At 66.0% G+C, this 54,886-nt stretch carries 55 protein-coding genes and 3 tRNA genes (2 of these 58 running past the window's edge); 29 read left to right on the top strand and 29 right to left on the bottom strand.

What is annotated here, in order from left to right; translation table 11 throughout:
• Positions 1–883, bottom strand: partial view of a bifunctional glutamate N-acetyltransferase/amino-acid acetyltransferase ArgJ gene (argJ, locus tag GGR45_RS09215; protein ID WP_175311365.1) — the 5' portion only. Its footprint begins 344 nt before the window's first position; the window shows 883 of its 1,227 coding nt (coding positions 1–883); the start codon lies at positions 881–883; its stop codon lies off the left edge, out of view.
• Between the two features lie 110 nt (positions 884–993).
• Here argJ and GGR45_RS09210 point away from each other — a divergent pair, with 110 nt between their 5' ends.
• From GGR45_RS09210 to GGR45_RS09195, 4 genes are all read left to right on the top strand, one after another.
• Positions 994–1,467: an energy transducer TonB gene (locus GGR45_RS09210; RefSeq protein WP_175311364.1), complete on the top strand. Its 474-nt coding sequence runs from the start codon at positions 994–996 to the stop codon at positions 1,465–1,467.
• A 58-nt stretch (positions 1,468–1,525) separates the two neighbouring features.
• Positions 1,526–1,786, top strand: a complete 261-nt coding sequence (locus tag GGR45_RS09205) for a hypothetical protein (protein ID WP_175311363.1) — start codon at positions 1,526–1,528, stop codon at positions 1,784–1,786.
• A 105-nt stretch (positions 1,787–1,891) separates the two neighbouring features.
• Positions 1,892–4,636, top strand: a complete 2,745-nt coding sequence (gene secA / locus GGR45_RS09200) for a preprotein translocase subunit SecA (protein ID WP_175311362.1) — start codon at positions 1,892–1,894, stop codon at positions 4,634–4,636.
• Positions 4,637–4,773: 137 nt separating this feature from the next.
• Positions 4,774–5,124: a hypothetical protein gene (locus GGR45_RS09195; protein ID WP_175311361.1), complete on the top strand. Its 351-nt coding sequence runs from the start codon at positions 4,774–4,776 to the stop codon at positions 5,122–5,124.
• Positions 5,125–5,188: 64 nt separating this feature from the next.
• Here the strand turns inward: GGR45_RS09195 and GGR45_RS09190 are convergent, their stop codons facing one another.
• Together GGR45_RS09190 and GGR45_RS09185 are read right to left on the bottom strand one after the other, a co-directional pair.
• Positions 5,189–5,770, bottom strand: coding sequence for a CC0125/CC1285 family lipoprotein (locus GGR45_RS09190; RefSeq protein WP_175311360.1), 582 nt, complete (start codon positions 5,768–5,770; stop codon positions 5,189–5,191).
• Between the two features lie 108 nt (positions 5,771–5,878).
• Entirely contained in the window at positions 5,879–6,298 is a 420-nt protein-coding gene (locus GGR45_RS09185; RefSeq protein ID WP_175311359.1) for a secondary thiamine-phosphate synthase enzyme YjbQ, read from the bottom strand.
• 102 nt (positions 6,299–6,400) lie between these two features.
• Between GGR45_RS09185 and GGR45_RS09180 the strand changes: the two genes are divergently transcribed.
• The 3 genes from GGR45_RS09180 to GGR45_RS09170 all read left to right on the top strand — a co-directional run bounded on the left by GGR45_RS09180 (position 6,401) and on the right by GGR45_RS09170 (position 8,394).
• A complete protein-coding gene (locus GGR45_RS09180; RefSeq protein ID WP_175311358.1) occupies positions 6,401–6,769 on the top strand; it encodes a glycine zipper 2TM domain-containing protein in 369 nt (122 codons plus the stop codon).
• A gap of 105 nt (positions 6,770–6,874) precedes the next feature.
• Positions 6,875–7,249 carry a DUF1190 domain-containing protein gene (locus tag GGR45_RS09175; RefSeq protein WP_175311357.1) on the top strand — a complete coding sequence of 125 codons (375 nt, stop codon included), beginning with the start codon at positions 6,875–6,877 and terminating at the stop codon, positions 7,247–7,249.
• Entirely contained in the window at positions 7,246–8,394 is a 1,149-nt protein-coding gene (locus GGR45_RS09170; protein WP_175311356.1) for a glutathionylspermidine synthase family protein, read from the top strand. The genes GGR45_RS09175 and GGR45_RS09170 overlap by 4 nt, the downstream gene beginning before the upstream one ends.
• Positions 8,395–8,434: 40 nt before the next feature.
• Here GGR45_RS09170 and GGR45_RS09165 read toward each other — a convergent pair.
• The 3 genes from GGR45_RS09165 to moaA form a co-directional block, all read right to left on the bottom strand.
• Positions 8,435–8,509 (bottom strand) — tRNA-Asn (locus tag GGR45_RS09165).
• Positions 8,510–8,674: 165 nt separating this feature from the next.
• Entirely contained in the window at positions 8,675–9,454 is a 780-nt protein-coding gene (locus GGR45_RS09160) for an NAD kinase (RefSeq protein ID WP_175311355.1), read from the bottom strand.
• On the bottom strand, positions 9,451–10,506 hold the full coding sequence (gene moaA / locus GGR45_RS09155; RefSeq protein WP_415640729.1) for a GTP 3',8-cyclase MoaA: 1,056 nt from the start codon (positions 10,504–10,506) through the stop codon (positions 9,451–9,453). The genes GGR45_RS09160 and moaA overlap by 4 nt, the downstream gene beginning before the upstream one ends.
• 83 nt (positions 10,507–10,589) lie before the next feature.
• Between moaA and GGR45_RS09150 the strand changes: the two genes are divergently transcribed.
• Complete coding sequence (locus GGR45_RS09150; protein ID WP_175311354.1) at positions 10,590–12,299, top strand: putative bifunctional diguanylate cyclase/phosphodiesterase; 1,710 nt, start codon at positions 10,590–10,592, stop codon at positions 12,297–12,299.
• Positions 12,287–12,718 carry a YybH family protein gene (locus tag GGR45_RS09145; RefSeq protein WP_175311353.1) on the top strand — a complete coding sequence of 144 codons (432 nt, stop codon included), beginning with the start codon at positions 12,287–12,289 and terminating at the stop codon, positions 12,716–12,718. The genes GGR45_RS09150 and GGR45_RS09145 overlap by 13 nt, the downstream gene beginning before the upstream one ends.
• A gap of 14 nt (positions 12,719–12,732) precedes the next feature.
• Here GGR45_RS09145 and mfd read toward each other — a convergent pair whose 3' ends face one another.
• Both mfd and GGR45_RS09135 read right to left on the bottom strand, forming a co-directional pair.
• On the bottom strand, positions 12,733–16,200 hold the full coding sequence (gene mfd / locus GGR45_RS09140; protein ID WP_175311352.1) for a transcription-repair coupling factor: 3,468 nt from the start codon (positions 16,198–16,200) through the stop codon (positions 12,733–12,735).
• A gap of 204 nt (positions 16,201–16,404) precedes the next feature.
• Positions 16,405–16,671 carry an FAD assembly factor SdhE gene (locus tag GGR45_RS09135; protein WP_175311351.1) on the bottom strand — a complete coding sequence of 89 codons (267 nt, stop codon included), beginning with the start codon at positions 16,669–16,671 and terminating at the stop codon, positions 16,405–16,407.
• Positions 16,672–16,749: 78 nt separating this feature from the next.
• On the opposite strand from GGR45_RS09135, the gene recG reads away from it, so the two are divergent.
• On the top strand, positions 16,750–18,804 hold the full coding sequence (gene recG / locus GGR45_RS09130) for an ATP-dependent DNA helicase RecG (protein ID WP_175311350.1): 2,055 nt from the start codon (positions 16,750–16,752) through the stop codon (positions 18,802–18,804).
• 34 nt (positions 18,805–18,838) lie between these two features.
• Complete coding sequence (locus tag GGR45_RS09125; protein ID WP_175311349.1) at positions 18,839–19,279, top strand: DMT family transporter; 441 nt, start codon at positions 18,839–18,841, stop codon at positions 19,277–19,279.
• Positions 19,280–19,396: 117 nt separating this feature from the next.
• On the opposite strand, the gene tyrS is transcribed toward GGR45_RS09125, so the two are convergent.
• The 5 genes from tyrS to serS form a co-directional block, all read right to left on the bottom strand.
• The gene (gene tyrS, locus GGR45_RS09120) at positions 19,397–20,623 is read right to left on the bottom strand and encodes a tyrosine--tRNA ligase (protein ID WP_217497946.1); all 1,227 of its coding nucleotides are present in this window, start codon (positions 20,621–20,623) and stop codon (positions 19,397–19,399) included.
• A 56-nt stretch (positions 20,624–20,679) separates the two neighbouring features.
• A complete protein-coding gene (locus tag GGR45_RS09115) occupies positions 20,680–21,066 on the bottom strand; it encodes a hypothetical protein (protein ID WP_183988969.1) in 387 nt (128 codons plus the stop codon).
• A 98-nt stretch (positions 21,067–21,164) separates the two neighbouring features.
• On the bottom strand, positions 21,165–22,337 hold the full coding sequence (locus tag GGR45_RS09110; protein ID WP_425505867.1) for a peptidoglycan DD-metalloendopeptidase family protein: 1,173 nt from the start codon (positions 22,335–22,337) through the stop codon (positions 21,165–21,167).
• 93 nt (positions 22,338–22,430) lie between these two features.
• Positions 22,431–23,195, bottom strand: coding sequence for a 5'/3'-nucleotidase SurE (gene surE / locus GGR45_RS09105; RefSeq protein ID WP_175311346.1), 765 nt, complete (start codon positions 23,193–23,195; stop codon positions 22,431–22,433).
• A complete protein-coding gene (serS, locus tag GGR45_RS09100; protein WP_175311345.1) occupies positions 23,195–24,472 on the bottom strand; it encodes a serine--tRNA ligase in 1,278 nt (425 codons plus the stop codon). The genes surE and serS overlap by 1 nt, the downstream gene beginning before the upstream one ends.
• An 89-nt stretch (positions 24,473–24,561) precedes the next feature.
• Between serS and GGR45_RS09095 the strand changes: the two genes are divergently transcribed.
• The 5 genes from GGR45_RS09095 to GGR45_RS09070 all read left to right on the top strand — a co-directional run bounded on the left by GGR45_RS09095 (position 24,562) and on the right by GGR45_RS09070 (position 27,637).
• Positions 24,562–25,077, top strand: a complete 516-nt coding sequence (locus GGR45_RS09095) for a host attachment family protein (protein ID WP_175311344.1) — start codon at positions 24,562–24,564, stop codon at positions 25,075–25,077.
• Positions 25,078–25,134: 57 nt separating this feature from the next.
• A complete protein-coding gene (locus GGR45_RS09090; RefSeq protein ID WP_175311343.1) occupies positions 25,135–25,326 on the top strand; it encodes a hypothetical protein in 192 nt (63 codons plus the stop codon).
• Positions 25,327–25,383: 57 nt separating this feature from the next.
• On the top strand, positions 25,384–25,818 hold the full coding sequence (locus tag GGR45_RS09085; RefSeq protein WP_175311342.1) for a hypothetical protein: 435 nt from the start codon (positions 25,384–25,386) through the stop codon (positions 25,816–25,818).
• Positions 25,819–26,573: 755 nt separating this feature from the next.
• Entirely contained in the window at positions 26,574–27,035 is a 462-nt protein-coding gene (dksA, locus tag GGR45_RS09075; RefSeq protein WP_175311341.1) for an RNA polymerase-binding protein DksA, read from the top strand.
• A gap of 236 nt (positions 27,036–27,271) precedes the next feature.
• Positions 27,272–27,637 carry a PilZ domain-containing protein gene (locus GGR45_RS09070; protein WP_175311340.1) on the top strand — a complete coding sequence of 122 codons (366 nt, stop codon included), beginning with the start codon at positions 27,272–27,274 and terminating at the stop codon, positions 27,635–27,637.
• 121 nt (positions 27,638–27,758) lie between these two features.
• Here GGR45_RS09070 and GGR45_RS09065 read toward each other — a convergent pair whose 3' ends face one another.
• Positions 27,759–27,914, bottom strand: a complete 156-nt coding sequence (locus GGR45_RS09065) for a DUF465 domain-containing protein (protein WP_175311339.1) — start codon at positions 27,912–27,914, stop codon at positions 27,759–27,761.
• Positions 27,915–28,120: 206 nt separating this feature from the next.
• Here GGR45_RS09065 and GGR45_RS09060 point away from each other — a divergent pair, with 206 nt between their 5' ends.
• Together GGR45_RS09060 and GGR45_RS09055 are read left to right on the top strand one after the other, a co-directional pair.
• On the top strand, positions 28,121–28,318 hold the full coding sequence (locus GGR45_RS09060; protein ID WP_042482878.1) for a YdcH family protein: 198 nt from the start codon (positions 28,121–28,123) through the stop codon (positions 28,316–28,318).
• Between the two features lie 73 nt (positions 28,319–28,391).
• Positions 28,392–28,895, top strand: coding sequence for a DUF1465 family protein (locus tag GGR45_RS09055; protein WP_175311338.1), 504 nt, complete (start codon positions 28,392–28,394; stop codon positions 28,893–28,895).
• Between the two features lie 91 nt (positions 28,896–28,986).
• On the opposite strand, the gene GGR45_RS09050 is transcribed toward GGR45_RS09055, so the two are convergent.
• Positions 28,987–29,946 (bottom strand): NAD(P)H-dependent flavin oxidoreductase, encoded by a 960-nt coding sequence (locus GGR45_RS09050; RefSeq protein ID WP_175311337.1) that lies wholly within the window; start codon positions 29,944–29,946, stop codon positions 28,987–28,989.
• A gap of 137 nt (positions 29,947–30,083) precedes the next feature.
• Here GGR45_RS09050 and GGR45_RS09045 point away from each other — a divergent pair, with 137 nt between their 5' ends.
• Together GGR45_RS09045 and GGR45_RS09040 are read left to right on the top strand one after the other, a co-directional pair.
• Positions 30,084–32,669 (top strand): M1 family metallopeptidase, encoded by a 2,586-nt coding sequence (locus GGR45_RS09045; RefSeq protein ID WP_175311336.1) that lies wholly within the window; start codon positions 30,084–30,086, stop codon positions 32,667–32,669.
• Positions 32,670–32,874: 205 nt separating this feature from the next.
• Positions 32,875–34,449: a S10 family peptidase gene (locus GGR45_RS09040; RefSeq protein WP_217497957.1), complete on the top strand. Its 1,575-nt coding sequence runs from the start codon at positions 32,875–32,877 to the stop codon at positions 34,447–34,449.
• Positions 34,450–34,816: 367 nt separating this feature from the next.
• On the opposite strand, the gene GGR45_RS09035 is transcribed toward GGR45_RS09040, so the two are convergent.
• Together GGR45_RS09035 and GGR45_RS09030 are read right to left on the bottom strand one after the other, a co-directional pair.
• Positions 34,817–34,892: transfer RNA gene (locus GGR45_RS09035), tRNA-Lys, on the bottom strand.
• A 143-nt stretch (positions 34,893–35,035) separates the two neighbouring features.
• On the bottom strand, positions 35,036–35,644 hold the full coding sequence (locus GGR45_RS09030) for an NAD(P)-dependent oxidoreductase (protein ID WP_175311334.1): 609 nt from the start codon (positions 35,642–35,644) through the stop codon (positions 35,036–35,038).
• A gap of 104 nt (positions 35,645–35,748) precedes the next feature.
• On the opposite strand from GGR45_RS09030, the gene GGR45_RS09025 reads away from it, so the two are divergent.
• On the top strand, positions 35,749–36,102 hold the full coding sequence (locus GGR45_RS09025) for a winged helix-turn-helix transcriptional regulator (RefSeq protein WP_175311333.1): 354 nt from the start codon (positions 35,749–35,751) through the stop codon (positions 36,100–36,102).
• A 14-nt stretch (positions 36,103–36,116) separates the two neighbouring features.
• Here GGR45_RS09025 and GGR45_RS09020 read toward each other — a convergent pair whose 3' ends face one another.
• The gene (locus GGR45_RS09020) at positions 36,117–37,556 is read right to left on the bottom strand and encodes an NAD-dependent succinate-semialdehyde dehydrogenase (RefSeq protein WP_175311332.1); all 1,440 of its coding nucleotides are present in this window, start codon (positions 37,554–37,556) and stop codon (positions 36,117–36,119) included.
• A 204-nt stretch (positions 37,557–37,760) separates the two neighbouring features.
• Between GGR45_RS09020 and GGR45_RS09015 the strand changes: the two genes are divergently transcribed.
• From GGR45_RS09015 to GGR45_RS08990, 6 genes are all read left to right on the top strand, one after another.
• Complete coding sequence (locus tag GGR45_RS09015; protein WP_281394120.1) at positions 37,761–38,792, top strand: sulfate ABC transporter substrate-binding protein; 1,032 nt, start codon at positions 37,761–37,763, stop codon at positions 38,790–38,792.
• A gap of 4 nt (positions 38,793–38,796) precedes the next feature.
• Complete coding sequence (gene cysT, locus GGR45_RS09010; RefSeq protein WP_175311331.1) at positions 38,797–39,627, top strand: sulfate ABC transporter permease subunit CysT; 831 nt, start codon at positions 38,797–38,799, stop codon at positions 39,625–39,627.
• Positions 39,624–40,469, top strand: a complete 846-nt coding sequence (gene cysW, locus GGR45_RS09005) for a sulfate ABC transporter permease subunit CysW (RefSeq protein ID WP_175311330.1) — start codon at positions 39,624–39,626, stop codon at positions 40,467–40,469. Before cysT ends, cysW begins: the two co-directional genes overlap by 4 nt.
• Positions 40,466–41,500, top strand: coding sequence for a sulfate/molybdate ABC transporter ATP-binding protein (locus GGR45_RS09000; protein ID WP_175311329.1), 1,035 nt, complete (start codon positions 40,466–40,468; stop codon positions 41,498–41,500). Before cysW ends, GGR45_RS09000 begins: the two co-directional genes overlap by 4 nt.
• Before the next feature lie 152 nt (positions 41,501–41,652).
• A complete protein-coding gene (locus tag GGR45_RS08995) occupies positions 41,653–43,032 on the top strand; it encodes a phospholipase D-like domain-containing protein (protein ID WP_175311484.1) in 1,380 nt (459 codons plus the stop codon).
• On the top strand, positions 43,032–43,220 hold the full coding sequence (locus GGR45_RS08990; protein ID WP_175311328.1) for a DUF4169 family protein: 189 nt from the start codon (positions 43,032–43,034) through the stop codon (positions 43,218–43,220). Before GGR45_RS08995 ends, GGR45_RS08990 begins: the two co-directional genes overlap by 1 nt.
• Before the next feature lie 114 nt (positions 43,221–43,334).
• On the opposite strand, the gene GGR45_RS08985 is transcribed toward GGR45_RS08990, so the two are convergent.
• The 8 genes from GGR45_RS08985 to GGR45_RS08950 all read right to left on the bottom strand — a co-directional run bounded on the left by GGR45_RS08985 (position 43,335) and on the right by GGR45_RS08950 (position 50,269).
• The gene (locus tag GGR45_RS08985; protein WP_175311327.1) at positions 43,335–44,006 is read right to left on the bottom strand and encodes a spermidine synthase; all 672 of its coding nucleotides are present in this window, start codon (positions 44,004–44,006) and stop codon (positions 43,335–43,337) included.
• Positions 44,003–44,365, bottom strand: coding sequence for a DUF6481 family protein (locus GGR45_RS08980; RefSeq protein ID WP_175311326.1), 363 nt, complete (start codon positions 44,363–44,365; stop codon positions 44,003–44,005). Before GGR45_RS08980 ends, GGR45_RS08985 begins: the two co-directional genes overlap by 4 nt.
• A gap of 79 nt (positions 44,366–44,444) precedes the next feature.
• Positions 44,445–44,520, bottom strand: a tRNA-Lys gene (locus GGR45_RS08975).
• A 115-nt stretch (positions 44,521–44,635) separates the two neighbouring features.
• Entirely contained in the window at positions 44,636–45,748 is a 1,113-nt protein-coding gene (gene rodA / locus GGR45_RS08970) for a rod shape-determining protein RodA (RefSeq protein WP_175311325.1), read from the bottom strand.
• Positions 45,745–47,811, bottom strand: coding sequence for a penicillin-binding protein 2 (gene mrdA, locus GGR45_RS08965; protein WP_175311324.1), 2,067 nt, complete (start codon positions 47,809–47,811; stop codon positions 45,745–45,747). Before mrdA ends, rodA begins: the two co-directional genes overlap by 4 nt.
• 2 nt (positions 47,812–47,813) lie before the next feature.
• Entirely contained in the window at positions 47,814–48,338 is a 525-nt protein-coding gene (mreD, locus tag GGR45_RS08960) for a rod shape-determining protein MreD (RefSeq protein ID WP_175311323.1), read from the bottom strand.
• On the bottom strand, positions 48,335–49,204 hold the full coding sequence (locus GGR45_RS08955; protein WP_175311322.1) for a rod shape-determining protein MreC: 870 nt from the start codon (positions 49,202–49,204) through the stop codon (positions 48,335–48,337). Before GGR45_RS08955 ends, mreD begins: the two co-directional genes overlap by 4 nt.
• A gap of 24 nt (positions 49,205–49,228) precedes the next feature.
• Complete coding sequence (locus tag GGR45_RS08950) at positions 49,229–50,269, bottom strand: rod shape-determining protein (RefSeq protein WP_042482832.1); 1,041 nt, start codon at positions 50,267–50,269, stop codon at positions 49,229–49,231.
• A 134-nt stretch (positions 50,270–50,403) separates the two neighbouring features.
• Here GGR45_RS08950 and mutL point away from each other — a divergent pair, with 134 nt between their 5' ends.
• On the top strand, positions 50,404–52,191 hold the full coding sequence (mutL, locus tag GGR45_RS08945) for a DNA mismatch repair endonuclease MutL (RefSeq protein WP_175311321.1): 1,788 nt from the start codon (positions 50,404–50,406) through the stop codon (positions 52,189–52,191).
• A gap of 613 nt (positions 52,192–52,804) precedes the next feature.
• Here mutL and rplI read toward each other — a convergent pair.
• Genes rplI through rpsF form a run of 3 tightly spaced genes read right to left on the bottom strand, consistent with a single transcriptional unit; the run spans position 52,805 to position 54,046 of the window.
• A complete protein-coding gene (gene rplI / locus GGR45_RS08940; RefSeq protein ID WP_175311320.1) occupies positions 52,805–53,398 on the bottom strand; it encodes a 50S ribosomal protein L9 in 594 nt (197 codons plus the stop codon).
• 13 nt (positions 53,399–53,411) lie between these two features.
• A complete protein-coding gene (gene rpsR / locus GGR45_RS08935) occupies positions 53,412–53,636 on the bottom strand; it encodes a 30S ribosomal protein S18 (protein WP_007403456.1) in 225 nt (74 codons plus the stop codon).
• Complete coding sequence (rpsF, locus tag GGR45_RS08930) at positions 53,636–54,046, bottom strand: 30S ribosomal protein S6 (RefSeq protein WP_037567458.1); 411 nt, start codon at positions 54,044–54,046, stop codon at positions 53,636–53,638. The genes rpsR and rpsF overlap by 1 nt, the downstream gene beginning before the upstream one ends.
• A gap of 257 nt (positions 54,047–54,303) precedes the next feature.
• Here rpsF and fabD point away from each other — a divergent pair, with 257 nt between their 5' ends.
• Positions 54,304–54,886, top strand: partial view of an ACP S-malonyltransferase gene (fabD, locus tag GGR45_RS08925; protein WP_175311319.1) — the 5' portion only. It continues 377 nt past the right edge of the window; 583 of the gene's 960 nt are visible here — the first part of the coding sequence; its start codon is at positions 54,304–54,306; its stop codon lies beyond the right edge, outside the window.

Below are 54,886 nucleotides of genomic sequence, written 5' to 3'. Positions count from 1 at the left end.
TCTCTGCGCCCTCGACGCGAATTTCGATCAGCTTGGTCGCGCCCTCGCCGTCGCGCACGACCAGCAGCGCGAGTTGATGGCACAGATCGGCCAGCGCCGCGCGGAAGGCGTCGGCCCCGTCGCTGTCGTCATCGGTCAGCGGCGCATTGCCCGCCTTGCCGGTAGCAAAGGCCAGCACCGTGTCGCTGGTCGAGGTGTCGCCATCGACCGTGATGCACGAGAAGCTGCGGCCATTGGCGGCGGAGAGCGCGCGTTGCAGGAACTCCGGCGCGACGGCGGCATCGGTGAAGATGAAGCCCAGCATTGTCGCCATGTCCGGCGCGATCATGCCCGAACCCTTGATGATCCCGGCCAGCGTCACCGTGCGGCGATCGACCACTGCGGTCGTCGTCGCGCCCTTGGCGAAGGTGTCGGTGGTCATGATCGTTGCGGCGGCCTCTTCCCAGCCACAGGGCTCGGCGGTGAAGGCCGCGTCCAGCCCGGCCTCGGCCTTGTCGATGGGTAGCGGCACGCCGATCACGCCGGTGGAGGCGACGAACACGTCCGAAGGCTGGCAGTCCATCGCGGCGGCGGTGCGCGCGGCGATCGCCTCGACGGCGGCGCGGCCCCGATGCCCGGTAAAGGCGTTGGAGTTGCCCGCATTGACGACCAGCGCGCGGGCGTGGCCCAGCACCAGCGCCTGGCGGCACCATTCGACCTCCGGGCTAGGGCATTTGCTGGTGGTCAGCACACTCGCCACGCTGGTCCCCTCGGGCAGCGTTACGAAGGTCAGGTCGCAGCGATCCCAATTCTTGTACCGCGCCCGGGCGACGCGAAGCGTCACGCCGTCGATGGCTGGCAGGGTCGGAAAGGGCTTGGCGAGGGGCGAGGTGGCGGTGCTCATAAGGGCAAGCTACATAACCGAGCGTGTAACCGGAGCAAGCGCTTCCATCGTCTTGACCCACTCCGGAAGGGCCGCTTTGATAGACATGGGCTGTACCGGGGGCGGGGGCAATGCGGGGTGACGAACGGGGGCTGCGGAACGGGGTGCTGGCCATGGTCGGCCTGCTCCTCGTGCTGCTCCTCATTCTGGTGTCGCTGCTGATCGCGCGCGCTTATGACTGGCATTATCGGCACGTTCCGAGGACCTTGGCGCGTGATCTTCCGGTCGCCGCCGTTCCACCTCGCCTCTCCGGCAATCCGGCCGTCTATTTCGGGCCGGATTCCTATCCAGCCGAGGCCCAGCGCGAGGGATGGGAGGGGCGTTCGAGCGTGGCGGTGCAGGTCGATCCAAACGGCACACCGACGGGGTGCGAGGTGGTGCGATCCAGCGGCCATGCGGTTCTCGACGAAGCGACGTGCCGCACGGTCGTGCGCCGGGTCCGCTTCGACCCTGCCCGCGATCGCCAGGGTCGGGCCGTGAGTGGCATATATCGCCCTATCAACGTTCGCTGGCAGTTGCCGCCGGAATCGAAACCGGGCGAATGAGCAGAGATCCATGCAACGGATGGACGCGCCGCGCGTATCTGCCTAAGACAAGCCTCGCATGAACCTGCTTCTGCTCCTTTCTGCCCTTTTGTCCGCGCTGACCGGCGTGGGGGCGAGCGCGCGTGCCCAGGAGGCGCGGGGAGTCGTGGCAGAGTGCAGCATCGCGGCGGCCGCCAAGCAGGCGGCCGTGGCGCGCGCTGCGACGCGGCCCGTACAGGCGCTGGCTGCGCTTATTGAAACGGCTCGCACGTTCGCGGTCTTCCGAGCTGCGACGCCCCGGCCGATCGCGGCAATCTTCATGGGCCGTCGGCGCGAATAGCCCCGGCGTCGGCCTAGGCCGACCTATTCCTTGCCATTTGCAGTCGCGCGCGCCCGGACCTTCGGCGCTGCGCCTATCTCACGATATTCAGTCAGGAAATCGCTTATGTTCGGCGGCCTCGCCAAGTCCCTGTTCGGTTCGTCCAACGACCGTTACGTCAAGTCGCTCAAGCCGACCGTCGCCAAGATCGCTGCCTTCGAGCCCGAGATGGAGGCGATGACGGACGCACAACTGGCCGCGCAGACGGTCAAGTTTCGCGAGCAGCTGGATCAGGGCGCGACGCTCGACAGCCTGCTGCCCGAGGCGTTCGCCACGGTGCGCGAAGCCGCCAAGCGCGTGCTGGGCCAACGCCACTATGACGTGCAGATGATCGGCGGCATCGTGCTCCATCGCGGCGAGATCGCCGAGATGCGTACGGGCGAAGGCAAGACGTTGGTCGCCACGCTCGCCACGTACTTGAACGCGCTGCCCGGCAAGGGCGTGCATGTCGTCACGGTCAACGACTATCTGGCCAGCCGCGACGCCGCGACCATGGGCCGCATCTACAATTTCCTGGGCCTGACCACCGGCGTCATCATCCCCAATCTGGACGATGCGCAGCGCCGGGCGGCCTATGACGCTGACATCACTTACGGCACGAACAACGAGTTCGGTTTCGACTATCTACGCGACAATATGAAGTATGAGCGCTCATCGATGGTGCAGCGCCCCTTCAACTATGCGATCGTCGACGAGGTCGACTCGATCCTGATCGACGAGGCGCGCACGCCGCTGATCATCTCCGGCCCGACCGACGACAAGTCGGAGCTGTATATCGGCGTCGATGCGATCGTGAAGCAGCTGACCGCCGATGATTACGAGAAGGACGAGAAGCAGAAGTCGATCATCCTGACCGAGGACGGCACCGAGCGCGCCGAGCGCCTGCTGGAGGCCGCCGGGCTACTCCAGGGCGAAAACCTCTACGACTTCGAGAACACCCAGGTCGTCCATCACCTGAACCAGGCGCTGCGCGCGAACATGATGTTCAAGCGCGACACCGATTACATCGTGAAGGACGGCAAGGTCATCATCATCGACGAGTTCACCGGCCGCATGATGGACGGGCGACGCTGGTCGGAGGGCCTGCATCAGGCGGTCGAGGCGAAGGAGGGCGTCAATATCGAGCCCGAGAACCAGACCATGGCCTCGATCACCTTCCAGAATTATTTCCGCATGTACCCGAAGATTTCGGGCATGACCGGCACCGCCGCCACGGAAGCAGGCGAATTCTACGACATCTACAAGATCAACGTCGTAACCATCCCGACCAACCTGCCCATCGCGCGCGTCGATGAGGAGGACGAGTTCTACAAGAACACCCAGGACAAGTTCCTGGCGATCGCCAAGAAGATCCGCGATCATGCCGCCAAGGGTCAGCCGGTGCTGGTCGGCACCGTGTCGATCGAGAAGTCCGAACTGCTCAGCGAGTTCCTGACCCAGGAAAGCGTGCCGCATAAGGTGCTGAACGCGCGCTATCACGAGATGGAGGCGCATATCGTCGCGCAGGCGGGCCGTCTGGGCGCCGTTACCATCGCGACCAACATGGCGGGCCGCGGCACCGACATTCAACTGGGCGGCAACCTCGAATTCCGTATGCTCGACGAGCATCCCGAACTGGTCGAGGGCACCCCCGAATATGAGGAAGCGGCGACCCGCATCCGCGCCGAGATCATCGCGGAAAAACAGAAGGTGCTGGAAGCGGGCGGCCTGTTCGTGCTCGGCACCGAGCGTCACGAAAGCCGCCGCATCGACAACCAGCTGCGTGGTCGTTCGGGGCGTCAGGGCGATCCGGGCCTGTCGCGCTTCTACCTCAGCCTCGACGACGATCTGCTCCGCATCTTCGGGCCGGACACGCTGTTCGCCAAGATGATGCGCAGCAATATCGAGGATGGCGAGGCGATCGGCAGCAAGTGGCTGTCCAAGGCGATCGAGACCGCGCAGAAGAAGGTCGAGGCACGCAACTACGACATTCGCAAGCAGGTCGTCGAATATGATGACGTGATGAACGACCAGCGCAAGGTCATCTACGAACAGCGCGCCGACATCATGGATGCCGAGACGGTGGGCGATGTCGTCGCCGACATGCGCGCCGAGACGGTCAACGCGATCGTCGGCACCGCCTGCCCGCCCAACAGCTACCCTGAGCAGTGGGACGTGGCGGGCATGAAGCAGCAGCTGAAGGACCAGCTGAACCTCGAGCCGCCGATCGACGACTGGCTGACCGAAGAGGCGATCGATCCCGAAATCGTGCTGGAGCGCGTCACTGCCGAGGCGGACGCGATGGTCGAGGCCAAGGCCAAGGAACTGGAGCCCGACACCTGGACCAGCGTCGAAAAGTCGATCCTGCTCCAAAATCTCGACCATCACTGGAAGGAGCATCTGGCAACGCTCGACGCGCTGCGCCAGGTCGTCCACCTGCGCGCCTATGCGCAGAAGACGCCGATCAACGAATATAAGCATGAGGCGTTTTCGCTGTTCCAGCGGATGCTCGACAATATCCGCGAGGATGTGACGCGCACCATCGCCTATGCCCAGTTCCAGCTTCAGGCGCCGCCCGAACTGCCCGAGCTGCCGGACTTCATCACCTCGCACTTCGATCCGTTCACCGGCGAGGACAACAGCAACGACTGGGACGCCGCCGCGCGCGGGCTGCTCCAGCCGCAGATGCCGCCGATGCAGATCCCCCAGCCCGAGGGGGCGGACCTCGGCACCGATCCGGCTCAGTGGGAAGGCCGCGTCAATCGCAACGCGCCGTGCCCCTGCGGCTCGGGGCTGAAGTACAAGCATTGCCATGGGGCCGTGACGGCCTGATCATTTTTCGACCGGTAGAATAGAAGGGCGGTGGGTTTCGGCTCGCCGCCCTTTTCATTCCTCCCCTTGCAGGGGAGGAACAGACAGGCTCCGTTCAGCGATGCGGCGCGATCCTCCGGCGACAGGGAGGACCCATCGTGAAACGCTATGCGATTTCGGCCGTCATCCTAGCCGCGCTGCCCGCTGCCGCGCCCGCGCAGTTCGTCAGTGCCGGGCCGCCAGCCGACATCCTCGCCATGCCCAACCAACCGAATATTGCCGCCGATCGCCGCGACATCCGCCGCTCCATTCGCGAGGCGCAGCGCACCGGCGACATAACGCGCGCCGAGGCCCGATCCTTCCGGCGGGAAGATGCCGCGATCGGCGAATTGGGCGAGCGCTTCGGGCAGAACGGATTGTCGCTGTCCGAGGAGCATGAGCTGCAGGCCCGTACCCAGGCGCTGCGTGGCATGGTCGAGGCCCGCCGGGTGCGCGGCGGTCGGCCCTGAGCCCCAAGAAAAAGGGCGGCCACCCCGTCAGGTGACCGCCCCATGATCGAGTCTCCGGATCGAATTACTTCGGCATCACCACCGTCGGCCCGATCGTCGAGACGATCGCGCGGGCGTCGAACGCGCGGAGATTGTCGCGCGGGATCGGACCCTTGCGCATCACGACCTCGGCGGTCGCCTCATAGCGGTCGATGGTGTTGATATCCATGTTGTTGCCGAAGAAGGGATCGCCCCAGAACGGATCCCAGCTGCGCCAGCCAAAGCCGCGGCCATAATAGCGCCACGACGGACCCCACCAGCCACCGCCCCAGCCCCCGAAGCCCGGCCCGAAGGCGCCCGGCGTCGAATAGGTGCGCGAGCGTAGCTGCGTGTCACGGTCGGCCATCACGAAATAGTCATAGCCATTGGCCAGCGTCAGTTCGGCCGCCCGGTACAGCAGATAGCGTTCCACCGTATCCCGCGAGGTTACGGTATTGCCGGCGAAGCTGACGATGAACCGACCGGGTTCAAGCTGCTGGTCGGAATAGCCGGTGCGGTAAAAGCCTGATCCGGTGGCGGGCCGATAGGTGGTTTCGGTCGCGCATCCCGCGACCATCAAGGTGCTGGCGCCGACCAGCGCGAGCGCGATCTTACGACCGAATTGCATGGACTTTTTTCCTTTCCTGCCGTCCGGCCGTGCCGGGCGACACCAGTCCTGTAGCGTATGGCAGCAAAACGGTCGATGAACGGTTTGGCTCCCGCGATGAATAGTGCGTCACGCACCCGCAATATGGATTGCAATTTGCCGCCGATGCGCGGCCCGGCGATGTTCGAACAGATAGATTCCCTGCCAGGTCCCGAGCGCCAGCCGCCCCCCGATCAACGGAATCGACAGGTTCACGCCGGTCAGGATCGCGCGTAGATGGGCCGGCATGTCGTCCGGCCCCTCATCGTCATGGGCATAGGCGCGGGCATCCTCGGGGGCGATGCGTGCGAAATAATCGAGGATGTCGGTCTTCACCTCGGGTGCCGCGTTTTCCTGAATAAGGAGCGAGGCAGAGGTATGACGGCAGAACAGCGTCAGCAATCCCGCCTCCATCCCCTGTTCCCCTGCCCAGGCGGCGATGGGCCGGGTGATCTCCGTCAGGCCTTGACCATTTGTGTCGAAGGTCATTGTCGTGGTGGCTTGGCGCATCACCTCTCAATGCCCGACGCGTCGAAACGATGCCAGTCGCGACCGAATTGAACGGGTCAGATCGATATGCGTTGTGCCCGCTTGAGGAAAAGGAGATCTGCCATGAAAGCCCTGCTCACCGCTCTGGCCGTCGTTACCGTCGCCGCCCCCATCGCCGCGACGCCGGCCGTCGCGCAGGATCGCGATTATCGCTGGCATGGCGATCGCAACGACTGGGATGCCTCACGCGACTATCGCCGTGGCAATTATCGTGAGCGTCGCCTGACCCGCGATGACCAGATTTTCCGGGGTCGCGATGGGCGCACCTATTGCAAGCGCAATGACGGCACCACCGGCCTGGTGATCGGCGCGGTTGGCGGCGGCGTGCTGGGCAATGTGATCGGCGGCGGTACGTTGGGTACGCTGCTGGGGGCAGGCGGCGGCGCGCTGCTGGGCCGTTCGATCGATCGCGGCAAGGTCCGCTGCCGCTAAGATCGGAAGAATGAGGGCGTCGGCGGACGGGGTTCGCCGACCCCCCCTTCATTTTTCTGGCCAAGGATGCTGCTCGTGCCCCATGATGCGCATGGGAGGCACGGGATGGCATTTGATTTGAAGTGGACGACCGCGATGGCGGCGGCCTTGCTGGCCAGCGGTTGCAATCGCGCAAAGGCCGACGACAACTGGACAGCCGATCGCGACACGGCGATCTGTACCGATGCGAAAGGCGTGCGACTTCCCGATGATCGCTGTCGGCAGCATCGCGTGGGCAGTGGCGGGGCCTTCTGGTATTTTCTGGGGCGCGGCCGGGCGATCCCCTATTTTGGCGAACGCGCGGCGGGCGGCAGCTTCCGCGCCGCGACCGGCACGCGCTATTCCTTCGCACCGCCCGGCAGCGCGATGACCCGCGCCGCGGCGGTCAGCCGAGGGGGCTTCGGCGCATCGGCACGTCGTTTCGGCAGCGTCCACGCATGATTCGCCAGACCCTGAGCCCGCGACCCGACTGGCAGGCGAAGGTCGAGGCGCTGGGTCTGATCTGGCACGAGGGGCGCGAGCGGCCCTACTGGGATGAAAGCGCCTGCTATCGCTTCACCCGTGCGCAAGTCGCCACGGTCGAGCGCGCGACGACCGAGCTGTACCGGCTGTTCCTGGCAGCAGGAGAGGCGGTGGTCAGCGATCCGGCGCTGCTGCGACGCTTCGCCATTCCGCCTGCCTTTCACGACCCGATCCGCGAAGCCTGGGAGGCCGAACCGCCCGCGCTGAATTTTGGGCGTTTCGATCTGGGCTATGACGGCGCGGACGCGCCCAAGCTGTTCGAATTCAACTGCGACACGCCGACCTCGCTGCTGGAGGCGGCGGTGGTGCAATGGGCGTGGAAGGAGGAATGCTTTCCCGCGCTCGACCAGTTCAACGCCCTGCACGAGGCGCTGGTCGCTCGCTGGACCGAGATCGCGCCCGCTCTGCCCGCCACGCTCCATGTCGCGCATGTCGAGGACCTGGCGGGCGAGGATGCCGTGACCGCCGCCTATTTGCGCGACACGGCCGAGGCGGCGGGCATCACCACCGTGCCGATTCTGATGGAGCGGATCGGCTGGAACCACGAAACGCACTGCTTCGTCGACGAGGCGGACCTGCGGATCGAGGCTCTGTTCAAGCTCTATCCCTGGGAGTGGCTGGTCCATGAGGAGTTCGCCACCCATCTGCTCGACAATCTAGAGCGCGGCGACCTGACCTGGATCGAGCCGATCTGGAAGATGATCTGGTCGAACAAGGCGATATTGCCGGTGCTATGGGACCTGTTTCCCGGCCACCCGAACCTGCTGCCCGCCAGTTTCTCGGTGCCGAGCGGGGACGCGGTTGCCAAACCGATGCTGTCGCGCGAGGGCGCGAATGTCTCGATCCGCAAGGCCGGGAGCATCGTCGCGGAAACAGCGGGGGACTATGGCGACGAAGGCTATATCTACCAGTCGCTCTACCGTCTGCCGGAAATGGCACCCGGATGTTTTCCAGTGCTGGGAAGCTGGGTGGTCGACGGCGCGGCCGTGGGGATGGGGATCCGCGAGGACGGGTTGATTACCTCGAACACTGCGCGGTTCGTGCCGCATGTGATCGACGGTTGATCCGTCATGGCTGGCGCTGTCTGGGGGAAAACAGCGCCGGTGGCTCCCTGAGTAGGATTCGAACCTACGGCCGCTCGATTAACAGTCGAGAGCTCTACCGCTGAGCTATCAGGGAATGTTCCGGCGCTGTGGAGGGGTCCTATATAGGGCTCGAAAAATGCCGCAACCCCTTTTTTGACGGTTTTGCGTAAGTCCGTCCGCCAAATCTGTGGATAATTGGCGATGAGGCGGCAAATTGCTCCCCATCGCCGTTCAGGTGAGGAACTGCCCCCATCGCCGGTCAGGCGACGAACTGCTCCATGGTGATCCGGTCGTCCAGCGCATGTTCGGGGTCGAACATCAGCGTCAACTCGCGCGAACGGTCCATGCAGATATCGACCTGCGCGACGTCGCGCACCTCGCGCTGGTCCGCCACGGCCGAAACGGGACGTTTGCCCGGGTCGAGCACACGGATCGAAATCCGCGCCTTGTCGGGCAGGATCGCGCCGCGCCAGCGCCGCGGGCGGAACGGGCTGATCGGGGTCAGGGCGATCAGCGCCGAGCCGAGCGGCAGGATCGGCCCCTGCGCCGAGAAATTATAGGCGGTCGATCCCGCCGGAGTGGCGGCGAGGATTCCGTCGCACGCCAGCTCGGGCAGGACGATACGCTCGTTGACCAGGACCTCCAACTTCGCGGTCTGACGCGTTTCGCGCAACAGCGAGACTTCGTTGATCGCGGGCAGCGTGTGAACCCGCCCGTCGATCCCGGTCGCTGTCATCTTGAGCGGGGTGACCCGGAACGGCTTGGCGCGCGCCAGCCGGTCCTCCAGCCCATAGCTGCGCCATTCGTTCATCAGAAAGCCGACCGTGCCCAGGTTCATGCCGAACACCGGCGCGGGTCCGCCTCGCCGTTCCAGCATCCGGTGCAGCGTCTGGAGCATGAAGCCGTCGCCGCCCAGTGCGATGACGTAATCGGCCTCATCGAAATCGACCCAGTCGGCGCTCTGCCGCAAATCGGCGGCCGCCGTCTGGGCGGGCGCGGTGGGCGAGGCGACCAGCGCCCGCCGGACGGGATGGGTCATCCGCCGGTCACGCTCATATGACGCGACACCGCCGGAGCCGATCCCGCCTCGATACGGAAATCATGCCGGGCGGGCTTGATGGCCAGCCCCGTATCGATCGCCGCATCCAGCGCGTCGATGCCCCCGTTCCGCAGCGCGGCCTTCAAATCCACCTGATCCTCATGGCCCAGACACATATACAGCTTGCCCTCGGTCGTCAGCCTTACGCGGTTGCAACCATCGCAAAAATTCGCGGTCAGGGGAGAAATGAGGCCAAGCCGGGTCCCGCTGCCCTCCACCTGCCAGTAACGTGCGGGGCCGCCCGTGCGATGCCCGGCGCGGACGAGCGGAAACGCCGCCGCCAGCGTGTCGAACACGGCAGTCAGCGGCAGGAAACGGTCGACCCGATCCTCATCGATCGCACCCAGCGGCATCGTCTCGATCAGCGAAAGATCCAATCCTTCCGAAACGCACCAGGAAAGCATCGAACCGATCTCGTCTTCGTTCAGCCCCTTGAGCGCGACCATATTGATCTTGACCGACAGCCCCGCGTCGCGCGCGGAGAGGATGCCATGGATCACCTGCCCGACGTCGCCGTGCCGCGTGATGTAACGGAACCGTTCAGGATCGCGGCTGTCCAGGCTCACATTGATCCGTCGTACGCCCGCAGCAACCAACGCATCCGCATGATCGGCCAACCGCGTGCCGTTGGTCGTCATGGTCAGCTCGTCCAGGCCATACCCGACATGCCCGCCCAATCGCTTGACCAGGTCGACCACGTCGCGGCGAACCAAGGGCTCACCCCCCGACAGACGAATGCGGGTTACGCCGCGCGCAATGAAGCGTTCGGCGATGATCGCGATCTCGTCCAGGCTCAACAGCTTGGCGCGGGGCAGGAAGGTCATCTGCTCCGCCATGCAATAGCGGCAGCGCAAGTCGCACCGGTCGGTCACGGAAATACGCAGATAGCGGATTGTCCGCCCATGACGATCGATCAGCGACCCGTCGCCCGGGCGCCGATCCGTCTTATAAACGGTATCCGCTCTATCGGACGAGATATCGGCACGTCCCATCGTCATGACGGTAGCCCCAAGGCGGGACGGGAACAAGATCGATTGCCGTTGGTGATCCCCGTGGTGGTGGATAGGGTGCGCTCATGACGCAGGATGAATTCGGTTTTAACGCCCACCGCAGGGGAACGGCGATCTTTGCGCTTTCGTTCCACCATCCTGCCATGCTGGATGAAGCGATCATCCGGGGCGGCTGGGCGATATGGTCGATGGCGCCCCGCGACGGCGAACCCCCGGCCGGCGACATCCTGGTCGGTGCGTTTCTGGCCAGCGAGGCGCGGGTCGCGCTGATCGACGCGCGTGGCGCGGGCGATGAGGGGCTTCGCGCGGCGCAGGCGCTGGGCGCGGTGATCGCGGCCACAGGTGCGGCGATGATGGTTGCTGTGCCCGATTCGGACGCGGATACGCTCCATGCGTTCCTGGCGGCGGGGGTTACGCATATCCTGGCGTCGGACGCGAGCGACGCGATGGTTCATGCCGAGTTGAAACTGGCCGAGCGTCACGCCCGGCGAACGCTCGACGCGCGGCGACGGCGGACCCATGCGGACGGGGAAGTCGGGGAAATTCATCGCTGGATCGCGGATATTCTCGACCGCGGCCAACCCTGCGCCGCGATTGTCGTGTCGCTGTCGCGACTGGACCTGATCAATGCGGCGCATGGACGGCCCGCGGGCAACATGCTGCTGCGCGGGGTCGAGGCGCGGATGCAGGCGGTTGCGGCAGAGGCGTTTGGCGACCAAGCGATCGTCGCGCGTTCGGGCGGGGCGGAGTTCGTGATGGCGGGGGTCGCCGATGGCCGCCGTGCTCGGTCGATCGCCGAGACTCTGGAGACGTTGCTCGCCCAGCCGTTTCAGGCGGGTGCCGTACCGATCCGGTTGGGTGTCCGTCTGGGCCTGTCCGAGGCGAAGCCGCATGAAGACCCGGCCAGCCTGTTGGCGCGCGCGGGCGAGGCGCTGGCCCGGGCACAGGCGAGCGATGGCGCGATGCTGCGCTTCGCTCATCCGGGCGATGTCGTGCCATTGGATGTGCTGGCTGCCGATCTTCACCATGCGATCGAACGCGGCGAGATCGATATCGTCTTCCAGCCGCAGGTCGCCATCGGCACGGGGCGGATCACGGGAGTGGAGGCGCTGGCACGCTGGCGGCATCCGTCACTGGGGCCGCTCGGGGCCGACCCGCTATTCGCCGCCGCCGAGCGGGCCGATCTGGGACTGGCGCTATCCGATCATATCCAGCAGGTCGCGCTGCAGCGCGCGGCGCGCTGGCCGGCGAAGCTGTCGCATCTGCGGCTGTCGATCAACGTCACGGCGGCCGATATCGGGCGGGCGGGTTTCGTCCGCATCTTCCTTGACCGCGTTGCCGCCAGCGGCTTTCCCATCGAGCGTCTGACGGTCGAGATCACCGAAACGGGCCTGATCCGCGAACTGGACCGTGCCGCTCAAGTGCTGGACACTTTGCGGGCCGAAGGCGTCCGGGTTGCGATCGACGATTTCGGGACGGGCTATTCCAGCCTCGCCTATCTCACCAGCCTGCCGATCGATTATCTGAAGATCGACCGGGCGCTCGTGACGGAAGTGGACGGTTCGCGGCGCGACCGGGTGGTCGTCCGCGGCATCATCCGGATCGCCACGCAGCTGGGCATGGGCATCGTCGCGGAGGGCGTGGAAACGCAGGAGCAGGCCGAATTGCTCGGGCGGCTGGGATGCGAGACCTATCAGGGTTTTCTGTGCGCCGCGCCGCTTGATGAAAATGCGCTGCGGGCGATGGTCGAGGGGGAATTGGAATGCGCGGCCTGACGATCGCGGCAGCTTGTGTGTTGTCGCCCGTGGCAATTCATGCCGCTGTACCCGCCGCCGACCCGGCCGAGGCCGCGATACGCGCCGCGATGCTGGCAAGTGCGGCCGGGTGGAGTGCGGGCGATCTCGACCGCTTCATGGCGATCTATGCCGCCGATGCGATATTCGTCACGGGCAACGGACTGATCCGGGGAAAACCCGCCATTGCCGATAATTACCGCAAGAGCTTTGCAGGCGGCGCGAACAGCCGTGGCCAGCTCCGCTTCGACTTTCTCGATCTGAAGCGGATCGGCGACCGCCGCATCCTGATCGCGCGCTGGAACCTATCGGGCGGTGCGAAGACCGAGAGCGGGATGACCAGCTTGGTCTTCGAGCGCCGCGCCGATGGCTGGAAGATCGTCGCTGACCACAGTAGCTGAAAAGGAGCGGGGCGTTACCCCGCCGCCTTCGCCAGCCCCTTGGACAATTGCAGCGCGCCGTGCAGCCGCGCCTTGGCATCCGGCCAGGCCCGGTTGAGGACCAGCTTGCCGTCGGGGCGCAGCTTGGCCAGTTCGCCCAGCCGCTCGACATAGGCAAACAAGCCATCGACATTGGGCGGCCGATTGTCGTGGAACGCCACCAGCACCCCGCGCGGCCCGACATCCATCTTCGCGACGCAGGCCGTCTTGGCGTTCAGCTTGATCTTGATGACCTGGATGAGATTGTCGGTCGCCTCCGGCAAAGGTCCGAAACGGTCGATCATCTCGGCCGCGAATTCCTCCACTTCCCTGTGCTTTTCCAGATCGTTGAGGCGGCGATAGAGCCCCATGCGCAGGTCCAGGTCGGGGACATAATCGTCGGGGATCAGGATGGGCGCGTCGACGGTGATCTGGGGCGAGAAGTCGCGCTTCTTCTCGAACGCGCCGCCTGCCTTGGCCTCCAGGATCGCCTCTTCCAGCATCGACTGATAGAGTTCGTAGCCGACCTCCTTGATATGCCCCGACTGTTCGTCGCCGAGCAGATTGCCTGCGCCGCGAATGTCGAGGTCATGACTGGCCAGCTGGAAGCCCGCGCCCAGCGAATCCAGGTCGGACAGCACCTTCAGCCGCTTTTCCGCCGCCTCGGTCATCATCCGCTCAGGGGGGGTGACCATATAGGCATAGGCGCGCGTCTTCGACCGGCCGACGCGCCCGCGCAGCTGGTAGAGCTGGGCCAGGCCAAAGCGGTCGGCGCGGTTGACGATCATCGTGTTGGCCGACGGAATGTCGATGCCGCTTTCGATGATGGTGGTCGACACCAGCACCTCGAACTTGCGGTCGTAAAAGGCGGACATGCGCTCCTCGACTTCCGTCGGTGACATCTGGCCATGCGCGACGACGTAGCGGATCTCGGGAACCTCCTTACGCAGGAACTCCTCGATATCGGGCAGGTCGGCGACGCGCGGCGTCACCAGGAAGCTCTGCCCGCCGCGATAATGTTCGCGCAGCAGCGCCTCGCGCAGCACCACCGGGTCCCAGGGCATGACATAGGTGCGCACCGCCAGCCGATCGACCGGCGGCGTCTGGATGACCGACAGTTCGCGCAGGCCCGACATCGCCATTTGCAGCGTGCGCGGGATCGGCGTGGCGGTCAGCGTCAGCATATGGACATCCGCCTTCAGCGCCTTCAGCCGTTCCTTATGGGTCACGCCGAACCGCTGTTCCTCATCGACGATGACGAGGCCGAGCCGCTTGAACTCGACATTCTTGGCCAGCAGCGCATGGGTGCCGACGACGATGTCGATATCCCCGCTCGCTGCGCCGTCCTTGGTGCGCTTGGCCTCGGCGGCGGTGACGAGGCGGGAGAGGCGGCCGATCTTGATCGGGAACCCCTCGAACCGCTGGACGAAATTATTGTAATGCTGACGGGCAAGCAGGGTGGTGGGGCACACGACCGCTACCTGCATCCCCGCCATGGCCGCGACGAAGGCGGCGCGCAACGCCACCTCGGTCTTGCCGAAGCCGACATCGCCGACGATCAGCCGGTCCATCGGCTTGCCGGCGGTCAGGTCGCCCAGCACATCGCCGATCGCGCGGTCCTGATCGTCGGTTTCCTCATAGGGGAAACGGTCGACGAACGCCGGATAGCCCGCGCTGTCGGGCTCGGCCACCTCGCCGGGGCGTAGCGCGCGTTCGGCGGCCACCGCGATCAGCTCACCCGCAATCTCGCGGATGCGCTCCTTCATCTTCGACTTGCGCCGCTGCCACGCCTCGCCGCCCAGACGGTCGAGTGTCGCGCCGTCCTCGCCCGAGCCGTAGCGGGTCAGGACTTCGAGGTTCTCGACCGGTACGTAGAGCTTGTCGCCGCCCGCATAGGATAGCGCGACGCAATCATGTGGGCTCTTGCCCACGGGGATCGAGGTCAGCCCCTCATAACGGCCGATGCCGTGATCCGAGTGCACGACCAGATCGCCGGGCGAGAGCGTCGCCAGTTCGGCGAGGAAGGCGTCGGCCGATTTGCGCCGCTTCTGCCGCCGGATCAGCCGGTCGCCGAGCATATCCTGCTCGGTCAGCACCGCGATGCCCGGCGCGGTAAAACCATGGTCGAGCGGCAGGACGACCAGTGCCACGCCGAAGCTCTTCGACGTATCGGCGATGCCCAGCGCGTCTTGCCAGGTTTCGGCCGCCTTGGCGCCCTTCAGTCCGTGATCCTTCAGCAGGCTGCCCAGCCGCTCGCGCGCGCCGATGGAATAGCTGGCGAGGACGGGCTTGCGACCATCCTTGCGAAGCGCCTCGACATGGTCGACCACCGCTTCATAGATATTGGCATGGGCCGCCCTCTCGGGCGCGAAGTCGCGCGCGCCGTCCACCTCGAAATCGAGGACGGTGGCGCTTTGCGGTTCGTGGAAGGGCGAGACCAGATGCGCGGTCGCGGCGTCCACGCCGGCTTCCCATTCCTTGGGCGCCAGATAGAGCGATTTGGCGGGCAGGGGGCGGAAGCTGCCCGGCTGCGCGGCCTCGGCGCGTTTGCGGTTTTCGTAATAATCCGCGATCGCGTCGAACCGGCCGCTTGCCGCCGCAGCAACGCCGCTGTCGCGCACCACCACCGCGCCGTCGCCGAGATGGTCGAACAGCGTTGCCAGCTTGTCCTCGAACAAAGGCAGCCAATGCTCCATGCCCGCCATGCGCCGCCCTTCGGACACCGCCTGATAAAGCGGATCGCCGGTCGCGGTTGCGCCGAAGGTCTCGCGGTAGCGGGTTCGGAACCGCTTGATCGATTCCTCGTCGAGCAGCGCTTCGGATGCGGGGAGCAGGGTGAAGCCCTCGATCCGGCCCGTGGTCCGCTGGTCGCCGGGGTCGAAGGTGCGGACGCTCTCGATCTCGTCGCCGAAAAAGTCGAGGCGCAGCGCCTGTTCCTCGCCGCTGGGGAACAGGTCGACCAAGCCGCCGCGCACCGCGAATTCGCCTTGGTCGTGCACCGTCTCGGTGCGGACATAGCCGTTCGCCTGGAGCAATACCGACAGCTTCTCCAGCCCGATCCGCTCGCCGGGCGCGAGACGCGCGACCAGCTGGCGGATGCGGAACGGCGTCAGCACGCGCTGGGTCGCGGCGTTGGCGGTGGTCAGGACCAGCTGCGGCGTCTTGGGCTTGACCTGAAGCCGGTGCAGCCCGGCGATCCGCTCCGCCATGACGCGCAGGGTCGGCGATGCGCGGTCATAGGGGAGGCAGTCCCAGGCGGGGATCTGCACCACCTCCAACTCCGGCGCGAAATAGATCGCGGTCGAGGCCAACTCGCGCATCTGGGCTTCGTCGGCGCAGATGAAGACCGCGCGCGTCGTCGCGGCGCGGGCGAGATCGGCGAGCAACACCGGCAGGAACCCCGCCGGAACGCCGGACAGGGTCAGTGGGCTCTTGGCGGTCAGGATCGTCTTGATATCGGGCATGGGGTTCCGAAACCTGGGAGTTAAGGCATGGTGTCGTCAGCTTCATTCACCCCTCCCTTCAGGGGAGGGGCCGGGGGTGGGGCGCTTCCGCAAGCGTGGCGCTCGTGGTGAGGCCCCACCCCAACCCCTCCCCTGAAGGGGAGGGGCTAGGCTCGGATCAAAGTTATCCTACCTCATGCAATTGAACGTCGGTGCGGGAATAAGTTACCGGGCGATCGGCACGAAATTCAGCGCGCGCATCCGCTGCATCACCGGGCCGTCCCATTGCGGGGGACATGCTTGCGTGCCGATCGCCCAGGCCATGATATCGACATCCTGTTCCTCCAGCAGCGCCTCGAACCAGTCGAGTTCTTCCGCCGACAACGTCTCGTGATGCGCATCGAAAAAGCCGCCGATCATCAGATCGGCTTCCTTGGTGCCGCGATGCCATGCGCGGAAGCGGAGGCGCTTGATACGGGTTTCGTGGTCCATGGGGCTCCGATCGGACGAGAATAGGCTCCGCGCGCTCTGGCGGCGTGCGAAGCAGAGGCTATACAGACCCATCTAGTCATGCGTCCCGATATCCTCAATCCGCTGTTCGCCGAGGTCACGTCGCTGAAAGGCGTCGGACCCGGCCTCGCCAAGCCGCTCGAGCGCCTGCGCATTGCACGCGTGGTCGATGTCGCGTTCCACTTGCCGACCGGCCATATCGATCGTTTCCCGCGCGACGAGCTGATGGTGTCGGATGCGGGTCGGGTGATCGCTATTTCGCTGACGGTGAAGGAGCATCGCGCTTCGTCGTCCCCGCGCGGGCCGACCCGCGTACGGGCCGAGGATGCGGCGGGCAACAGCGTGGCGCTGGTCTATTTTGGCGGCAATTCGGGCTGGGTGAAGAAGCTGCTGCCCATCGGCGAGACCAAGATCGTGTCGGGCCGCCTCGACTTGTACGGTCAGGATTTGCAGATCGTGCACCCCGATCTGGGCGACAGCACCGAGGATTTCCGCGAGCGCGAGGCCATCTATCCGCTGTCGGAAGGGATCACCTCGCGGCGGCTGGGTGCATTGGCGGCGCAGGCCGTCGAGCGGTCGCCCGAACTGCCCGAATGGATTGAGCCGGGGCTGAAGGCGCAGCGCGGCTGGCCCGACTGGAAAGACGCGCTCGCCCGTATCCATGCCGATCCGGCCGACGCCAAGGCGCGCGAACGGCTGGGTTATGACGAGGTGTTTGCCAACCAGTTGGCGATGACCCTGGTGCGCGCGGACACGCGCAAGCGGCGGGGACGCGCGCTGAACGGTGACGGGCGCCTGCGCGATCTGCTCAAGCTGCCCTATACGTTGACCGGCGCGCAGAGCCGGACGGTGCGCGAGATCGAAGGCGATCTGGCGCAGGACGCGCCGATGCTGCGGCTTCTCCAGGGCGATGTCGGTGCGGGCAAGACGCTGGTCGCGGCGATGGCGATGCTGATCGCGGTCGAGGCGGGGGCACAGGCGGCGATGCTGGCGCCGACCGAAATCCTGGCGCGCCAGCATTATGAAACGTTGCGTAAAGTCCTTGCTGGCTTGCCGATCGAGATCGCGGTGCTGACCGGCCGTGACAAGGGCAAGGCGCGCGAGGCGACCCTCATGGCCCTGGCGGCGGGGGAGATCGACATTTTGGTAGGCACCCATGCGATCTTCCAGGAAACCGTGACGTACCGCGATCTCGCTTTGGTGGTGGTGGACGAACAGCACCGCTTCGGCGTGGCACAGCGGATGATGCTGTCCGCCAAGGGCAAGGCGCCGCCGCATCTGCTGGCGATGACCGCCACGCCGATCCCGCGCACCCTGACGCTGGCCAATTATGGCGAGATGGACGTCAGCCGGTTGGACGAGATGCCGCCCGGCCGCCAGCCGATCGAAACGCGCGTGGTGTCCGAGGACCGGCTGGACGAAGTAGTCAATGCGCTGGGGCGGCATCTGTCCGACGGCGGGCAGGCCTATTGGGTTTGTCCGCTGGTCGAGGAGAGCGAAAAGTCCGACCTCGCCGCCGCCGAGATGCGGGCGGAAAGCCTTCGTGCGCGGTTCGGCGAGCGGGTGGGCCTGGTCCACGGCAAGATGAAGCCCGCTGAGAAGGACGCCGTGATGGAGGCGTTTGCGGGCGGGCGGCTGGGCGTGCTGGTCGCGACGACGGTGATAGAGGTGGGAGTCGACGTACCCAATGCCACGCTGATCGTGATCGAACATGCCGACCGTTTCGGGCTGGCGCAGCTGCACCAGTTGCGGGGGCGTGTCGGACGGGGCGGGGGGCTGTCGCGCTGCCTGCTGCTGCGGGGCTCGCACCTGTCGGAGACATCGCGCGCACGCCTTGCCTTGATGAGGGAAACCAATGACGGCTTCCGCATCGCCGAAGAGGATCTGCGGCTGCGCGGGGCGGGGGAATTGCTCGGCACGCGGCAATCGGGGGAGATGGCGTTCCGGCTCGCCACGCCCGAAAACATGGCGGATTTGATGCAATGCGCGCAGGATGATGCGCGGTTGCTGATCGACCGCGACGGCGGGTTGGAAGCGCCCCGCGGGCAAGCCGCGCGGACCGCACTGTATCTGTTCGAGCGGGATGCTGGCGTAGCGCTGCTGCGCTCAGGCTGAACGAAGTAACGCTCCCAGCGTTGGGAGCGCCGATATGGCTGCGATCTTTCCGCTCATCCTCGTCCTGATCGCTGGTCTGGGTCTGGCCATCCAGCCGCCGACCAACGCCGCGCTCGCCAAGGCGTCAGGATCGGTGGTACTGGCGGCCCTGACCTCGTTCCTGATCGGGACCATTGTGCTGGCTGTCGCCTGGGCCGCGATCGATCGGACGAGTCCGGCTGCGTTGAAGAGCGCGCCGGGCTGGGCATGGCTCGGCGGGTTTTACGGCGCGGGGTTCGTGGCCGTACTGGCCTATGCCGCGCCGCGCTTGGGGATTTCGGTCGCACTGACGGCCGCGATCGCCAGCCAGCTGGTGGCGGCGTTGATCGTCGATCACTTCGGCCTGTTCGGGGTACGGGTGGAGCCGGTGACGATGGGCAAGGTCGTCGGCGTCGCGCTGGTCATTGCTGGCGCGGTGGTGGTGCGGCGGGGGTGAGGCTGGGGCCTTACCTTCGACGGGGCCGTACCCCGGCCTTCACCGGGGAACAGCCCTTATGGAAAGGGATCAGCCCCAACCTCGGTTCGGCGTGAACGAAGTCCAAGGCCAAGGGACTCACCCCGCCGTCAGCAAGCCGTGGTTCTTCTTCCCCGACGACACCTTCACCGGCTCCCCGGCGACCGCGATGACGGCATTCTCGTCTGACACCTTCTCGCCATCGACTCGCGCGCCGCCGCCCGCGATCAGGCGCCGCGCCTCACCCTTCGACTTGGCGAAGCCCAGCCCGATCAACGCGTCGACGATGGTGATCGAGCCACCTTCCACCGCAAAGCTCGGCAGGGCCGCACCCGCCGCGCCTTCCTCAAAAGTCCGCCGGGCGGTTTCGGAGGCCTCGTCCGCCGCGGCGCGGCCGCGGCACATGGCCGTGGCTTCGTTGGCGAGGATCTTCTTGGCCTCGTTGATCTCGGCGCCTTCCAGCGCCTCCAACCGCGCGATCTCGTCCAGCGGCAGATCGGTGAACAGCCGCAGGAAACGTCCGACATCGCGGTCGTCGGTGTTCCGCCAGAACTGCCAGTAATCGAAATGCGGCAACTGGTCCTCGTGCAGCCAGACCGCGCCCGCCATCGTCTTGCCCATCTTGCCGCCGTCGGCGGTGGTGATGAGCGGGGTCGTCACGCCGAACACCTCGGTCCCGTCCATACGGCGGGCCAGTTCGATGCCGTTGACGATATTACCCCATTGGTCCGACCCGCCCATCTGCAACCGGCAGCCATGACGCTGCGCCAGCTCGCGGAAATCATAGGCCTGGAGGATCATGTAGTTGAATTCGAGGAAGCTGAGCGACTGCTCGCGATCAAGTCGCAGCTTCACGGAGTCGAACGACAGCATCCGGTTGACCGAGAAATGCTGGCCTACCTCGCGGAGGAAGGGGATGTACTCCAGCTTGTCGAGCCAGTCGGCATTGTCGACCATCACCGCGTCGGTCGAACCGTCGCCGAACGTCAGGAAGCGTTCGAAGATACGCTTGATCGAGGCGACATTGGCCTTGATCCCGTCTTCGGCGAGTAGCTTGCGCGCCTCGTCCTTGAAGCTGGGGTCGCCAATCTTGCCCGTCCCGCCGCCCATCAGGACGATCGGCTTGTGCCCGGTCTGCTGCATCCGGCGCAGGAGCATGATCTGCACCAGGCTGCCGACATGCAGTGACGGCGCGGTTGGGTCAAAGCCGATATAGCCGGGCACCACGCCCGATGCAGCCAGCCGGTCGAGCGCGGCCGCATCGGTCATCTGGTGGACGTAACCCCGTTCATCCAGGGTGCGAAGCAGATCGGAGGTGTATGCCATAATCATGGGCCGTTACACCGCCGATCCGCATTCGTCACCCCACAGGCAACGGCGCGTCAGCGGCAGACGGTGCGCCCGTTGCGCTCGACATAATTGCAGGGGCGATAACCCGAGCCGGGGCCGGTATAATTGGTATAGTCGCCCTGCGAACGCGGGTCGACATAGCCGGGGGTGCGGCGCGCCCGGTCATAGGCCCGGTCGACGCGCGCCTGACGCCGTTCGCGCCAGCGGTCGCCGCGCCAGCCGCGATCATCCCGCCAGCCCCGCCGCTCGCCCCGCCAATCGCGCCGGTCATCCCGCCAGTCGCGGCGGTCGCGGTCATGCCGATAGCCGTCGTCGTGCCAGGATTGGGCCTGCGCCGAGGACAGGGGCAGCGCCGTCGTCGTCGCAACGCTCGCCACCGAAAGACCGATCATGGCCAGAGTCTGGAACATCTTTTTCATACGCCAACTCCCAGGGGCAACGGCCCCAAGCTGATTTTCAACCTATGACAGGTCGTGGCGTTCCCATTCCTGAACGGGCCGTTAGGCGATGTTCAGCTTTAGCGGCCGGGCAGCTGGGTGAGCGGATCAACCGGGGTGCGGCCACGGCGGAGTTCGAAATGCAGTTCGGGCCGGTCCGCAAAACCGGTCTGCCCCGAGAGTGCCAGCGTCTGGCCGCGCTTTACGCTCTGGCCGCGCTGGACCATCAGCTTCGAGGCATGGCCGTACACACTGGTCCAGCCATCGCCATGCTTGACGATGACCAGCCCGCCCAGCGCCGCGATGCCGTCGCCGACATAGGCGACGACGCCGTCCGCCGTCGCCTTGATCGGCGTGCCGACGGGCACCGCGACCTTGATCCCGTCATTGCGCTCGCCGCTTGAGCCTGCGCCGAAGCGTTTCACGACACGGCCATCGACCGGCCAGGCAAAGCCCGAGCGCAGCCGGGCGGGCGCCGCGACCACGGCGGTCGGCGGCAGGACGCGGCGCGGCGTCGCGCTGGGCTTGGCGGGTTCCTGGTTGCTGGCGAGCGCGGGCTCGCCGCCGGTCAGGATGTCATCGACGTCGAGCGTGAAGGCGGCGGCGCGCTCGGCGGCGGTGCTGAGCGGCGTGGCGCCAGCGGCGGTGCCGGGGATCAGGATGCGCTGCCCGGCGCGCAGGACATAGGGCTCGCTAAGCGCATTGACCTCGACGATACGCGACCAGGCGACGCCATAGGCACGCGCGATGGCGATGCCGCTCTCGCCCGAGCGGACCAGGTGATAGCGGCCGCCGGGAATGGTCAGGCGCTGGCCCGCCCGGATCAGGAAGGGCGGGGTCAGCGCATTGGCGCGTGCGATCGCCTCCGAACCGGCGCCGGTGCGATCCGCCACGCCGCGCAGCGTGTCGCCTGGCTTCACGATATAGATGCTGTCCGTGATCTCGCGCGCATCGGGCGTGACGGGCCGAACTTCCCAGGAGGGGCGCGGCGCGGGCAGCGAGGACACGGGCGCGGTCGGCATGGCCGCCGGCACCGGCCGCTGGGCTATGGTCGGGGTCGTCGGCGCGCGCTCAGGGTTTCGCGCAGCGCCAATGGGCACCGATCGACGGATTGCTGGGCGCGACGTGCTACTGCGCGGCGCTGGCGTTGCGGGAGCGGGCCGCAAGACCGGGGCGGGCTGCTGCGGCGTGGACGAGACGGGGGCAACAGGCGGCGGCGCGACCGGCTCGGCAGCGCGCATCGGGGGCTCCATATTGGGGATGCACCCGGACAGGAGCAGGCCTGCGCCGATAATGCGCCCGATGGCGTCCGACTTGCGTTTCAACCCCGTGTCCCCCCAGACCGTTCAGCGATAAGCTTTATGCAGCATAGCCAGCGATGCCTCATGTGTCAGGTCGAGATGCAGCGGCGTCACGGCGATGCAGTCCTCGGCCACCGCGTCGAGATCGCTGTCCTCGCCCGGCCGGTGCGGCAGGCGACCTAGCGCAAGCCAGTAATAGTCATAGCCGCGCGGATCGTTGCGCCGCTCGAACCGCGCCCGGCCATAGTCGCGCAGACCCTGGCGCGCGACGCGGATGTCCTTCACCGCTTCTGGCTCGACCGGCGGGAAGTTGACATTGACCAATGTGCGCGGCGCGAAGTCCAGATCGAGCAACGGGCGCAATACCCGCTCGCCCCAGGCCTCGGCCGTTGCGAAGGAAACACGGTCGCCCACGCCATGGGCCGGATAGCGCTGGCTGAGCGCGATCGAGCGGATGCCCGCCAGTGCGCCCTCCATTGCCGCCGAGACTGTGCCGGAATAGAACACATCCTCGCCGAGATTGGCGCCGCGATTGACGCCGGACAGGATCAGGTCGGGCTTGTGGTCCGCCATCACCTCGCCCAGCGCCATCAGCACCGAATCGGTCGGCGTACCCGTTACCGCGAAACGCCGCTCGCCAAATTGCCGCAGCCGCATCGGCCGGGTCAGGGTCAGCGAGCGGCTGGTCCCCGACTGGTCCTCGGCGGGCGCGACGATCCAGACATCGTCGGACAGCGTCGCCGCGATCCGCTCCAGCGCGGCGAGCCCGGGCGCATGATAGCCGTCGTCATTGGTGAGGAGGATGCGCATCAGCGCGGCTCCAGCACCGCCTGTCCGCCCAGATAGGGCCGCAGCAACTTGGGCACGACGACCGAGCCGTCGGCCTGCTGGTAATTCTCGATGACCGCGACCAGCGTGCGCCCGACCGCCAGCCCCGAGCCGTTGAGCGTATGGACGAAGCGCGTCCCCTTGCCCTCGGCCGGGCGATAACGCGCCATCATCCGCCGCGCCTGGAAATCGGTGCAGGTCGAGCAGGACGAAATCTCGCGATAGCGCGCCTGTCCGGGCAGCCAGACTTCCAGATCATAGGTACGCGCAGCTGAGAAGCCCATGTCGCCGGTGCACAGCAGCATCCGGCGATAGGGCAGGCCCAGCGCCTCCAGCACACCCTCGGCGCAGGCGGTCATCCGCTCATGCTCGGCATCCGACTGGTCCGGGGTGGTGATCGACACCATCTCGACCTTGTCGAACTGATGCTGGCGGATCAGGCCGCGCGTGTCGCGGCCCGCCGCGCCCGCTTCCGAGCGGAAACAAGGGGTGAGGGCGGTGAAGCGCAGCGGCAACTCCGCCTCGCTCAAAATCGCCTCGCGCACGATATTGGTCAGCGACACCTCGGCGGTCGGGATCAGCCAGCGCCCGTCGGTGGTGCGGAACAGGTCCTCGGCGAATTTGGGCAACTGACCGGTGCCGAACGCCACCTCGTCGCGGACCAGCAGCGGCGGCTGGACCAGTTCGAAGCCATTCTGTTCGGTCATGCGGTCGAGCATGAACTGCCCAAGCGCGCGCGATAGTCGAGCCATGGAGCCACGCAACAGCGTGAACCGCGTACCGGCCAGCGCGACACCGGTTTCGAAATCCATGCCGAGTGCGGGCGCGATTACGTCATGTTCGCGCGCCTCGAAGGCGAGTTGGGTCGGCTCGCCCTTCTGGTGGACCAGCATGTTGTCATTCTCATCCGCACCCTGCGGCACATCGGCGGCGGGCAGGTTGGGGATGGCGGCGAGCGCGGTGTTCAGTTCGACCTCGATCGCACGCTCCTGTTCCTCCAGCTCGGGCAGCTTGGCCTTGAGCGCGGCCACCTCGTCCATCAACTCCCGCGCGCGTGCTTCGTCCTTGGCCGCCTTCGCCTGGCCGATCTGCTTGGACAGGTCGTTGCGGCGGGTCTGCGCCTCCTGCGCCTCGGCGATGATCGCGCGGCGGCGCTCGTCGATCGCGATCAGCGTATCGGCCTGGGGGGCCGCGCCCCGCTTGGCGAGGGCGGCATCGAAGGCGGCGGGATCGTCCCGGATCAGGCGAATGTCGTGCATGGGCGAGAGGCTATGGCCTTCGCTCCGTCGTCACGCAACCCGTGGCGAAGCCCTTGCGTTACCCCTTTGCACAGACAAGGAGAAACGCGATGCAGGTGCCGCATAACAGTTTCGTGCTGGTCGTCGATGGCCGCAAGAGCCTGTTCTTCCGCAATGAAGGGGATGCCGAATATCCCAATCTGGTCGTCGAACATGCTGTCGAGCATCCCAACCCGGCGGACCGCGACCAGAAGACGGACAGCGCGGGCGCTGCCTCATCCACCCAGAGCGGCGCGGGTGCACCTCCCATCGCACAGGGCGGATCGAATCAGGCTGGCGGCGGCGGCCAGGGTGCCCAGTTCGCGGCGTCGCGGGGATCGATGGGCGAAACCGATTATCACCAGCAGGAAGAAGACCGCTTCGCGGCCGAAACCGCCGAGATGCTCAAGCGCCGCGCGCTGGCCAACGAGTTTGAGTCGCTGATCGTGGTCGCTCCGCCCAAGACTTTGGGGGAGCTGCGCAAACATTATCACAAGGCCGTCGAGGATCGGCTGGTCGGCGAACTGGCCAAGGATCTGACAGGGCATCCGGTGCCTGAGATCGAGGCCGCGTTGCAAAAGGCCTGAGGCCCTTCACCGGCGGCGACGGGTCAGGCCGTTTTCGGCCTGGCCAGTCGCCGCCGAATGACCAGGGCGGCAGCCGCGCTGCCGAACAGAAGAACCATCGGCGGGGCGGGCACCGGCGTCGGGGGCGGCGTGTCGCCACCCGACGAAGAGGCGCTGCTCGCCGATGATGCGGACGAGGCGCTCGACGCCGACGATGCGCTGGACGCCGACGAGCCATTGGACGACCAGCCGCTGCTGCTCGACGCATAGCCGCTCGACGACGCCGAGGAGGCCGACGACGCGCTGGACGCACTCGACGAACTGACATTGCCTGACGATGCGCTGGTCGACGAAATGTTACCCGATGAGGTGGAAGACCCCCCGGTGGAGGACGTCGACGACACGTTACCCGAGGAAGTCGAAGAGCCGCCGGTGGACGATGTCGACGAGACATTACCCGAGGAGGTTGACGAGCCGCCGGTCGAGGAGGTGCTCGATACATTGCCCGAGGACGACGTGCTCGACACATTGCCGCTGGACGAGGTGCTGCTGACCCCGCCGGTCGAGGTCGAGGAACCGCCCGAGCCGCCCGAACCTCCCGAAGCGGACGAGGTGGAGGTCGACCCGCCGCTGCTGGTCGATGAGATCACGATGCTGCCGCTCGATCCGCCGCCCCCGCCGAAGCCGAAGCCGCCGCCAAAGCCACCACCCCAACCACCGCCAAGGCCGCCGCCCCAGCCGCCGATCACGGCGGGTGCATAGCCGCCGCCCGACGCCATGGAAGGCGCGCTGGCGGGCAGGGGGATCGGAACCGGCGGATCCTGGGTCGTGACGGTGACGATGGTGGGGGGAGGCGTCGTGGTGGTCGTCGTCGTGGTGCGTTTGACGATCCGCCGCTTTGGCGGAGGACGGTGATGGACGATGCGCTTCTTGACCTTGGTCTGCTTGACCAGGGCCGGACGCTCGGCGCGGTCGACCATGTGCACCGCCCCGCCGCCGATCACCGCACCCCCTGCGGCACATGCCGTCAGCTTTGCCAAGGCCATTCGCACAGACATCGTCACATCCTCAAACGGTCGGAACCCAAAACGCTATGGAGTCCGGACCAAGGCTCGAGCCGGGTGATGGTTCCGGCAACGCCGCCCAGCCGCCGATTGATGGCAGCATGGACGTTTCTGTCATCACAGTGACCAACAAAGCCTTAAGGTCAAACCAAAACTCGCCGTCCGCGTCTAGCTTTGGGATTCACGGAGCCGGGACGGCTTGCTTTCGGGCGTCACCGACGGGTTTGCGACGGGCAGTAATTCGACGATCGGGTGTGGAAATTGGCTATCGAGGCGCCAATTCGTCCATATCCAGTTAACATCGCAACTTTATTATAGAAATTGGCAATACGATGAAACGCCGGTCGCTTGCGGCAAACAGTGGCACCGATTATAGGCGCTCTCGACCATCAGGGGGCGGCCCCGAGGACACGGTGCCGAACCTCGCACCGACGGGCCCTTTGGGAGAGTGGTATGGCGACGGTGTTTAATCGCGTGACGGAATCCACTGGGCCGGATGCGGCCAACGATATCGATGAGAATTATCGTCCTTCACCGGACGAGCCTTTCATGAACCTGAAGCAGCAGGCCTATTTCCGCCGCAAGCTGATCGAGTGGAAGGAGGCGATCCAGCGTGAAGCGCAGGGCACGCTGTCCCAGCTTCAGGTCGACTCGCTGCGCGAACCCGACCTGACCGATCGCGCTTCGAGCGAGACCGACTGGTCAATCGAACTTCGGACCCGCGATCGCCAACGCAAGCTGATCTCCAAGATTGACGCGGCGCTGCGCCGGATCGAGGAAGGCGAATATGGCTATTGCGAGGTTACCGGCGAACCGATCAGCCTTGGTCGGCTGGAAGCGCGCCCCATCGCGACGATGACGGTCGAGGCGCAGGAACGACATGAGCGCAATGAAAAGGTTTCGCGCGACGACTGATGATATAGGCCCGGTCGCTGGTTGCACTGAACGTCATTGCCTCCGGCCGGGGGCAATCGGCCGGGTATCCGTTCGAACGCGCAAGGCTTGCCCCATTTGCTAACAGGTGGGCGGATCCCGCTGCCATAAATTGATTGGCAACGCGGTCGGGCGTATCGCATGATCGCGCTGAGAAATGACGGGCGCAGGACGTCGTAATCGATGCGACGAACTGCGTACCCGCGAATGGATCTGAAATGGCCGAAGACGAAGTGGAACGCAGCGACCGGACTGGACGGCGCGACAGCCTTTTGCTGATGGCGCATATGACCCTGGGCGGCGAAGTCGCGCCCCGCGAGGTGCGTGTCCGCAACATTTCCGAAGGCGGGTTGATGGCCGAACTGCCTGTTTCGGTAGAGATCGGAACGCCCGTTTCGCTAGACCTGCGCGGGATCGGGCTGATTTCCGGGCGGATCGCCTGGTGTACCCAAGGGCGGGTTGGCGTGGCTTTCGACCGCCAGATCGATCCGACGCTGGTTCGCAAGCCGGTCGGCGGCGGTACCTCTACGCCGGAATATGCCAAGCCTGTCACAGGCCTGAAAACGCGGCCGTTCCACCACTGACCCGATAAGGGCGTAGGGGATTGCAGCGACCCAAAGTTCTGATTCCTGCCGCTTGATATGGGGCATGTGCCCCGTGACAAAGGCCGCGGCGGGTCGAGGGACCCGCGCGGCCGCGTCAAGGCTATAGGCCTTGCATCTCTTCCTTCAGTTTGAGCTTCTGCTTTTTCAAATCCGCAAGGATCAGCGCGTCGGGCACGGGGCGCTGCGATTCGGCACTGATTCGCCGATCGAGCGTGGCGTGCTTGGTCTCCAGGGCCGTTTGATGCGCCGTATGCATGGGCTTCAACCTCCTGTCGTTGCATTGGGGGAGTGATTAAAACACCAAAATCACGGTCTGTCCTCATCCATTTTTCCCGGAATCGACCGGATGAGCCATTTGGCGCGATGACGTGTTGCCACCCCTCGCCGCGCGCGTCCCGGCTTGCTACAGGGGCGGGGGCGGCGCCGGGCTTTCTCCGCGCCGGTCCGCTGAAGGGGAGCAGGATGGACGTCACGCTGGCACGCGCGCGGATCGACATGTTGCGAACGGAGCATCGCGACCTGGACGACGCGATCGCCGCGCTGTTGCAGTCCTCGACCCCCGATCAGTTGCAGATCGCGCGACTCAAAAAGCGTAAATTGCGTCTTCGCGACGAGCTTGCCGAACTGGAAGACCGGCTAATTCCCGACATCATTGCCTGACCGCTTCGTATCGGGACAGGCGGCATGACGCGCCGTCTTGCTCCTTGCGTGGATGACATGCCAGCCATCATCCATGGCCCATGTAGCGCTCGAATCCCCGTTTCACGCCAAGCTGACCGACAGCCTTTATGCCGAGGCCATGGCTCTGGCCGAGGCGGCGCGGGGCTATTTCGATGGGATCGGCCGGGACGAGCGCGATGCGCTGGGGCCGGTCGTGCGGGTCGTCTTTTCCTGCGAGTCGCTGAAGGTTACGACCCGACTGATGCACGTGATCGCCTGGGTCCTGACCCAGCGCGCAGTCGAGGCGGGGGAGATGGATTGGACCGAGGCGCGCGAGCCGGTGCGGCGGCTCGGTTCTTCGCCCGACACCGAAGAAGCCCAACTCGCCACGCTGCCCGTACAGGCGCAGAGGCTGACCCGGGCGAGCCTGGACCTGCATCGCCGGGTCGAGCGGCTCGACGCGCTGGCCGACATGCTCCCGCCCGCGACCAGCCCCGTGCAGGCGTTGCAGGCGCGGTTGGGGCGGGCTTTCTGGGGGGCGAAAAATGGCCCCCCTATGGGGCAGGGTTTGGCTTAACCCCGCAAAGGATGCGCCGGTCGCGCTCACCCGCGGGGCGCAGCGTCTTGGCCCAAGGCATGGCCCTGACACCTGCCTTTGCAGCAAAGGCTTAAGCGGAAAGCGACAGCCTTTGACGTGCCTTGTCATATTGCCGCCTCAGGGTCGCGATCCGTTCGGCGGCGGGGACGATTTGGTCGATGGCGCCGATGCCTTGTCCCGCGCCCCAGATGTCCCGCCAGGCCTTGGCCGCCTGACCGCTGCCGAAGTTCATCTTCGTCACGTCACCTTCGGGCAGGCGATCGGGGTCCAGCCCCGCCGCCACGATCGAGGCGCGCAGATAATTGCCATGCACGCCGGTGAACAGACTGGAATAGATGATGTCGCTGGCCCCGCCATCGACCACTGCCTGCTTATAGGCTTGCGCCGCATTGGCCTCGAGCGTGGCGATGAAGGGAGAGCCGATATAGGCGAAGTCCGCTCCCATGGCCTGTGCCGCCAGGATCGCATCGCCCGTCGCGATCGCGCCGGCCAGCGCCAGTGGCCCGTCGAACCAGGCGCGAATTTCCTGTACCAGCGCGAAGGGCGACAGCCGCCCTGCATGACCGCCGGCGCCCGTCGCAACCGCGATCAATCCGTCCGCGCCCTTTTTGACCGCCTTCCGCGCGAAACGGTCGTCGATCACGTCATGCAACGTGATCCCGCCCCAGCGATGGACGCCCGCATTCACATCCTCGCGCGCGCCCAGCGAGGTGATGACGATCGGCACCTTCCACTTGGCACAGACCGTCAGATCCGCCTCGAGCCGGTCATTGGAGCGATGGACGATCTGGTTGACCGCAAAGGGCGCGGCCGGGCGATCGGGATGCGCCCGGTCGTGCGCCGCCAGTTCCTCGGTGATCCGGTGCAGCCATTCGTCGAGCAGGCTGGCGGGTCGCGCGTTCAGCGCCGGGAAGGATCCCACGATCCCCGCCTTGCACTGGGCGATGACGAGGTCGGGATTGGAGATGATGAACAGCGGCGACCCGATGACGGGCAAGCTCAGGCGACTCAGGGCAGGGGGCAGGCTCATGGCTTGACGATAACGTAAAGGTAAAGCCTGTCCAGCACCCGAAAGGCCCGTGCAACATTATTACATGACCGTCATTTGCTTTGCGCCGCACAGGGCTTAGAGATTTGTGCATTCCCTGTTGAAAGGCCCTGATTGCGATGAAGTCCGCCCTTTCGGTCCTGTTGGCCCTGACTGTTTCCACTCCGGCGCTGGCGGCGGGCCAGTTGCCTCAGACCGTCGCGCCGGTCCTTTACGACATCACCGTACGCCCGGACGCGAAGGCCTTGACCTTCTCGGGCGAGGAAACGGTCGATGTCGATGTGAAACAGGCGACCGCGACGATCGTGCTGAACGCCGCCGAGCTGACCGTCACGCGCGCGACCTTCGACGGAAAGCCGGTGCCTTTCGTGGCTGATAAGACTGCGCAGACCCTGACGCTGACCCTGCCGCAGGCAGCGAGCGTCGGGCGGCACAAGGTCGGTTTCGCCTGGACCGGCACGATCAACCGTTCGGCCAATGGCCTGTTCGCGATCGACTATACCAATGCGGACGGCTCGGCCGACCGGATGCTGGCGACCCAGTTCGAGGCCCCCGACGCGCGCCGCTTCGCGCCGATGTGGGATGAACCTGCCTTCAAGGCCAAGTTCCGCCTGACCGCGACCGCGCCCAAAGGCCAGCGCGCGATCAGCAACATGCCCGCCGAGGCGGTCACGACCCAGGCCGATGGCAGCCAGCTCTATCGCTTCGGCGAAACCCCCGTCATGTCCAGCTATCTGCTGTTCCTCGGCTCGGGCAATCTGGATCGCAAGACGGTGGACGCAAACGGGGTCCAGATCGGCGTGGTCAGCCGCAAGGGCGTGGTCGACCAGGGCGACTATGCGCTGGGCGCGGCGACCAAGCTGCTGAGCTATTATAACGACTATTTCGGCACGCCTTATCCGCTGCCCAAGATGGACATGATCGCGGGGCCGGGCTCCAGCCAATTCTTTGGCGCGATGGAGAATTGGGGCGCGATCTTCTATTTCGAGAACGAGCTGCTTTTCAATCCGCAGGTCATGTCGGAGAGCAACCGCCAGCGCATCCACACGGTCGTCGCGCATGAAATGGCCCACCAGTGGTTCGGCGACCTCGTCACGCCGCGCTGGTGGGACGACCTCTGGCTGAACGAGGGCTTCGCCTCGTGGATGGAGGGCAAGGCCAGCAACGACCTGAACCCCAGCTGGGAAGCGGCGGCCGCCAGCGTCGCGGGTGAGCGCGAATCGGCGATGGGCATCGACGCGACCAGCGCCACCCACCCGATCATCCGCAAGGTCGAGACGGTCGATCAGATCGGCGAGGCGTTCGACGGCATCACCTACCTGAAGGGGCAGGCGGTCATCGGAATGCTCGAATCGACGCTGGGTGCCGATACGTTCCGCAAGGGCATCCGCGCCTATATGGCGAAGTATAAATATCAGAACACCGTGACAGACCAGCTTTGGGAAGAGCTGTCCAAGGCGTCGGGCACCAATGTCGCGACGATCGCGCACGACTTCACCCTGCAGGGCGGCGTTCCGCTCATCACGGTGCAGGGCGCGCGGTGTGAGGGCGGAAAGACGGTCGCGACGCTGACCCAGGGCCGCTTCGGACTGGATGAAGCGTCGAAGGCTCCGCAGACCTGGCATGTGCCGATCCGCGTCGCGACGATCGGCGGGGCCGAGACGACGGCGATCGTCACCGGTGCGACGCCTGCTCCGGTAACGGTGGGCGGCTGCGGCACGCTGGTCCTTAACCAGGGCAAGGGCTCCTATACCCGCGTCATGTATGACGAGGCGGGCCATGCCGCGATCGTGCGCGACTATGCCAAGCTGGCGCTGAACGACCGGCTGGGGACGCTGGGCGATGACTATGCGCTGGCGGCGGGCGGCTATCAGAATTTGAGCCGGTGGTTCGAGCTGATGGCGCAGGTCCATCCCGAGGCTGATCCGCTGGAATGGGAAACCGTTGCGGGGGAGCTGGCACGGCTGAATGGGCTTTATGAGGGTACGCCGCTCGAAAAGCCGCTGCGCGCGCGGACGGCGGCGATCCTGTCGCCGGTGCTGGCGCGGATCGGGTTCGAGCCCAAGCCCGAGGACGGCGCGCTCGTCTCCAACCTGCGTGAGACGCTGATCGGGCAACTGGGCACCAGCGGCGATGCGATGGTCGCGGCGCGTGCGCGTGGCTATGTCTCTGCGCTGGCGAAAAACCCGAACGCCATTCCGGGTGCCATCCGCCAGCCTATCCTGGCGACCTATGCCAAGCAGGCGACGTCCGCCGAGTGGGACCGCCTGTACGAGCTGGCCAAGGCCGAGCGCAATCCGGTGGTGAAGAACCGCTATGTCTCGCTGCTCGGTTATGCCGAGGACGAGAATGCCGCGCACCGGGCGTTGAGCGTGTTGAAGGACAACACCTTCACTCCGCCGCAGCGCGCGTCGCTGCTCCGCTCGATCGCGGGTGCGCATCCCGACATGGCGTTCGACTGGGCGGTGGCGAACAAGCCGCTGGTCGACAGCTTCCTGGAGGAAAGCAACCGCGCGACCTTCATCGTCGGGCTGGGCGCAGGATCGAACGATCCCGCCATGCCCGGCAAGATCGAGGCCTGGGCCAACGCCAATCTGCCCGAGGGCTCGCGCGGCGGCGCCAAGCGGTCGATCTCGCAGATTGCGGTGCGCAAGGCGGTGGCCGATCGGCTGAAGCCTGCTGTCCAGACCTGGCTGGCGCGCTGACGGTTCGGACTTCGCCCCCTCCGCCACCCCCTCTCCATTGGAGATGGGGGGGCATTGCGCCAGCAATGGTGGAGGGGCTAGGCCGCGCTCTATCGAACCGCTTGCCTTCGCATGAAAAACGCGGGAACCATGATGGCTCCGTCACCCATTTCGTGAGCCCTTCGTGATCCGCAACAGCCTCGCTCTCCTCCTCGCCGCCACCGCCATGACCGCGCCGCTCGCCGCGCAGGAGGAAGGGGAGAAAAAGGCTCCGCATCACGAAGCCGCCAAGGCCGAGGCGGAGGCCGCCTGGGCGCGCGCGCCGCTGGAAGAGACAGAAGTCCGCCACCGCGACAGCGTGACGATCAATGGCCGCGCCTATCCCTATGTCGCGTCAGCCGGCACGCTGACCGTGCGCGACATCGAGGGTAAGCCGACCGCCTCGATGTTCTACACGGCCTATACGCTCGACGAGACCAAGCCCGGCACCAAGCGGCCGGTGACGTTCCTCTATAATGGCGGGCCGGGATCACCCTCCTTCTGGCTGCGTATGGGCTCGTTTGCGCCGATCCGTATCCGCACAACAAGCCCCGAGTTTGTTCGCCCTGCGCCTTATGATGTCGGGCCGAACCCGGACTCGCTGCTCGACAAGACCGACCTCGTATTCCTCGATGCGATCGGAACCGGCTATTCGCGGCCGCTGGGTGACATGAAGCCTGCGCAATTTTACGGCGTGGACGAGGATGTCGATGTCTTTTCGGGGGCGATCCAGCGCTACGTCACCAAATATGGCCGCTGGATGAGCCCGAAATTCCTGCTTGGCGAAAGCTATGGCACGCTGCGCTCGGGCGCGCTGGCCTATCAGTTGCAGGAGCGGGGCATGGCGCTGAACGGCGTCGTGCTGCTCAGCTCGATCATGAATTACGGCTATCGCCAGCCGGGGTTGGATCAGGTCTATCTGAATTACCTGCCCAGCTATGCCGCGACCGCCTGGTATCACAACCGCCTGACCGACCGCCCCGCCGATGTCGCGACGGTGGTGGCGCAGGCACGGGCGTTCGCCGTCGGCCCGTATATGTCGGCGCTGGCCAAGGGGCAGAGCATCTCGCCCCAGGAGCGCGATCAGATCGCCGACCAGATGAGCCGCCTGATCGGTCTGTCGCCCGACTTCATCAAACGCGCCAATCTGCGCATCGACCTGCCGCGTTTCCAAAAGGAACTGCTGCGCGGGCAGGCGCGGACGGTGGGTCGTTTCGATTCGCGCTATCTGGGTATCGACACCGACGCCGCCGGCGAACGGCCCGAGACGGATGCGTCGTCCGACGCGATTTCGGGGGCCTACATCGCGTCCTTCCAGGACTATCTGCAATCGACGCTCGGCTATAAGACGGAACTGCCCTATCGCTTGTCGGCGCGCGATGCGGCGGGATGGACCTGGAACTGGAAGCACAAGGCGCCCGATGGGTCGCAGAACAACCCCAACACCGCGATCGACCTAGGCGCCGCGATGCGGGCCAATCCATATCTCAAAGTGCTGTCGATGAACGGCTATTACGACATGGCGACGCCGTTCTTCGGCACCGAGAACGACCTGGGTCACATGATGCTGGAACCCGCGCAGCAGGCGAATTTGCGCTTCACTTACTATCCGGCCGGACACATGACCTACCTCAACCCCGAGGCGTTGCGAAGCATGAAGGCCGACCTGTCGCGCTGGTATGACGAAGCGGTGAGCGATGCGAAGTCGTCAACCCCGCCGGTGCCGCCTTCGGGGCAGGGGGCCAGCCGAACCAACGGATAGTCGAGCTTTTACTGATGGCCGGTGCCCTCCTTCAGGATCACGTGGAGGAGGGCATCGCCAGCATATTGGCCTTTCGGCAAGGGCCAATATCGGGATTCGAGGTTCCTCCCGGCGGAAGATGGTTCTGCCATCTCCATTCCCTTTTCTCGAGACACCCGGGGGCGATGTCGGCGTCTGTCCGACGCATAGGTCGCCCCATGGATTTTCGTGATTTTCGGCTGGGGGGGAGCAATGCACAGGCTGTTGCAGCTTTTGTGCTGCCAAAGCGCGCTTATTCTCAAAAGCAGCTATGCGTCCCGATCAGCTGCCCAAACGACACCATTGACCGAAAAGTTGGCTATATAGGAATAAGCGATATGCGAAGAAATGGTGGACGCACTTGGGCTCGAACCAAGGACCCGCTGATTAAGAGTCAGCTGCTCTACCAACTGAGCTATGCGTCCATTGCCGGTCTGCGGCAAGGCGGGGAAGCGGTGTCCCCGGCTGGTGGCGCGCTGTTAGCCGAGCATGTCCGACCTGCCAAGGGGGTTTTTGACATTTTTCTTGCGGTCGGGACCCGCACCTCGGATCCCGACCCGCTTTAGTCTCAATAGCCGACGGTGAAGCGCTGACGGACATGGCGCGGCTGTTCGATCTCATCGACCAGCGCAATGGCATAGTCCTCGAACGAGATGCTGCTGCCCTGCTCGTTCGACAGGAGCGTGTCGGTGCCGAGCCGAAACTGACCGGTCCGCTCGCCGGAGACGAACATCGCGGAGGGAGACAGGAAGGTCCATTCCAGATCGTGCGCCTCGCGCAGCCGGTCGAGGAAGGCCGCACCCGCGCTGGCCTCCGTCTTATATTCTTCGGGGAAGCCCGGCTGGTCGATCAGCCGTTGGCCGGGCGCGACTTCCAGGCTGCCTGCGCCGCCCACGACCAGATAGCGCAGCACCCCCGAGGCCCGGACCGTGTCGATCAGCTGGGCCGCGTCGGTGACCGAGAAATGGACCGAACTGACGACCACATCATGCCCGCGCAGCGTGTCGGCCAGCGCTTCGGGCGCGTTCACATCGCCTGCCGTCGGGGTGACGCCGGGCAGGGGGGCAATCCGGTCCGTGCCGCGCGCGATGGCGGTCACGGCATGGCCGCGATCCGACAATTCCTTCAGGATGCGCGCGCCTGCATTGCCCGAGGCTCCGATCAGGGCGATCTTCATGGTCTTTCCTTTCCATGGTCCACTTTGTAGACCGTGGAGCTATGCAGAGCGCCGCCGCACCACAAGACGTCATTTTCGAGGGACCAGGTCACACGGGTCTGACCATGCCGCTGACCGGCGAGGGCGGCTGTCCGATCCGCGAGGTGCTGGATCGGATCGGCGATCAGTGGAGTCTGCTTGTCCTCGCCGCGCTGGAGCCAGAGACGTTGCGGTTCAACGTGTTGTTGCGGCGGATCGGCGATGTGTCGAAACAGATGCTGTCGCGGACGCTGCGGCGGCTGGAAGAGGACGGCTTCGTCGAGCGGACGGTCTATCCCGAGGTGCCGCCTCGGGTGGAATATAGCCTCACCGATCTCGGCCGGTCGTTCCTGGAGCCGATGCGCGCGCTGATCCGCTGGGCGGACATGCATCAGCCCGAGGTGGAGGCGGCCCGCGCGGCCTATCGCGCGCGGGCCTGACCCCCATCTTCCCGTCAGGCGATGTGAACCGCCTTGGTGATCATATGGTTGGCGATGCCTTCGGGGCCGTCTTCCGAACCATAGCCGCTTTCCTTGACCCCGCCGAAGGGCGCATCGCCCCAGCTGAGGCGGACGGTGTTGATCGCGACCATGCCCGCCTCGATCTCGTCGCCCAGCTGGTTCTGGCGACGGCCATTCTCGGTGAAGCAATAGGCGCCCAGGCCGAAGGGCAGGCGGTTCGCCTCGGCGATCGCGTCCTCGGTGGTGGCGAAGGGGCGGATCAGCGCGATCGGGCCGAACGGCTCCTCGTTCATGGCCTTGGCGTCGAGCGACACATCGGCCAGCACGGTGGGTGAGAAGAAGAAGCCCTCACCGCCCTTGGCCTCGCCGCCGGTCAGCTTGCGCGCGCCGTTGCGCACCGCGTCCTCGATCATCGCGCCGATCGCCTCGGGGCGGCGGGGGTTGGCCATCGGCCCCATCTGCGTGTCCGAGGACAGGCCATCCCCGATCTTCAGCGCGGCGGCGCGATCGGCAAAGCCCTGGGCGAAGCGTTCGTAAATGCCCTCCTGCACATGGAAGCGGGTGGGCGCGACGCAGACCTGACCGGCATTGCGGAACTTGTGGGTGACGAGCAGGTCGAGCGTCTTGTCGAGATCGCAATCGTCGAACACCAGCACCGGGCCATGGCCGCCGAGTTCCATGGTCGACTTCATCACCGTGTCGGCGGCGAGCTTAAGCAGGTGTTTGCCCACCGGCACCGAACCGGTGAAGCTGAGCTTGCGCGTGACCGGCGAAGCGAGCAGGTGACGCGACACCGCATCGGGCACGCCGAACACCAGCTGGGCCACGTCTCCGGGCAGACCCGCGTCCTGGAAGCAGCGCATGATCGCGATCGCGCTGGCGGGGGTTTCCTCACTGGGCTTCAAGATCACCGAGCAACCAGCGGCGATGGCCGGCGAAATCTTGCGCACCGGGTTCATCACCGGGAAATTCCAGGCGCAGAAGGCAGCGACCGGGCCGACCGGCTGGTGCAGGACCAGCGAGCGCGTGCCGGTGGGACGCGGCAGCACGCGTCCGTAGATGCGCACCGCTTCCCCCGCGTGGAAATCGAGCAACGCGGCGGTCGCGGCGACCTCTCCGCGCGCCTCCACGATCGGCTTGCCCTCCTCCAGCGTGGCGAGGCGGGCGAGTTCCTCGGCCCGTTCACGGACCAGCGCAGCGGTGCGGTGGAGGACGGCGGCGCGCTCCTGCGGGGCCGTCTTTCGCCAATGCTCGAACCCGCGCGCGGCCGCCTCGAGGGCGCGGTCCATATCGGCGGTGGTCGCCAGCGGCAGTTCGCCGAGCGACTGTCCGGTCGCCGGATTCAATACGGGCTGGGATTCGCGCCCCTCGGCGCCCAACCATTCGCCCGCGATATAAAGGCCGTTTGCTACATCAAGCTGCGGGGTGGTCATGCGTGTCCTTTCCGACTCGGTGAGGAAAATATGGGCCGCAGATCGTCCCTGTCCGTCGCCGATGCAAGGTCGCGCAAAGCCAGACCGGGCTTCTGTCAGGGTCAAGGGAGCAAAAGCAGGGCTTTGTGCGTCCCAAGCTTTACGGCATTTCCTATCGGGGCGATCGAGATAGGTTACGCGCCGTAACGAAAGGGACGGGTCCAGATGCGAGCACCATTTCCGGCCGTGATGGCCGCGTTGATGATCGGGACGATCGGCCTGTCCGCCTGCTCGGGCGGGGGCAGCAACGGCAAAGGCTCGGTCGAGCTGCTGAACGTCAGCTATGACCCGACGCGCGAACTGTATAAGGACGTCAACGCCGCCTTCGCCAAGCGGTGGAAGGACAAGACCGGCCAGACCGTCTCGTTCCGGATGAGCCATGGCGGATCGGGCAAGCAATCCCGCTCGGTGATCGATGGTTTGTCGGCGGATGTGGTGACGCTCGCGCTGGGCTATGACATCGACGCCATGGCGGAGCGAGCCAAGCTGCTTCCGGCCAATTGGCAGAGCCGGTTGCCCGACAATAGCGCGCCCTATACCTCGACGATCGTGTTCCTGGTGCGCAAGGGCAATCCGAAGGGCATTCGTGACTGGCCCGATCTGGTGAAGCCGGGCGTGCAGGTCATCACCCCCAGCCCCAAGACCAGCGGCGGCGCGCGGTGGAATTTCCTGGCGGCCTGGGCCTATGGCAAGAAGGCGGGCGGCTCGGACGCCGCGGCGCAGAAATATGTCGCCAACCTCTATTCGCATGTGCCGGTGCTGGACTCCGGCGCCCGCGGGGCGACGACGACTTTTGTCGAGCGCGGCCTGGGCGATGTGCTGATCGCCTGGGAGAATGAGGCTTTGCTGTCCGAGAAGGAATTGGGCGCGGGCAAGTTCGACATTGTCGTACCATCCATCTCGGTCTTGGCCGAGCCGCCGGTCGCCGTCGTCGACGCCAATGCCAAGGCGCATGGTACCGAGCGGGCCGCCACCGAATATCTGAACTTCCTCTACACGCCCGAGGGGCAGGAGATCGTCGCACGGAATTTCTATCGCCCGCGCGATCAAGCGGTAATGGCCCGCCATGCAGCAACCTTCCCCAAGCTGGATATGGTGACGATCCAGGACTTCGGCGGTTGGGGCGCCGCGCAAAAGCGGTTCTTTGCGGATGGCGGCGTGTTCGACGCCATCTATGGCGGCGGCAAGCGGCGTTGATGGCATGAGGCGTTCCAAGCAGCGGTCGGCGCTGCCCGGCTTCGGCCTGACCATGGGGATGACCCTGTTCTGGCTGGGACTGGTCGTTCTGGTCCCGCTTTCCGCGCTCGTCATCCGGGCGGCGGGTATGGGCTGGGCGGGCTTCGCCGAGGTCGGACTGTCGCCGCGGGCGTTGGCCGCCTATCGTTTGAGCTTCGGCGCGGCGCTGGCGGCGGCGGCGATCAACGCGGTGTTCGGGTTGCTGATCGCGTGGATACTCGTCCGCTATGAATTTCCCGGCAAGAAGCTGATCGACGCGGCGGTGGACCTGCCCTTCGCGCTTCCGACCGCCGTGGCGGGCATCGCGCTGGTGTCGCTCTATTCGGACAATGGCTGGGTCGGGTCGCTGCTCGCGCCGCTGGGGATCAAGGTCGCCTATACGCCATTGGGGGTAACAATCGCTTTGGTTTTCATAGGTTTGCCGTTCATTGTTCGCTCGGTCCAACCGGTTCTCGCGGATCTGGGCCGGGACGTTGAGGAGGCTGCCGCGACGCTGGGCGCGACGCGCGGACAGACATTTCGACGCGTCATCCTGCCCGCCATCCTGCCCGCGCTACTGACCGGCTTCGCGTTAGCCTTCGCACGCGGGGTAGGGGAATATGGCTCGATCATCTTCATTGCGGGCAACATGCCGTTCAAGTCGGAGATCGCGCCGCTGCTGATCATCACGCAGCTCGAACAATTCGATTATGACGGTGCGACGGCCATCGCCTGCGTGATGCTGGTCCTGTCCTTTGCGATGCTGTTGTTCGTCAATCTGCTCCAGGCCTGGCGTGCCAGACGGGGGACGCGATGAGCGGTTCCCATCCCACCACTGTTGAGAGCCCGTGGGCGCGGCGCGCGCTGATCGGCGTCGGCTTCCTGTTCCTGGCGCTGTTCCTTTTTCTGCCGCTTGTCATGGTCTTCGCGGGCGCACTCGCGAAGGGATGGCAGGTGTTTTTCGACGCGTTGGTGGACCCGGACGCCCTGGCGGCGATCCGCCTGACTCTGTTGGTCGCGGGGATTTCCGTGCCGGTCAACGCGGTGTTCGGGGTGGCGGCGGCCTGGGCGATCGCCAAATTCGACTTTCGCGGAAAAAGCCTGCTCATCTCGCTGATCGACTTGCCCTTTTCGGTATCGCCGGTGGTATCGGGCCTCGTTTTCGTCCTGCTGTTCGGCGCGCAGGGATGGCTGGGGCCGTGGCTCACCGAACATGGCGTGCGGATCATCTTCGCCGTGCCGGGCATCGTGCTGGCTACCGTCTTCGTGACCTTTCCCTTCGTCGCCCGAGAGCTGATCCCGCTGATGGCGGAGCAGGGGCGTGACGACGAGGAAGCGGCGCGCTCGCTGGCGGCGACCGGTTGGCAGACCTTCTGGCACGTCACCCTCCCCAATATCCGCTGGGGCCTGCTTTATGGCGTACTGTTATGCAACGCGCGGGCGATGGGGGAATTCGGCGCGGTATCCGTCGTGTCGGGGCATATTCGAGGGCTCACCAACACCATGCCGCTGCATGTCGAAATCCTGTACAATGAATATGACTTTGTCGGCGCGTTTGCGGTGGCGTCTCTGCTCGCCTCCCTCGCGCTGGTGACTTTGGGAGTGAAGACCGTGCTGGAATGGCGTTTCGGCATCCACCGGGCGGGAGCCGCGCATTGAGCATCGTCGTCGAGAATATCTCCCGCCGCTTCGGCGGCTTCACTGCGCTGGACCGCATTACCCTGGAAACGAGGCCGGGCGAGTTCCTCGCGCTTCTGGGGCCATCGGGATCGGGCAAGACCACGCTGCTGCGAACCATCGCCGGGCTGGATTTCGCGGATGAAGGGCATGTCCTGTTCGATGGGCAGGACATGACCGGCACCCCGGCCGTCGAGCGGCGGATCGGCTTCGTGTTCCAGAATTATGCGCTCTTCCGGCACATGACGGTCGCGCAGAACATCAGCTTCGGTCTGACGGTGCGCAAGCGGCGTGACCGGCCAACCAAGGCGGCGATCGCGGCGAAGGTCGCCGAGTTGCTGGAACTGATCCAGTTGCCCGAGCTGGGCGACCGCTACCCGGCGCAATTGTCGGGCGGTCAGCGGCAGCGTGTGGCGCTGGCCCGCGCGCTCGCGATCGAACCGCGGCTGCTGCTGCTCGACGAACCCTTTGGTGCGCTCGATGCCCAGGTGCGCAAGGACCTCCGAAGCTGGCTGCGGCGTATCCATGACGAGACGGGGCTGACTTCGATCTTCGTGACGCATGATCAGGAAGAAGCTTTGGAGATCGCCGACCGCATCGTCGTGATGCGCGGTGGCGTGATCGAACAGATCGGCACGCCCGCCGAAGTGCAGGGCGCGCCTGCCACGGCCTTCGTTTCGTCCTTCATCGGCGAGACGAATCGCCTGCCCGTCACGCGTCGCGACGGTGCGGCCGTCATTGGCGACGCACTGGCGACGCTGCCTGACGAAGCGCAGGGGCGGGGGCCGGGCGAAATTCATATTCGTCCGCATGATGTCGAGCTGGCCGAGCCGGGCGATGCGGCTGCGTTGCCTGTCACCGTGCTGGCCAGCCGACCCATTGGCCGGTCCCGCCGGATCACGGCGCAGGTGGTCGGCATGGCCGAGCCCCTGACCATCGACCTGCCCGTCGCGGTCGAGGCCAGCCCCGGCCAGCAACTGGCGGTCCGCCCTGTGCGCTACCGAATCTTCTGAGCGCCCCCTAGCGCATGATCCCCTGACAGTTTGCGGATGTCGGCGGTTTCGCTATTTGCCAGCGGAGGCCGCCCGGGCATGACGCGGCGGCAACAGGGAGATCGCGGTTGAGGGTCGGACAGGAATGCTGGCGGATCGAGCAGGCCGACCGGATGGCGGTTATCATCGATGCGGAGAATTATTTCCGCATGGCCCGCCGCGCCATGCTGAATGCACGGCGTCGGATTTTGCTGATCGGCTGGGATTTCGATGCGCGTATCGTCCTCGACCATGACGAGGCGCCGGGCGAAACGGTGGGCGACTTCATCTATTCGCTCGTCCAGCGCCAGCCCGATCTGGAGATTTTCCTGCTCCGCTGGGATACGGGCGCGATCAAGTCGCTGTTCCGAGGGCGGACCTTCTTCACCGTCATGAAGTGGATGGCACATGCCCGCATCCACACCAAGCTCGACGGCCATCACCCGATCGCCGCGTCGCATCACCAGAAGATCGTCATCATCGACGACCAGCTCGCCTTTTGCGGCGGGATCGACATGACGAGCGAGCGCTGGGACACATGCGCGCACCATGACGACGATCCCTGTCGCAAGCGGCCCGGCGGCCGGCCCTACAAGCCGTGGCACGACGCGATCAGCGCGGTGGAAGGCCCGGTGACCCATGCGCTGGGCGAGCTGTTCCGCGAGCGATGGCACGCCGCCGGCGGCAAGCCGATGGGGCCGCCAGTACCGGGCGCCAGTTGCTGGCCCGAGGGGTTGCAGCCTGACTTCACCGACCAGCCTGTCGCGATCGCCCGGACCATGCCGGAGATGGACGATCAGGCCGCCGTGCACGAGAATGAGGCATTGTTCCTCGCCCAGATCGCGCGGGCCAAGCGCTATGTCTATATCGAGAGTCAGTATTTCGCCTCGCGCCGGGTGGCCGAGGCGATCGCCCGGCGGTTGGACGAGGAGCGGGGGCCGGATTTCGTCATCATCAACCCGCTGACGGCACAAGGGTGGCTGGAGCCGATCGCGATGGACACGGCGCGCGCCCGGCTGGTCGAGGCGCTGCGGCGGCGCGACCGGCATGGCCGGCTGCGGCTCTATCACCCGTTCACGGCGGGCGGCGAGGCGATCTATTGCCATGCCAAGATCCTGATCGCCGACGATGAGGTGTTCCGACTGGGCTCGTCCAATCTCAACAACCGCTCGATGCGGCTCGATACCGAGTGCGACCTGGCGATCGCGGCCGAGGCGGACAGCGCGGCGGGGCGGCGCATCGCGGCGATCCGCGACGAACTGTTGGCCGAGCATCTGGGCGTGGCGCCAAAGCAGGTCGGCGAGGCGATCGCCCGCACGGGCTCGTTGATCGCGGCCGTCGAGGTGTTGCGCGGGCAGCCGGGACGGACCCTGCGCCCCTATGAAGTGCCCGACCTGTCCAGCGTCGAGGAATGGCTGGCCGATAACGAAGTGCTCGACCCGGAAGGCCCGGACGAGATGTTCGAGGCGTTCAGCCAGCGCAAGGGGCTGTTCCGGCGGCTGCGGCGGCGCTGATGGGGGACATCGTCAACTTCCGTCAGGCGCGCAAAGGGCTGGCACGCAAGCAGGCCGATCAGCAGGCGGCGGAGAACCGGGCGAAGTTCGGCCGCACCAAGGCGGAGAAGCAGCGGGAGGCGGCCGAGCAGGAGCGGCTGCGTCGAGAACTAGACGGCGCCAAGCTACACGAAATTCCTCCCCTGTAAGGGGAGGGGGACCATGCAAGGCATGGTGGAGGGGTGTACCCTTTCGATAGTGGGACACCCCTCCGTCGCGCTGCGCGCGCCACCTCCCCTTACAGGGGAGGAATGGAGTAGATGTTATCGCGGTGTCGCGAACCAGATGGTGTGGGTCGCGCCCTTGCCATTCTCGCGCGCCCGCACCTTGACCTCGTCGACCAGGAAGCCCGCGCGTGACAGTCGCCGGGTGAAGACCGGATCGGGGGCGGCCGACCAGATCGCCAGCACGCCGCCAGGTCGCAGCGCGACCCGCGCTTCGTCCAGCCCGCGGTTCGAATAGAGTCCGTCATTGGCCGGGCGGGTCAGTCCGTCGGGGCCGTTGTCGACGTCGAGCAGGATCGCGTCATACGCCCCGCGCCCGGCATAGATGGCATTGCCGACATCGCCCATGGCCAGCGTGACGCGGGGATCGTCCAGGCACCCGGCGGTCAATTCCGCCATCGGCCCGCGCGCCCATTCGATGATGCCGGGGACCAGCTCGGCCACCGTCACCCGCGCATCGCGGCCGAGGCGAGCCAGCACCGCGCGCAGCGTGAAGCCCATGCCATAGCCGCCGATCAGCAGATGCGGCGCGTTACGCCCGCCCAGCCGGTCGCAGGTCATCGTGCCGAGCGCGACTTCCGAGCCGCTCATCCGCGTGCTCATCAGCTCGTTGCGGTCGAGCACGATCATGAAGTCCTTGCCCCGGCGGAACAGTCGCAGGGGCTCGCCGCCCGGCACCTCGGCGATGCCCAGCAGCTCGCGTGGGGTCACTTGCCCTGACGCGCCTTGCGAGCGGCGTAGCGGGCGTCGCGCGCGGCCTTCAGCTCGGCGGCGGTGGGGACCACAGGCGGGCGCGCCGCGGCGGCAGCGGCCTCTGCGGCGGCTTCCGCTTCGGCCTTTGCCTGGGCACGGGCTTCCTCGCGGGCGGCCTTTTCCTGCTCGATCGCGGCCTTGTGGGCAGCGCGACGCTCGGCCTCGGCGGCCTCCTTGGCCTCGCGCGCAGCAGCGCGGGCGGCCACCACGGCGGGGTCGGGCGCGGCCTTGTTCCGCAACTTCTCGAGCGCGGCCGCCTTTGCGTCGCGCGATGCCGATGCGCGATCGGCGAAACCCGGAACCTTATATCCTGCCATCAATCCTTCATCCCGCTGATGGGCCACCAGGGACCCAATGCACAACGGCCCCGCATCGCTGCGGAGCCGTTGAAAAAACTGGTGGACGCACTTGGGCTCGAACCAAGGACCCGCTGATTAAGAGTCAGCTGCTCTACCAACTGAGCTATGCGTCCGTTCGTCACGCTCGTCAGGCCGTCCGGCGGCCCGCCTCGTGATCGGGAGGCGCGCCTTTAGCAGTCCCTTGCCGCTTTGCAAATGCTTTTTGCAATCGGAGGGCGCTTTTTCGCCCTACCAACGCGCAGGCCGACGATTTTCGCGGTCGATCGCCATCAATATGCCCAGACACAACAGAACCGTCATTTGCGACGAGCCGCCATAACTGACCAGGGGCAGGGGAATGCCGACGACCGGTGCCAGGCCCATGACCATCATCAGATTGACCATCACGTAAATGAAAATGGTCGTGGACAGCCCCGCCGCCGCCAGCCGGGCAAAGCGCGACGGCGCGGCCTGCGCCACGTTCAGCCCCCAGCGGATGACCAGGATGAACGCCAGGATGAGGAAGCAGCCGCCGACTAGCCCCCATTCCTCCGCCATGGTCGCGAAGACGAAGTCGGTATGACCCTCGGGCAAATAGTCGAGATGGCTCTGGGTGCCGTTCAGGAAGCCCTTGCCCCAGATGCCGCCCGAGCCGATCGCGATCTTCGACTGGCTGATATGATAGCCGGTGCCCAGCGGATCGCTTTCGGGATCGAGGAAGATCAGCACGCGGTTGCGCTGATAATCGTGCAGCAGGAAATTGACCGCCAGCGGCGCCATCACCGCCAGCGCCATCGCCCCGCCGATGAACAGGCGCAGCGGCACCCCCGCCAGGAACATGACCGTCGCGCCGCCCGCGCAGATCATCAGCGCGGTGCCGAGATCGGGCTGTTTCATGACGAGCGCGGCCGGCACTGCGATCATCGCCGCGACCGGCCATATGCCCGAGAAACGCCGCGTCTCTGCCGGGGGCATCAACTCGTAGAAACGCGCGGCGCCCAGCACGATGAACAGCTTCATCAACTCGGAGGGCTGAAGGCGGATGAAGCCCACGTCCAGCCATCGCTGGCTGCCGCCGCGCACCGCGCCCAGGAGTTCGACCAGCACCAGCGCGACGACCAGGATCAGATAGCCCGGCATGGCGATACGCCGCCACAGGTCGAGCGGCAGGCGCGACAACATCAGCGATCCCGCCAGCAGGACGAAGAAGCGTACCCCCTGCGGCTTGGCCCAGGGGGTCAGCGATCCGCCCGCCGCCGAATAAAGGACGACCAGTCCGAAACACCCGATCGCGGTGACGAGCAGGATGACGCGCCACGGCAGCTGCGCGATCGGTTCGGGAATGATGCGGGGGCCGCTCATGGATTGGGGTCCGCCGTATCTTCGGGATCGGTTTCACGGGTGGCCATCGCCTCGGCCTGCGCGTCCGAGACGTTGGTCGCGGCTTCGACGGCCGGCGCGTCGGTCGCGGCGCCGGCATCGGTCTTGGTCGCTGCGGAAGCGGGCTTGGGCGAATGGGCCGCGCGATAGGCGGCCTCGTCGGCGCGCATCCGGGTGGCGATGTCGCCGCCCCAGGTCGGCTCGTCCTGCGCCAGCGAAGCGAGCGCGCGGTCGCGGTCGAACAGATAGGTCATGATGTCGCGCCCGATCAGCGGTGTGTCCAAATTGCGCACGGTATGGCCATTATGCTCCAGCACCACGGCGGCCGCATAGCGTGGATTGTCGGCGGGGGCGAAACAGACGAACAGAGCGTGGTCGCGCAGTTTGAAGGGAAGTTGGCCGTTCTTCAGCACCCCCATGCGCCGCTCGGCCATGGTGATGCGGCGGACCTGGGCGGTGCCGGTCTTGGCCGCAAGGCTGACGCCGGGCACCAGCATCCGCGCCGCGCCGCCGGTGCCGCCCTGATTGACCACGCCGAACATCGCGTCGCGCACGATCGCCAGATGCTCGGAGGCGACGGGCAGGGCAGGAGCGTCGAGATGGACCTGATGCGCCAACATGCTGGGCGCCAGATGCCGCCCCGATGCGAGCCGTGCCGCCATGACCGCCAGCTGGAGCGGATTGGCCAGCACATAACCTTGCCCGATCGAGGCGTTCAGGCCGTCGGCCACGGTCCATTTCGTCTTGTATTTCTTTAGCTTCCACGCCGAATCTGGCACGGTGCCATACCGCTGCGTACTCAGCGGCAGGTCGAATTTCTGCCCCAGCCCCAGCATCCGCGCGACCGGCGCGATCCGGTCATAGCCCATGCGGCGGATCATCTCGTAGAAATAGATGTCGCAGCTCTGCTCGATCGCACCCTTCAGGTTGAGTGCGCCGTGGCCGCCCCGCTTATGACAGTGGAAGACGCCGGTGCCGACCCGCATCGCGCCGGTGCACAATATCCGGTCGTTTGCCCCGACCCCGGCTTCCAGCAGCGCCAGGCCGTTCATCGGCTTGACCGTCGAGCCCGGCGGATAGAGGCCCTGCGTGACCTTGTTCATCAAGGGCACATGGTCGTTTTCCGACAGCATCGCCCATTCCAGATGGCTGATCCCGTCCGAAAAGCTGTTGGGGTCGTAGGCGGGCATCGACACCATCGCCAGCGTTTCGCCGGTGCGGCAGTCGAGCACCACCGCCGAACCCGAATTGGTGCCCAGGCGGCGTGCGGCATATTCCTGCAGCCCCGCATCGATGGTCAGGCGAATGTTACGGCCGGGTGTATCGGGACGGGTGGCGAGTTCGGCCACGACCTTACCCCGCGCCGTCACCTCGACGCGCTTGGCGCCGGGCTTGCCGCGCAAGTAAGGCTCCAGCATCTTTTCCAGCCCGTCCTTGCCCAGCTTGAATCCGGGGGTGACGAGCAACTGGTCGTGGGTGGCCTTGAACTGTTCAGCCGACGGCGTGCCGACATAGCCGGTCAGATGCGCAACGGCAGGCCCGGCGGGGTAGAAGCGTGCGAACCCCCGTGTCGGCTGCACACCCGGCAGCTCGGGCAGGCGGACGCTCACCGCCGCGAAACGTTCCCAGTCCAGCCGCTCGGCGACCTGCACCGGCTGGAACCCGGCGGCGTGCTCAAGGTCGAGGCGGATGCGGTTCATCGCCTCGTCGTCGAGCTTCAGAATTTGGCGAAGCAACGCCAACACCCGGTCCTTGTCCTCCAGCCGGTCGGGAATGATGTCGACGCGAAAGTCGGTGCGATTGTTGGCGATGGGCACCCCGTGCCGGTCGATCAGCCAGCCGCGACGCGGCGGGATCATCGTCGTGTTGACGCGGTTGCTCTCGGAAAGAAGATTATACTTCTCGTTCTGCGCGATCGACAGCCACGCCATGCGCCCGGCGAGCAACAGGCCGACGCCCGCCTGGGCCGTGCCCAGCACGAAGGCGCGGCGCGAAAAACTATAGGCCTGCGCGGCCTCGGTCATGATCCGGCCGGGGCGATCCATGTTCAGACCCCTACCTCATTCCGGCCGCGTTTGCGATCGATCCACGCGACCAGCCGTGTCGCCATGGGGAACAGCAGCACGGTGATGGCGATCTGGATCACCAGGGGCGCATCGACCTGTGCCTCCACCGGTACCGCCAGGAAGCGCCCCGCGATCAGGCAGAAGGCGATGGCCCCGCTGGCGATCAACCAGTCCTGCCAGAAATCCCGAAACACCAGGCGGTGTTCGAATAGATCGATGGCCAGTGAGGTCAGCGACCAGAGCAGCATCGCCGAACCCAGCGGCTGGCCGGATACCAGATCGTCGAACAGCCCCAGCGGCGCGGCGGCCCAGAGCCGCAGCGCGAACCGGGCGACCAACCGCCAGGCGAGCAGCATCAATAGCCCCATCGGCGGCTGCAACGGCACGATCGCCACCACCGGGACGATCGCGGTCAGCGATCCAGCCATCACGGTCAGCCACGGCAGCGCACGGGCGCGGGCGGGGGGCAGTCCGGGGTCGAAGGGATTATAGGCGTCGAGGGTCACGGCCGGGGTGCCGGCGCCGATGGCGGCATCGGCATGAAGGCGCGCTGAACGATCGCAAAATCCAGCGTGTCGGGATGGATGAACGGCCGCGCCACCGCTACGTCGCCGCCATTCGTGCGGACGCGCGCGACCGGGATATTGGGCGCATATAGGCCGCCCGTGCCAGAGGTCACGAACAGGTCGCCCTTGCCCAACCGGACATTGGTGGCAACCGACCGGACGTCGAGCGTCCCGTCGCCGCGTCCGACCGCGATGGCGGGCATACCGTCACGGGTGCGTCGCACCGGGACGATGCTCTCGGGATCGGTCAGCAGCAGGACGCGCGCGGCGGCGGGGCCTGCCTCGGTCACGCGACCGATCAGGCCCTCCGGCCCGCGCACCGCCATGCCGGGTTCCACGCCCTGCCAGCGGCCCGCGTTCAGCAATGCGAAGCGGCGGCCGCTCGATCCCGTCGAACTGACCAGCCGCGCGGTCACGACCGCATCGGGCGTCCGCTCACGTACTGCGAGCAAGCGGCGCAGCCGGCGATTGTCATAGGCGATGGTGCGCGCGGTCAGCAGCAAATCGCGCGACCGTTCCAATTCGGCGCGGAGCCGGTCATTTTCGGAATGGACGAAGAAATAATGGCCGATCGTGTCGGGCACGCCGCTGATCGCGTCGCCCGCCGCGACGAAGGCGCCGGAAATGGGCGCGGTCACACTGCCCAGCGTCATGCGCAACGCGCCGAAGGCGGGCGGGTTGAAGGTCGATGCGACAAGCAGCACCGCGCCCACCACCGCACCCGCCACCGCGAGCACATAGGCCAGGAAAGCTCCATATTGCCGCCGTCGCGAAAAGCCGGTGCGACGGTCGCGGGCGGGCGCCATGCGCCGGTCCCCTTATGCTGGAGGTTAGCCGTTCAGCAGGACGCCGCGATACATCGGGTCTTCCAGCGCACGGCCGGTGCCCAGCGCCACGCAGGTCAGCGGATCCTCCGCGACGGTCACCGGCAGCCCGGTTTCGTCACGCAGCACCTCGTCCAACCCTTCGAGCAGCGCGCCGCCGCCCGTCAGGACGATGCCCTGGTCGACGATATCGGCGGCCAGTTCGGGGGCGGTGTTTTCCAAAGCGACGCGGACGCCCTCGACGATGGTCGCGACCGGTTCGGACAGGGCCTCGGCGATCTGGCCCTGGTTGATCTGGATTTCCTTGGGCACGCCGTTGACGAGGTCGCGACCCTTGATCTGGATGGTCACGCCGATGCCGTCCGCCGGAGGACGCGCGATGCCGACTTCCTGCTTGATCCGCTCGGCCGTCGCTTCGCCGATCAAGAGGTTATGGTTGCGGCGGACATAGGAGACGATCGACTCGTCCATCTTGTCACCGCCGACGCGCACGCTCGTGGTGTAGGCGAGGCCCCGGAGAGACAGCACCGCGACCTCGGTCGTGCCGCCGCCGATGTCGACGACCATCGAGCCGATCGGCTCGGTGACGGGCATGTCGGCGCCGATCGCGGCGGCCATCGGCTCCTCGATCAGGAAGACCTGGCTCGCACCCGCGTTCGAGGCGGCGTCGCGGATCGCGCGGCGTTCCACCTTGGTCGAACCCGACGGCACGCAGATCACGATTTCCGGCCAGCGCGCGAACTTGCGAGGGCCGTGCACCTTCAGGATGAAGTGCTTGATCATCTGTTCGGCGACGTCGATGTCCGCGATGACGCCGTCGCGCAACGGGCGGATCGCCTCGATATTGCCCGGCGTCTTGCCCATCATCAGCTTGGCGTCGTCGCCGACCGCCTTCACCCGCTTGATGCCGTTGATCGTCTCGACCGCGACGACGGACGGCTCGTTGAGCACGATGCCGCGTCCGCGGACATAGACCACGGTATTCGCGGTGCCGAGGTCGATCGCCATGTCTTGCGACATGAATTTCAGGAAGCGAGGAAGGGGCATCGAGGCTTTCGTTCCGTCTGGTGGAGCGGGTGGGCACGTTTCATATCCCGAACCGCCGCCAAGAGCCGTCACAGGCGCCTGCACCGTCATTTGCGGGGTCGCGGGATGCCGTCGCTTGGGCTAGGGTTTGCCGCATGTCAATACGGCGTCTGCCTCCCCATCTCGTCAATCGTATCGCGGCCGGTGAAGTGGTGGAAAGGCCCGCCAGTGCGTTGAAGGAACTGGTCGAAAATTCGATCGATGCGGGCGCCACCCGGATCGCGGTGTCGCTGGGTCAGGGCGGGGTCGGTCGGATCGAAGTGGCGGACGACGGTTGCGGCATGTCGGCGGATGACATGGCGCTGGCACTGGAGCGGCACTGCACCTCCAAGTTGCCCGACGAGGCGATCGAATCGGTCATGACCCTCGGATTTCGTGGCGAAGCGCTCCCCTCGATCGCCAGCGTCGCGCGAGTGACGATCGAAAGCCGCCCGGCGGGCCGCGACGGCTGGAGCCGCGTCGTCGACAATGGCGAAGTGCTGCGCGACGGCCCCGCCGCCGTGCCGCCGGGCACTCGCATCGTAGTCGAGGACCTGTTCGCCCGCGTGCCCGCCCGGCGCAAATTCCTGCGCTCGCCGCGTTCGGAATATGCCGCCTGCCTCGATATGGTCCGCCGCCTGGCGATGGCGCGGCCCGACATCGCCTTCACGCTGGAGCATGACGGGCGGCGGGTGCTGACCGTGCCGGGTGGCGAGGAGCGGCCGGGGCGGGTCGCCGGGCTGACCGACCGGGCGCTGGCCGAGAATTCGGTTGCCATCGACTGGGTGCGCGACACGGTGTCGCTGGGAGGCGTCGCGGGGCTGCCCACGTTCAACCGGGGCATCGCCGACCATCAATATCTGTTCGTCAACGGGCGGCCGGTTCGCGACCGCCTGCTGATGGGCGCGATTCGAGGGGCTTATGCCGAGATGTTGCCACGCGATCGTCACGCGGTCGTGGCGCTGTTCCTGGATATGCCGCCGAGCGAAGTCGATGTGAACGTCCATCCGGCCAAGACGGAAGTACGCTTCCGCGACCCCGCGCTGATCCGGGGAATGATCGTGTCCGGGCTTCGCCGCGCGTTGGATGAGGCCGGGCACCGCAGCGTCCAGCGCCCGCCCGATTCGGCGCTGGCCATGTGGCAGACCGAGAACATCGCGCCGCCCCTGGCCGCCGTCCCGCCCGTTGACGATTGGACCCACACCGCGCCCGAAACGCGGGTGATGGAGCGGCAGTCGCTATTCGCCCCGCGCGCCGGTTTCGCCGCCCCGCCGCCACTCGCCCGCGCTGAGGTCGCCTTTGCATCACCGCCCGAGGTGCGCCAATATCCGATGGGTGTCGCGCGCGGTCAGGTTGCCAAGACCTATATCGTCGCCGAAGCCGAGGACGGACTGGTCCTGGTCGACCAGCACGCCGCCCATGAACGTTTGGTGCTGGAGCGGATGCGCGCCGCGCTGACCGGCGGGCGGGTCGCGTCACAGGCGATGCTGATCCCGGAAGTCGTCGAACTGGACGAACCCGCCTGCGACCGCCTGGAGGCCCGCGCGGAGGAACTGGCGGAGTTCGGCCTCGACCTCGAACGTTTCGGCCCGACCGCGATGCTGGTCCGCGCCACGCCCGCTTTGCTGGGCCAGAGCGACCCCAAGGGCCTGGTCGCCGATCTGGCCGACGAACTGGCGGCGTTCGACCAGGCATTGTCCTTGCGCGAGCGACTGGACCATGTCGCGGCGACCATGGCCTGTCACGGCTCGGTCCGCGCGGGCCGCATCCTGTCGGTCGCCGAAATGAACGCGCTCCTCCGTGAGATGGAGGTCACGCCGCATTCCGGCCAGTGCAACCATGGCCGACCGACCTGGGTGAAGTTGCAGCATGGCGATATCGAGAAGCTGTTCGGGCGGAAGTAAATAACTCGGATGTGATGGTCCGGGAGAGGCTATCGGTGCGCGTTTGCGATGGGACCCGGCGGAAGTAACTGCGGGGCTTTCACGAAAAGCGATGCCGGTGAACCATGGAAGCCGAGCAGGGAGCGAATCGAAGCGGGCGAACGCGATCTCGCGTCTCGGGGGCGTTGCGTATCCGGCGTTCCAGGCATCACTCGGCGGGCGTTGCCGGCTGGTGATCGGTTGTGATTGCATCGGAATGCCAAAAAAGTCACCGCTTGGTGCAGATTCTGCTTAACGCAGGCCGGCTTAACCCTTGCGGTAGCGACGAACCGATCCCATAGGGCGATGAGTTGAGATTTTTCGGTTTCGGCGTTCACCGTAACGAAACTTTTGCACTTGGCCGTGTATTTATTGGCCATTGGACAGGTAGGCAGTCACGATCATGAAGCATGTCATGGCCATCATCTTCGCCCTCATCCCGCTGGCTGCCGTGGTCAGCGCGTGCGTGACCTGTCCCTGAGATAAGCGCGCCCCCTTGCGGGGTGCCTGAATTGCCGTCTCCCAAGACGCAAAAAAGGGCCGCCCGGTTATGCCGGACGGCCCTTTCTTTTTGGCGACAGGGCGAAGCGGGGAATTAGCCCTGCGCTTCTTCCTGCTCCGGCTGAACCTCGGCGGTGGCGCCCGGTTCGGCGTTGGGATCGTAATCCTCGGTGAAGCCGGCTTCGTCACGCTCGAACATCGAGGCCATGACGTCGACGCCCTGCGCCTGCATCTCGGCTTCTTCGGGCGAGCGGGCGACATTGACCTTGACGGTCACGGCCACTTCCGGGTGAAGCGCGACGCGCACGTCGTACACGCCGATCGCCTTGATCGGGCGGTCGAGCACGATCTGGCTCTTGTTGACCTTGTGGCCGTCGGCGACCAGCGCCTCGACCAGGTCACGCACCGCGACCGAGCCGTACAGCTGGCCGACGTTCGACGCCTGACGGATCAGGGTGACGGTGGCGTTGTCGAAGGTCTTCGATTCGACCTCGGCCTCGGCGCGACGGTTCGCGTTCTCGGCCTCGATGCGGGCGCGGTTGGCCTCGAACACCTTCTTGTTGGCTTCGTTGGCGCGCAGCGCCTTCTTGCGCGGCAGCAGGAAGTTACGGGCGAAGCCGTCCTTCACCGTGACCACGTCGCCGATGGCGCCGAGCTTTTCGACGCGCTCAAGCAGAATAACGTCCATCTTATAGGACTCCTTACTTCACGACGTAGGGCAGGAGGCCCAGGTGACGGGCGCGCTTGATGGCCTGGGCCAGTTCGCGCTGCTTTTTGGCCGACACGCTGGTGATGCGCGAAGGCACGATCTTGCCGCGCTCGGACACGAAGCCCTGGAGCAGACGGACGTCCTTATAGTCGATCCGGGGCGCGTCCTTCGCGGAGAAGGGGCAGCTCTTGCGGCGACGGAAAAACGGGCGGGCCATTATGCGGCTTCCTCTTCACGATCACGACGGGGGCGGTCAGCGCGGTCGGGGCGTTCGCCACGATCGGCACGACGCTCGCGGTCGCGCTCCTGCTTGCGCATCATCACCGACGGACCTTCTTCATGGCCGTCCACCTTGACGGTCATGTAGCGGATCACGTCTTCGTTGATCTGGGTCTGGCGCTCCAACTCGGCGACCACGCCCGCGGGCGCGTCGATTTCGAGCATGACGTAATGCGCCTTGCGGTTCTTGGCGATCTTGTACGCCAGCGAACGCAGGCCCCAGGTCTCGGTCTTCACGACCTTGCCCTGATTGTCCTCGACGATCTTCGTGGCGGCTTCCGCCAGCGCGTCCACCTGCGCCTGTGCCAGATCCTGGCGCGCAAGGAACACGTGCTCGTAAAGAGCCATGCAGCTTACCTTATGTTGGCCGATCGCTGACGCCCACCCCATGTGGTGCGCCCCTCCGGCTGTCTTCCATACTTCAATACCGTCACGCCAAAATGGCATGAGGGCGGGTGAAGCAGGTGCTTCCCGCCCAATGGTGCGCTGGCTCATAGCGGATTGCGGTCAAAAGGGCAAGCGGGGAAGGGGGCGTGCACTTGCCAGCGGCGGGCGACCTTTCTACCGCGCGGGCCATCCTATTACTGTTTGATGGCAGAACCAACATGCGTGCATTCATCTTTCCGGGCCAGGGCAGCCAGGCCGTCGGCATGGGCAAGGCGCTGGCCGAGGCGAGTCCCGTCGCTCGCGAGGTGTTCCAGGAGGTCGACGAGGCGCTGGGCCAGCATCTCTATCGCCTGATGGTCGAAGGCCCCGCCGACGAGCTGACCCTGACCGAGAATGCGCAGCCCGCGATCATGGCGAACGCCATCGCGACCCTGCGCGTGTTGGAGAAGGAAGGTGGCGTCCGCCTGTCGGAAAAGGCCGATTTCGTCGCGGGCCATTCGCTGGGGGAATATACCGCGCTGTGCGCCGCCGATGCGATCGATCTGCCGACCACGGCGCGCCTGTTGAAGCTGCGCGGCCGGGCGATGCAGGCGGCGGTGCCGGTGGGCGAGGGGGCGATGGCCGCGCTGCTCGGTGCCGACCTGGAAAAGGCCAAGACCATCGCGGGCGCGGCGGTCGATGCGATCCTGGCCGAGGGTGGCGAGGAACTGGTCTGCACCGTCGCCAATGACAATGACCCGAGTCAGGTCGTGATCTCCGGCCACCGGGTGGCGATCGAGAAGGCGGTGGCGCTGGCCAAGG

Source organism: Sphingomonas zeae, assembly GCF_014197135.1.
GTDB lineage: Bacteria > Pseudomonadota > Alphaproteobacteria > Sphingomonadales > Sphingomonadaceae > Sphingomonas > Sphingomonas zeae.
This window is presented reverse-complemented; position numbering and strand designations above follow the sequence as displayed.

What these genes read in the sequence shown, in the direction of transcription:
- GGR45_RS09015 (WP_281394120.1), top strand. Translation starts at nt 37,761, where the DNA reads ATGCGAGCACCATTTCCGGCCGTGATGGCCGCGTTGATGATCGGGACG.
- cysW (WP_175311330.1), top strand. Translation starts at nt 39,624, where the DNA reads ATGAGCGGTTCCCATCCCACCACTGTTGAGAGCCCGTGGGCGCGGCGC.
- rodA (WP_175311325.1), bottom strand. Translation starts at nt 45,748, where the DNA reads ATGAGCGGCCCCCGCATCATTCCCGAACCGATCGCGCAGCTGCCGTGG.
- GGR45_RS09030 (WP_175311334.1), bottom strand. Translation starts at nt 35,644, where the DNA reads ATGAAGATCGCCCTGATCGGAGCCTCGGGCAATGCAGGCGCGCGCATC.
- GGR45_RS09170 (WP_175311356.1), top strand. Translation starts at nt 7,246, where the DNA reads ATGATTCGCCAGACCCTGAGCCCGCGACCCGACTGGCAGGCGAAGGTC.
- GGR45_RS08955 (WP_175311322.1), bottom strand. Translation starts at nt 49,204, where the DNA reads ATGGCGCCCGCCCGCGACCGTCGCACCGGCTTTTCGCGACGGCGGCAA.
- GGR45_RS09055 (WP_175311338.1), top strand. Translation starts at nt 28,392, where the DNA reads ATGGCCCATGTAGCGCTCGAATCCCCGTTTCACGCCAAGCTGACCGAC.
- GGR45_RS09115 (WP_183988969.1), bottom strand. Translation starts at nt 21,066, where the DNA reads ATGAAAAAGATGTTCCAGACTCTGGCCATGATCGGTCTTTCGGTGGCG.
- GGR45_RS08990 (WP_175311328.1), top strand. Translation starts at nt 43,032, where the DNA reads ATGGGGGACATCGTCAACTTCCGTCAGGCGCGCAAAGGGCTGGCACGC.
- GGR45_RS09040 (WP_217497957.1), top strand. Translation starts at nt 32,875, where the DNA reads ATGACCGCGCCGCTCGCCGCGCAGGAGGAAGGGGAGAAAAAGGCTCCG.
- GGR45_RS09175 (WP_175311357.1), top strand. Translation starts at nt 6,875, where the DNA reads ATGGCATTTGATTTGAAGTGGACGACCGCGATGGCGGCGGCCTTGCTG.
- GGR45_RS09065 (WP_175311339.1), bottom strand. Translation starts at nt 27,914, where the DNA reads ATGCATACGGCGCATCAAACGGCCCTGGAGACCAAGCACGCCACGCTC.
- GGR45_RS09190 (WP_175311360.1), bottom strand. Translation starts at nt 5,770, where the DNA reads ATGCAATTCGGTCGTAAGATCGCGCTCGCGCTGGTCGGCGCCAGCACC.
- dksA (WP_175311341.1), top strand. Translation starts at nt 26,574, where the DNA reads ATGGCGACGGTGTTTAATCGCGTGACGGAATCCACTGGGCCGGATGCG.
- mutL (WP_175311321.1), top strand. Translation starts at nt 50,404, where the DNA reads ATGTCAATACGGCGTCTGCCTCCCCATCTCGTCAATCGTATCGCGGCC.
- serS (WP_175311345.1), bottom strand. Translation starts at nt 24,472, where the DNA reads ATGCACGACATTCGCCTGATCCGGGACGATCCCGCCGCCTTCGATGCC.
- GGR45_RS09045 (WP_175311336.1), top strand. Translation starts at nt 30,084, where the DNA reads ATGAAGTCCGCCCTTTCGGTCCTGTTGGCCCTGACTGTTTCCACTCCG.
- GGR45_RS08980 (WP_175311326.1), bottom strand. Translation starts at nt 44,365, where the DNA reads ATGGCAGGATATAAGGTTCCGGGTTTCGCCGATCGCGCATCGGCATCG.
- rplI (WP_175311320.1), bottom strand. Translation starts at nt 53,398, where the DNA reads ATGGACGTTATTCTGCTTGAGCGCGTCGAAAAGCTCGGCGCCATCGGC.
- mfd (WP_175311352.1), bottom strand. Translation starts at nt 16,200, where the DNA reads ATGCCCGATATCAAGACGATCCTGACCGCCAAGAGCCCACTGACCCTG.
- surE (WP_175311346.1), bottom strand. Translation starts at nt 23,195, where the DNA reads ATGCGCATCCTCCTCACCAATGACGACGGCTATCATGCGCCCGGGCTC.
- GGR45_RS09025 (WP_175311333.1), top strand. Translation starts at nt 35,749, where the DNA reads ATGCCGCTGACCGGCGAGGGCGGCTGTCCGATCCGCGAGGTGCTGGAT.
- rpsR (WP_007403456.1), bottom strand. Translation starts at nt 53,636, where the DNA reads ATGGCCCGCCCGTTTTTCCGTCGCCGCAAGAGCTGCCCCTTCTCCGCG.
- recG (WP_175311350.1), top strand. Translation starts at nt 16,750, where the DNA reads ATGCGTCCCGATATCCTCAATCCGCTGTTCGCCGAGGTCACGTCGCTG.
- GGR45_RS09090 (WP_175311343.1), top strand. Translation starts at nt 25,135, where the DNA reads ATGACCAGGGCGGCAGCCGCGCTGCCGAACAGAAGAACCATCGGCGGG.
- secA (WP_175311362.1), top strand. Translation starts at nt 1,892, where the DNA reads ATGTTCGGCGGCCTCGCCAAGTCCCTGTTCGGTTCGTCCAACGACCGT.
- GGR45_RS09185 (WP_175311359.1), bottom strand. Translation starts at nt 6,298, where the DNA reads ATGCGCCAAGCCACCACGACAATGACCTTCGACACAAATGGTCAAGGC.
- GGR45_RS09125 (WP_175311349.1), top strand. Translation starts at nt 18,839, where the DNA reads ATGGCTGCGATCTTTCCGCTCATCCTCGTCCTGATCGCTGGTCTGGGT.
- GGR45_RS09205 (WP_175311363.1), top strand. Translation starts at nt 1,526, where the DNA reads ATGAACCTGCTTCTGCTCCTTTCTGCCCTTTTGTCCGCGCTGACCGGC.
- GGR45_RS09160 (WP_175311355.1), bottom strand. Translation starts at nt 9,454, where the DNA reads ATGACCCATCCCGTCCGGCGGGCGCTGGTCGCCTCGCCCACCGCGCCC.
- tyrS (WP_217497946.1), bottom strand. Translation starts at nt 20,623, where the DNA reads ATGGCATACACCTCCGATCTGCTTCGCACCCTGGATGAACGGGGTTAC.
- cysT (WP_175311331.1), top strand. Translation starts at nt 38,797, where the DNA reads ATGAGGCGTTCCAAGCAGCGGTCGGCGCTGCCCGGCTTCGGCCTGACC.
- GGR45_RS09095 (WP_175311344.1), top strand. Translation starts at nt 24,562, where the DNA reads ATGCAGGTGCCGCATAACAGTTTCGTGCTGGTCGTCGATGGCCGCAAG.
- GGR45_RS09210 (WP_175311364.1), top strand. Translation starts at nt 994, where the DNA reads ATGCGGGGTGACGAACGGGGGCTGCGGAACGGGGTGCTGGCCATGGTC.
- GGR45_RS09135 (WP_175311351.1), bottom strand. Translation starts at nt 16,671, where the DNA reads ATGGACCACGAAACCCGTATCAAGCGCCTCCGCTTCCGCGCATGGCAT.
- moaA (WP_415640729.1), bottom strand. Translation starts at nt 10,506, where the DNA reads ATGGGACGTGCCGATATCTCGTCCGATAGAGCGGATACCGTTTATAAG.
- GGR45_RS08950 (WP_042482832.1), bottom strand. Translation starts at nt 50,269, where the DNA reads ATGCCCCTTCCTCGCTTCCTGAAATTCATGTCGCAAGACATGGCGATC.
- GGR45_RS09060 (WP_042482878.1), top strand. Translation starts at nt 28,121, where the DNA reads ATGGACGTCACGCTGGCACGCGCGCGGATCGACATGTTGCGAACGGAG.
- GGR45_RS09145 (WP_175311353.1), top strand. Translation starts at nt 12,287, where the DNA reads ATGCGCGGCCTGACGATCGCGGCAGCTTGTGTGTTGTCGCCCGTGGCA.
- GGR45_RS09150 (WP_175311354.1), top strand. Translation starts at nt 10,590, where the DNA reads ATGACGCAGGATGAATTCGGTTTTAACGCCCACCGCAGGGGAACGGCG.
- mrdA (WP_175311324.1), bottom strand. Translation starts at nt 47,811, where the DNA reads ATGGATCGCCCCGGCCGGATCATGACCGAGGCCGCGCAGGCCTATAGT.
- GGR45_RS09070 (WP_175311340.1), top strand. Translation starts at nt 27,272, where the DNA reads ATGGCCGAAGACGAAGTGGAACGCAGCGACCGGACTGGACGGCGCGAC.
- rpsF (WP_037567458.1), bottom strand. Translation starts at nt 54,046, where the DNA reads ATGGCTCTTTACGAGCACGTGTTCCTTGCGCGCCAGGATCTGGCACAG.
- GGR45_RS09050 (WP_175311337.1), bottom strand. Translation starts at nt 29,946, where the DNA reads ATGAGCCTGCCCCCTGCCCTGAGTCGCCTGAGCTTGCCCGTCATCGGG.
- GGR45_RS09180 (WP_175311358.1), top strand. Translation starts at nt 6,401, where the DNA reads ATGAAAGCCCTGCTCACCGCTCTGGCCGTCGTTACCGTCGCCGCCCCC.
- GGR45_RS09020 (WP_175311332.1), bottom strand. Translation starts at nt 37,556, where the DNA reads ATGACCACCCCGCAGCTTGATGTAGCAAACGGCCTTTATATCGCGGGC.
- GGR45_RS09110 (WP_425505867.1), bottom strand. Translation starts at nt 22,337, where the DNA reads ATGGAGCCCCCGATGCGCGCTGCCGAGCCGGTCGCGCCGCCGCCTGTT.
- GGR45_RS08995 (WP_175311484.1), top strand. Translation starts at nt 41,653, where the DNA reads ATGGCGGTTATCATCGATGCGGAGAATTATTTCCGCATGGCCCGCCGC.